At 34.9% G+C, this 57,671-nt stretch carries 55 protein-coding genes (1 of these 55 running past the window's edge); 51 read left to right on the top strand and 4 right to left on the bottom strand.

What is annotated here, in order from left to right:
• The 13 genes from ACIDC4_RS08550 to ACIDC4_RS08490 form a co-directional block, all read left to right on the top strand.
• Positions 1 to 1,534, top strand: partial view of a sulfatase-like hydrolase/transferase gene (locus ACIDC4_RS08550; protein ID WP_412042418.1) — the 3' portion only. Its footprint begins 83 nt before the window's first position; 1,534 of the gene's 1,617 nt are visible here — the last part of the coding sequence; its start codon lies off the left edge, out of view; it ends in the stop codon at positions 1,532 to 1,534.
• 268 nt (positions 1,535 to 1,802) lie between these two features.
• Complete coding sequence (locus ACIDC4_RS08545; protein ID WP_412042419.1) at positions 1,803 to 3,065, top strand: YeiH family protein; 1,263 nt, start codon at positions 1,803 to 1,805, stop codon at positions 3,063 to 3,065.
• A 469-nt stretch (positions 3,066 to 3,534) separates the two neighbouring features.
• Positions 3,535 to 5,181: an arylsulfatase gene (locus tag ACIDC4_RS08540; protein WP_412042420.1), complete on the top strand. Its 1,647-nt coding sequence runs from the start codon at positions 3,535 to 3,537 to the stop codon at positions 5,179 to 5,181.
• A gap of 813 nt (positions 5,182 to 5,994) precedes the next feature.
• The gene (locus ACIDC4_RS08535; RefSeq protein ID WP_412042421.1) at positions 5,995 to 9,180 is read left to right on the top strand and encodes a SusC/RagA family TonB-linked outer membrane protein; all 3,186 of its coding nucleotides are present in this window, start codon (positions 5,995 to 5,997) and stop codon (positions 9,178 to 9,180) included.
• A 30-nt stretch (positions 9,181 to 9,210) separates the two neighbouring features.
• Positions 9,211 to 10,674: a RagB/SusD family nutrient uptake outer membrane protein gene (locus ACIDC4_RS08530; protein WP_412042422.1), complete on the top strand. Its 1,464-nt coding sequence runs from the start codon at positions 9,211 to 9,213 to the stop codon at positions 10,672 to 10,674.
• Between the two features lie 246 nt (positions 10,675 to 10,920).
• Positions 10,921 to 12,621, top strand: coding sequence for an amidohydrolase (locus ACIDC4_RS08525; protein ID WP_412042423.1), 1,701 nt, complete (start codon positions 10,921 to 10,923; stop codon positions 12,619 to 12,621).
• A gap of 22 nt (positions 12,622 to 12,643) precedes the next feature.
• Positions 12,644 to 12,796, top strand: a complete 153-nt coding sequence (locus ACIDC4_RS08520; RefSeq protein WP_412042424.1) for a hypothetical protein — start codon at positions 12,644 to 12,646, stop codon at positions 12,794 to 12,796.
• Positions 12,789 to 13,955 (top strand): LLM class flavin-dependent oxidoreductase, encoded by a 1,167-nt coding sequence (locus tag ACIDC4_RS08515; RefSeq protein WP_230039854.1) that lies wholly within the window; start codon positions 12,789 to 12,791, stop codon positions 13,953 to 13,955. Before ACIDC4_RS08520 ends, ACIDC4_RS08515 begins: the two co-directional genes overlap by 8 nt.
• A gap of 21 nt (positions 13,956 to 13,976) precedes the next feature.
• Positions 13,977 to 15,410, top strand: coding sequence for an APC family permease (locus tag ACIDC4_RS08510; RefSeq protein WP_412042425.1), 1,434 nt, complete (start codon positions 13,977 to 13,979; stop codon positions 15,408 to 15,410).
• 260 nt (positions 15,411 to 15,670) lie between these two features.
• Positions 15,671 to 16,495 (top strand): serine O-acetyltransferase, encoded by an 825-nt coding sequence (locus ACIDC4_RS08505; protein WP_072960210.1) that lies wholly within the window; start codon positions 15,671 to 15,673, stop codon positions 16,493 to 16,495.
• A 362-nt stretch (positions 16,496 to 16,857) separates the two neighbouring features.
• Entirely contained in the window at positions 16,858 to 17,778 is a 921-nt protein-coding gene (cysK, locus tag ACIDC4_RS08500; protein WP_412042426.1) for a cysteine synthase A, read from the top strand.
• Positions 17,779 to 17,949: 171 nt separating this feature from the next.
• Complete coding sequence (locus tag ACIDC4_RS08495; RefSeq protein ID WP_072960213.1) at positions 17,950 to 18,870, top strand: family 2A encapsulin nanocompartment shell protein; 921 nt, start codon at positions 17,950 to 17,952, stop codon at positions 18,868 to 18,870.
• Positions 18,854 to 20,791 (top strand): family 2A encapsulin nanocompartment cargo protein cysteine desulfurase, encoded by a 1,938-nt coding sequence (locus ACIDC4_RS08490; RefSeq protein ID WP_412042427.1) that lies wholly within the window; start codon positions 18,854 to 18,856, stop codon positions 20,789 to 20,791. Before ACIDC4_RS08495 ends, ACIDC4_RS08490 begins: the two co-directional genes overlap by 17 nt.
• Before the next feature lie 580 nt (positions 20,792 to 21,371).
• Here ACIDC4_RS08490 and ACIDC4_RS08485 read toward each other — a convergent pair.
• Positions 21,372 to 21,836, bottom strand: coding sequence for a DUF1810 domain-containing protein (locus tag ACIDC4_RS08485; protein WP_412042428.1), 465 nt, complete (start codon positions 21,834 to 21,836; stop codon positions 21,372 to 21,374).
• 358 nt (positions 21,837 to 22,194) lie between these two features.
• Positions 22,195 to 23,448, bottom strand: coding sequence for an ornithine--oxo-acid transaminase (gene rocD, locus ACIDC4_RS08480; RefSeq protein ID WP_412042429.1), 1,254 nt, complete (start codon positions 23,446 to 23,448; stop codon positions 22,195 to 22,197).
• Positions 23,449 to 23,861: 413 nt separating this feature from the next.
• Between rocD and ACIDC4_RS08475 the strand changes: the two genes are divergently transcribed.
• From ACIDC4_RS08475 to ACIDC4_RS08460, 4 genes are all read left to right on the top strand, one after another.
• Positions 23,862 to 24,314 carry an Lrp/AsnC family transcriptional regulator gene (locus tag ACIDC4_RS08475; RefSeq protein WP_208684525.1) on the top strand — a complete coding sequence of 151 codons (453 nt, stop codon included), beginning with the start codon at positions 23,862 to 23,864 and terminating at the stop codon, positions 24,312 to 24,314.
• A 122-nt stretch (positions 24,315 to 24,436) separates the two neighbouring features.
• Positions 24,437 to 25,210, top strand: coding sequence for a dienelactone hydrolase family protein (locus ACIDC4_RS08470; RefSeq protein ID WP_412042430.1), 774 nt, complete (start codon positions 24,437 to 24,439; stop codon positions 25,208 to 25,210).
• Between the two features lie 285 nt (positions 25,211 to 25,495).
• The gene (locus ACIDC4_RS08465) at positions 25,496 to 26,560 is read left to right on the top strand and encodes a DUF3667 domain-containing protein (protein WP_412042431.1); all 1,065 of its coding nucleotides are present in this window, start codon (positions 25,496 to 25,498) and stop codon (positions 26,558 to 26,560) included.
• Positions 26,561 to 26,566: 6 nt separating this feature from the next.
• Positions 26,567 to 27,583 (top strand): M28 family peptidase, encoded by a 1,017-nt coding sequence (locus ACIDC4_RS08460; RefSeq protein WP_412042432.1) that lies wholly within the window; start codon positions 26,567 to 26,569, stop codon positions 27,581 to 27,583.
• Positions 27,584 to 27,933: 350 nt separating this feature from the next.
• Here the strand turns inward: ACIDC4_RS08460 and rho are convergent, their stop codons facing one another.
• Positions 27,934 to 29,838: a transcription termination factor Rho gene (rho, locus tag ACIDC4_RS08455; protein ID WP_412042433.1), complete on the bottom strand. Its 1,905-nt coding sequence runs from the start codon at positions 29,836 to 29,838 to the stop codon at positions 27,934 to 27,936.
• A 181-nt stretch (positions 29,839 to 30,019) separates the two neighbouring features.
• On the opposite strand from rho, the gene ACIDC4_RS08450 reads away from it, so the two are divergent.
• The 3 genes from ACIDC4_RS08450 (at position 30,020) to ACIDC4_RS08440 (ending at position 32,231) form a co-directional block, all read left to right on the top strand.
• Positions 30,020 to 30,433, top strand: coding sequence for a DUF4293 domain-containing protein (locus tag ACIDC4_RS08450; RefSeq protein WP_412042434.1), 414 nt, complete (start codon positions 30,020 to 30,022; stop codon positions 30,431 to 30,433).
• A gap of 165 nt (positions 30,434 to 30,598) precedes the next feature.
• Positions 30,599 to 31,261 carry a response regulator gene (locus tag ACIDC4_RS08445; RefSeq protein WP_412042435.1) on the top strand — a complete coding sequence of 221 codons (663 nt, stop codon included), beginning with the start codon at positions 30,599 to 30,601 and terminating at the stop codon, positions 31,259 to 31,261.
• Positions 31,262 to 31,307: 46 nt separating this feature from the next.
• Positions 31,308 to 32,231 carry a sensor histidine kinase gene (locus tag ACIDC4_RS08440; protein WP_412042436.1) on the top strand — a complete coding sequence of 308 codons (924 nt, stop codon included), beginning with the start codon at positions 31,308 to 31,310 and terminating at the stop codon, positions 32,229 to 32,231.
• A gap of 1 nt (position 32,232) precedes the next feature.
• Here the strand turns inward: ACIDC4_RS08440 and ACIDC4_RS08435 are convergent, their stop codons facing one another.
• Entirely contained in the window at positions 32,233 to 32,727 is a 495-nt protein-coding gene (locus ACIDC4_RS08435; protein ID WP_194615845.1) for a metallophosphoesterase family protein, read from the bottom strand.
• A gap of 466 nt (positions 32,728 to 33,193) precedes the next feature.
• Here ACIDC4_RS08435 and truA point away from each other — a divergent pair, with 466 nt between their 5' ends.
• The 31 genes from truA to ACIDC4_RS08280 all read left to right on the top strand — a co-directional run bounded on the left by truA (position 33,194) and on the right by ACIDC4_RS08280 (position 57,578).
• Positions 33,194 to 33,934 (top strand): tRNA pseudouridine(38-40) synthase TruA, encoded by a 741-nt coding sequence (gene truA, locus ACIDC4_RS08430; RefSeq protein WP_412042437.1) that lies wholly within the window; start codon positions 33,194 to 33,196, stop codon positions 33,932 to 33,934.
• A 149-nt stretch (positions 33,935 to 34,083) separates the two neighbouring features.
• Positions 34,084 to 35,838 (top strand): ABC transporter ATP-binding protein, encoded by a 1,755-nt coding sequence (locus tag ACIDC4_RS08425; RefSeq protein ID WP_412042438.1) that lies wholly within the window; start codon positions 34,084 to 34,086, stop codon positions 35,836 to 35,838.
• 143 nt (positions 35,839 to 35,981) lie between these two features.
• A complete protein-coding gene (locus tag ACIDC4_RS08420) occupies positions 35,982 to 36,566 on the top strand; it encodes an NUMOD4 domain-containing protein (RefSeq protein ID WP_194615863.1) in 585 nt (194 codons plus the stop codon).
• A 373-nt stretch (positions 36,567 to 36,939) separates the two neighbouring features.
• A complete protein-coding gene (gene lpdA / locus ACIDC4_RS08415; protein ID WP_230039897.1) occupies positions 36,940 to 38,328 on the top strand; it encodes a dihydrolipoyl dehydrogenase in 1,389 nt (462 codons plus the stop codon).
• 352 nt (positions 38,329 to 38,680) lie between these two features.
• A complete protein-coding gene (locus ACIDC4_RS08410; protein ID WP_412042439.1) occupies positions 38,681 to 39,430 on the top strand; it encodes a DUF2314 domain-containing protein in 750 nt (249 codons plus the stop codon).
• A gap of 116 nt (positions 39,431 to 39,546) precedes the next feature.
• Positions 39,547 to 40,005 (top strand): DUF4262 domain-containing protein, encoded by a 459-nt coding sequence (locus ACIDC4_RS08405; RefSeq protein ID WP_412042440.1) that lies wholly within the window; start codon positions 39,547 to 39,549, stop codon positions 40,003 to 40,005.
• Positions 40,006 to 40,015: 10 nt separating this feature from the next.
• Positions 40,016 to 40,927 carry an arginase family protein gene (locus ACIDC4_RS08400; protein WP_412042441.1) on the top strand — a complete coding sequence of 304 codons (912 nt, stop codon included), beginning with the start codon at positions 40,016 to 40,018 and terminating at the stop codon, positions 40,925 to 40,927.
• A gap of 122 nt (positions 40,928 to 41,049) precedes the next feature.
• A complete protein-coding gene (locus ACIDC4_RS08395; protein WP_230039904.1) occupies positions 41,050 to 41,694 on the top strand; it encodes a suppressor of fused domain protein in 645 nt (214 codons plus the stop codon).
• Positions 41,695 to 41,770: 76 nt separating this feature from the next.
• The gene (locus ACIDC4_RS08390) at positions 41,771 to 42,673 is read left to right on the top strand and encodes a PhzF family isomerase (protein ID WP_412042442.1); all 903 of its coding nucleotides are present in this window, start codon (positions 41,771 to 41,773) and stop codon (positions 42,671 to 42,673) included.
• Positions 42,674 to 42,706: 33 nt separating this feature from the next.
• Entirely contained in the window at positions 42,707 to 43,138 is a 432-nt protein-coding gene (locus ACIDC4_RS08385) for a GNAT family N-acetyltransferase (protein ID WP_412042443.1), read from the top strand.
• 160 nt (positions 43,139 to 43,298) lie between these two features.
• A complete protein-coding gene (locus tag ACIDC4_RS08380; protein ID WP_412042444.1) occupies positions 43,299 to 43,712 on the top strand; it encodes a hypothetical protein in 414 nt (137 codons plus the stop codon).
• A gap of 115 nt (positions 43,713 to 43,827) precedes the next feature.
• Positions 43,828 to 44,238, top strand: coding sequence for a hypothetical protein (locus tag ACIDC4_RS08375; protein ID WP_412042445.1), 411 nt, complete (start codon positions 43,828 to 43,830; stop codon positions 44,236 to 44,238).
• Positions 44,239 to 44,390: 152 nt separating this feature from the next.
• Positions 44,391 to 44,798, top strand: coding sequence for a hypothetical protein (locus tag ACIDC4_RS08370; protein ID WP_412042446.1), 408 nt, complete (start codon positions 44,391 to 44,393; stop codon positions 44,796 to 44,798).
• A gap of 190 nt (positions 44,799 to 44,988) precedes the next feature.
• A complete protein-coding gene (locus tag ACIDC4_RS08365) occupies positions 44,989 to 45,768 on the top strand; it encodes a hypothetical protein (protein WP_412042447.1) in 780 nt (259 codons plus the stop codon).
• A gap of 3 nt (positions 45,769 to 45,771) precedes the next feature.
• Entirely contained in the window at positions 45,772 to 46,224 is a 453-nt protein-coding gene (locus ACIDC4_RS08360; protein WP_412042448.1) for a cbb3-type cytochrome c oxidase subunit I, read from the top strand.
• 33 nt (positions 46,225 to 46,257) lie between these two features.
• The gene (locus ACIDC4_RS08355) at positions 46,258 to 46,881 is read left to right on the top strand and encodes a hypothetical protein (protein ID WP_412042449.1); all 624 of its coding nucleotides are present in this window, start codon (positions 46,258 to 46,260) and stop codon (positions 46,879 to 46,881) included.
• 380 nt (positions 46,882 to 47,261) lie between these two features.
• Complete coding sequence (locus tag ACIDC4_RS08350) at positions 47,262 to 47,507, top strand: hypothetical protein (protein WP_412042450.1); 246 nt, start codon at positions 47,262 to 47,264, stop codon at positions 47,505 to 47,507.
• Positions 47,458 to 47,706, top strand: coding sequence for a hypothetical protein (locus ACIDC4_RS08345; protein WP_412042451.1), 249 nt, complete (start codon positions 47,458 to 47,460; stop codon positions 47,704 to 47,706). The genes ACIDC4_RS08350 and ACIDC4_RS08345 overlap by 50 nt, the downstream gene beginning before the upstream one ends.
• Positions 47,707 to 47,802: 96 nt before the next feature.
• On the top strand, positions 47,803 to 48,288 hold the full coding sequence (locus tag ACIDC4_RS08340) for an SRPBCC family protein (RefSeq protein ID WP_412042452.1): 486 nt from the start codon (positions 47,803 to 47,805) through the stop codon (positions 48,286 to 48,288).
• 103 nt (positions 48,289 to 48,391) lie between these two features.
• Positions 48,392 to 49,288 (top strand): SDR family oxidoreductase, encoded by an 897-nt coding sequence (locus ACIDC4_RS08335; RefSeq protein ID WP_412042453.1) that lies wholly within the window; start codon positions 48,392 to 48,394, stop codon positions 49,286 to 49,288.
• Between the two features lie 12 nt (positions 49,289 to 49,300).
• A complete protein-coding gene (locus ACIDC4_RS08330) occupies positions 49,301 to 50,215 on the top strand; it encodes a helix-turn-helix domain-containing protein (RefSeq protein ID WP_412042454.1) in 915 nt (304 codons plus the stop codon).
• Positions 50,216 to 50,261: 46 nt separating this feature from the next.
• On the top strand, positions 50,262 to 50,678 hold the full coding sequence (locus ACIDC4_RS08325; protein WP_412042455.1) for a hypothetical protein: 417 nt from the start codon (positions 50,262 to 50,264) through the stop codon (positions 50,676 to 50,678).
• Between the two features lie 16 nt (positions 50,679 to 50,694).
• The gene (locus tag ACIDC4_RS08320; protein ID WP_412042456.1) at positions 50,695 to 50,910 is read left to right on the top strand and encodes an ArsR family transcriptional regulator; all 216 of its coding nucleotides are present in this window, start codon (positions 50,695 to 50,697) and stop codon (positions 50,908 to 50,910) included.
• A gap of 9 nt (positions 50,911 to 50,919) precedes the next feature.
• Positions 50,920 to 51,606, top strand: a complete 687-nt coding sequence (locus tag ACIDC4_RS08315; protein ID WP_412042457.1) for an aspartate/glutamate racemase family protein — start codon at positions 50,920 to 50,922, stop codon at positions 51,604 to 51,606.
• Between the two features lie 10 nt (positions 51,607 to 51,616).
• Positions 51,617 to 52,315: a hypothetical protein gene (locus ACIDC4_RS08310; protein ID WP_412042458.1), complete on the top strand. Its 699-nt coding sequence runs from the start codon at positions 51,617 to 51,619 to the stop codon at positions 52,313 to 52,315.
• A 16-nt stretch (positions 52,316 to 52,331) separates the two neighbouring features.
• On the top strand, positions 52,332 to 52,937 hold the full coding sequence (locus ACIDC4_RS08305) for a hypothetical protein (RefSeq protein WP_412042459.1): 606 nt from the start codon (positions 52,332 to 52,334) through the stop codon (positions 52,935 to 52,937).
• A 71-nt stretch (positions 52,938 to 53,008) separates the two neighbouring features.
• Positions 53,009 to 53,377 (top strand): nuclear transport factor 2 family protein, encoded by a 369-nt coding sequence (locus ACIDC4_RS08300; RefSeq protein WP_412042460.1) that lies wholly within the window; start codon positions 53,009 to 53,011, stop codon positions 53,375 to 53,377.
• A gap of 279 nt (positions 53,378 to 53,656) precedes the next feature.
• On the top strand, positions 53,657 to 54,703 hold the full coding sequence (locus ACIDC4_RS08295; protein WP_412042461.1) for a serine hydrolase domain-containing protein: 1,047 nt from the start codon (positions 53,657 to 53,659) through the stop codon (positions 54,701 to 54,703).
• Positions 54,704 to 54,709: 6 nt separating this feature from the next.
• A complete protein-coding gene (locus tag ACIDC4_RS08290; RefSeq protein WP_412042462.1) occupies positions 54,710 to 55,132 on the top strand; it encodes a DUF1801 domain-containing protein in 423 nt (140 codons plus the stop codon).
• 8 nt (positions 55,133 to 55,140) lie between these two features.
• Positions 55,141 to 56,238 carry an MBL fold metallo-hydrolase gene (locus tag ACIDC4_RS08285; RefSeq protein ID WP_412042463.1) on the top strand — a complete coding sequence of 366 codons (1,098 nt, stop codon included), beginning with the start codon at positions 55,141 to 55,143 and terminating at the stop codon, positions 56,236 to 56,238.
• A 215-nt stretch (positions 56,239 to 56,453) separates the two neighbouring features.
• On the top strand, positions 56,454 to 57,578 hold the full coding sequence (locus tag ACIDC4_RS08280; protein ID WP_412042464.1) for a lactonase family protein: 1,125 nt from the start codon (positions 56,454 to 56,456) through the stop codon (positions 57,576 to 57,578).
• Positions 57,579 to 57,671 lie beyond the last annotated feature (93 nt).

The following is a 57,671-nucleotide window of genomic DNA, read 5'->3' as shown; positions in this document are numbered from 1 at the left end:
CAATACCGATGGAACTTTAATAAAACCGGACGCAAAATTACTTAAAGGAAAAGCAGCATTTTTATCTGAAAAAGTTCCGACAGACAGTTCATTCAAAAAACCGAATATCATCATTCTTTTGGCAGACGATTTAGGGAAATATGATATTTCGTTGTACGGAGGAAAATCTACACCAACGCCACAAATCGATTCTTTAGCAGCGTCAGGAGTTACGTTTCAGGATGGTTATGTTTCCGCTTCGATTTGTTCGCCTTCGCGTGCCGGAATTTTAACCGGGCGTTATCAGGAACGTTTTGGGCATGAATATCAACCCGGAGATCGCTATCCAAAAAACAACTTAGAATATTACGGTTTCAAATATTTAATCAACACCAATAACTGGAGACTGAATGATAAAATCAATTATCCAAACGAAGCGTCGATCGCCACGCAAGGTTTGCCACAATCTGAAATTACGTTTGCTGATCTCGCCAAAAGAGAAGGTTACAGCACAGGAATTATCGGAAAATGGCATTTGGGTCATAACAAAGGATTTTTTCCTTTAGACCGGGGTTTCGATTATCATTACGGATTTTATCAGGCATTTTCGCTTTACACTCCCGAAGATGATAATCCGGATATTATCAATCATCACCATAAAGATTTTACAGATAAAACAATTTGGGGAAATGGCCGTGTTGGCATTGGACAAATACGTCGTGATACTACAATCATTCACAATAAAGCGTATTTAACCGAAACATTTGCAGATGAAGCCGAAGCTTTTATTGATAGAAATAAAAAGAAACCATTTTTACTTTATGTTCCTTTTAATGCACCACATACACCTTTTCAGGTTCGTAAAAAATACTACGCTCGTTTCCCTAATGTCAAAGACGAAAATAAACGTGTTTATTTTGCCATGATCAGCGCCTTAGATGATGCCGTGGGAAGAATCAGGGCGAAAGTCAAAAAAGAAGGTCTGGAAGATAACACTTTAATCATTTTTGCCAGCGACAACGGTGGCGCCGATTATACTTTTGCTACCACAAACGCACCATTAAAAGCAGGAAAATTTTCTCATTTCGAAGGCGGCGTAAATGTTCCGTTTGCACTTTCGTGGAAGGGAAAAATCAAACCGCATACTATTTATAAAACTCCCGTAAGTACGTTGGATATTTTTGCTACAATTGCCGCAGCCATACATTCTGATTTACCAAAAGACCGCGTTTATGATGGCGTTGATCTTGTGAGTACAGTCAATGAAAATAAAGAAGCACATAAAACTTTATACTGGCGTTCCGGCGATGCAAAAGCCATCAGAAGCGGTGACTGGAAACTAATTATCAGCGGAAAAACGCACGAAGAATGGCTTTATAATTTAGCAAATGACAAGTCTGAAACAACAGATTTGGCTCAACAAAATCCTGAAAAAGTAAAAGAATTACATGTTGCCTTAAAAAACTGGGAAAAAGGTTTGGTGAAACCTTTATGGCCGAATCTAACGCATTATGAATTTGATTTTGGCAAACAAAAATATTTTGTCGATTTATAGTTAACATCATACAAACCCGACAGGTTTTAAAAACCTGTCGGGTTTAATTCAGAATATCTTTTAATTCGATTTTTTGAATAGCCTCCAGCCTTAGCTGGAGATTAGATTTAATAATATTTCAGGGCTTTAGCCAAATATAAAAGTTCGGCTAAAGCCAATGTTAATTACACAATAATAACCTCAAGCTAAGGCTGGAGGTTATTCAAACAAACGAACAAATAAATACCTAACAGGTTTTTAAAACCTGTTAGGATAATAAAATAATACAATGTCAACCCCAACCAAAACATTCAACATTCACGAAGACTGGACCGTCGTAATTCTCGGATTTATCATCATCGGGATTTCCCTTTTTGTTTTTCTTCCCGAAGTTCCCGTTTTCAAATGGTCAACCGGAACCGATTTATTTCATGATGTATTCGATCTTGAAAACCTAAAAGTCCTCGGATTACAGTTTTTATACCTGATTTCCATCGGAACTTTAGGCGCTTTTTTAATTGGGAAATCAGTAAAATACTTTTTATTAGGCTTTCCGGTAGTTTATATTTTAACTGTTATCGCACTAATCATTGCGGGTAATACAGAAGTAAAAGGACTGAATCTCGAAGCTGTAATTTTTAGTTTAGGAATAGGTTTAGCAATTGGGAATTTCTTCAAACTTCCGGATTGGTTCAAATCCGCACTTTCGACAGAAGTATTTGTCAAGATCGGATTGGTTTTATTGGGAACGAGCGTTATTTTTTCAGACATTCTCAAAGCAGGTTCTTTAGGATTAATTCAGGCTTTGATAGTTGTTTTGTCGGTTTGGTATTTTGCTTTTTGGCTCTGTAAAAAACTAAAAGTCGACGACGAATTGACGATGATGATTTCGAGCGCGGTTTCTATTTGTGGCGTTTCTGCCGCTATTGCCACTTCGGGAGCGATCAAAGGCGATTCGAAAAAACTGTCTTATGTAATCTCGATTGTTCTGGTAACTGCAATCCCAATGATGATTTTCATGCCGATAATCGCTAAATATTTCAATTTTCCTGAAGAAGTAACGGGAGCTTGGTTAGGCGGAAGTATCGATACATCAGGCGCCGTTGTGGCTTCCGGATCTTTGGTTGGCGAAACGGCTTTGAAGATTAGTACAATTGTAAAATTCTCCCAAAATGTATTGTTAGGAATTGCCGCTTTTGCCATATCCGTTTATTGGACATATACACACAACAATTCGGCGGAAGCCATAGAATCAAAACCAACTTTGAGTATTATTTGGGAACGTTTTCCAAAGTTTGTAATTGGCTTTATTGCTGCTTCTTTGCTCTTCTCATTCCTGCTTACTGCTGAAACCAGAGATGCGGTAAAAGACAGTTTAAAAAATCTTCAGGGAATTTGGTTTGCTCTTGCTTTTACAAGTATTGGATTGGAAACCAACTTTAAAGATTTATTGAGTAACAATAGCCGAAAACCTTTGTATGCGTTTTTAATCGCGCAATTATTCAATGTGATTGTTACGTTGATTATTGCTTTTTTACTGTTTGGGAAATGATTTTTTTTTAAACACATACAGACATAGCTTTTTGGAGTGTTAAAAAAAGTCGTTTCACTCGTAATAAAACACATAGCTATGGAAATGTAAAACCAGATTTTGAACTCGAGAACTATGTCAAAGTTAAAATTCAGTGATTTAGACAAAAGTAACCACAATCATTGTCATCCTGAGCGAAGTCGAAGGACACACAAGTAGCTCGACAACGATTGTCGCTATTCTTTGCGGAGTTTCTTGCGGAGATCCCTCGTTCCTTCGGGATGACAAACTATGATTGGCCTAGCCCCGATAGAAGTGGAAATCCTTTTGTGTCCGCGACGGCGGACACAAAAGATTGGAACGGATAGCGGGATTAGCTCCTAAAAAAAGATTTGGTTTTATTATAAAATCCAAGATAACAAAAATGAGAAGAATGGATTAAAATCCATCCCTACAATATAATTTTCGACACTTTAAAATATCAACTATAATGAAAAAAACACTTATTACACTAAACCTTCTACTTGCTGTAGTGGCTTTAAATGCACAAAACAAAACAACTGCTGAAAAACCCAATATCATTTTAATAATGGGCGATGATATGGGATATTCTGATTTAGGGAATTATGGTTCCGAAATTAAAACACCCAATCTCGATAAATTAGCCAGTGAAGGTTTACGCTTACGCGAATTTTACAATAACTCGATTTGTGCGCCAACCCGTGGATCTTTGCTTACAGGGCAATATCAGCACAAAGCCGGAATGGGATTTTTTGATGTTAATTTAGGATTACCGGCTTATCAGGGTTACCTAAACAAAGAATCTCTGACATTGGGAGAAGTTTTTCGTTCGGGTGGTTACAGCACTTTACTTTCCGGAAAATGGCACGTAGGCTCTGAAGATAAAGCGCAATGGCCGAACCAGAGAGGATTTGATAAATTTTACGGCATCCTGAAAGGTGCATCGAACTATTTTGATACCAAACCTTTGCCTTTCGGAAAAACGCCTTATCCGGTAAAACTCATTCGTAATAATGAAGAATTGCATCCAAAAGATGATTCGTATTATTTTACAGATGAAATTGGGAATAATGCCGTGACTTTCTTAGACGAACAAAACAAAGAAAACAAACCGTTCTTTTTGTATTTGGCTTTTACGGCTCCGCATTGGCCATTACAGGCAAAACCAGTTGATATAGCAAAATACAGAGGTAAATTTGATGAAGGCTGGGATATTTTAAGAGAAAAAAGAATTGAAAAACTAAAAGCAAATGGCATTTTACCTGCCAATCAAACGGTTTCTGCAAGAGATCCTGAAGTGCCGGAATGGAGTAAATTAACTTATGATGAAAAACAATTCTGGAAAGCAAAAATGGAAGTTTACGCCGCTATGGTCGATAATATGGATCAGAATGTGGGGAAAGTTCTGGAAAAATTAAAAGCGTTGAAGAAAGACAAAAACACGCTGATTATTTTCATCTCAGATAATGGTGCTCAAGGCGGCTTCAATACTTATAATCCGTTAGGAAGAGGTTTAGTAAGAAATGATGGGCCAGTTGGAACTTCGGGATCATTTGATTATCAGGAACAAAACTGGGCGTATTTATCGAATACTCCGTTGCAGCAATATAAAAATAATATGCACGAAGGCGGATTCAGTTCTCCGTTTATTGCGTGGTTTCCATCAAAAATAAAAGCTGGCCGAATCGATAAAGGAACGGGACATATTATTGACCTTGCTCCTACTTTTTATGAATTGGCCGGAATTGAATATCCCAAACAGTATAATGGTGTGACGACAAACCCTTTGGTTGGGAGCAGTTTGTTGCCTGTTTTATTTAATAATGTTTCACAGGTCGATAGAGGCGCACCGTTATTTTGGGAAAGAGCGGGTAACAGAGCCGTAAGAGATGGCAAATGGAAACTGGTTTCGACTTATCCGTCGTACGAATGGGAACTTTATAATATCGAAACCGATCGTGGCGAAACTACCAATGTCGCACAGCAAAATCCGGGAATTGTAAACCAACTTTCGGCTGCTTATTTTGACTGGGCAGATAAAACCGGAGTGGTTGAATACAGTAAATTCAAATTGAAAACGGAGGTTATGCCTGGCGGTGCAGCTTTGAAAAAGTAACTGGTAATAGTTATTTTAACTCATAGATATTGAGTTGACTGATAAAAACTTTGCGGCTTAGCGTCTTTGCGAGATTAAATGACAAAGATTCGTTCTTAAGCAGTGAGAAATTTGCACGCAAAGACGCAGAGTCGCAAAGCTTTCTATTTACATAAAACCTTTAAAGACAGAAAAATAAGTATAAATATTTAACGTATACTTATTTTTTTGTTTTTTTTATTGAAATGAAATAAAATTCAAATCTCTAGAAATCAATACATTAATACAAATTCCCATTCAATTTATAAGTTGCTCACTCCTATTTGGTTAAAGAAAAATTAAAAAACTTTTGGTTTTTATTATATTAAATTTAACTTTGTCTATAGAATTAGTAGAGTTTAAAACCAAAACAACTTAATTTTGAAAACAACCGAAAGCATATCATTTTACATTCTTCCAAAAAAATATACTTATAACACTTTTTGTTATATGTGCTTCTGTTGTTAATTCCCTCACATCCTTTTTATTAAAAATCGATTTCTATCTAAAAAGAATCGGTCTTTTTTAAACCTCAACGGTTTCTTATTGAATAATACACGATCATTTTGCTGCATTTTTTTGCATCAGGAAGAAGTATCACGCATAACTATAAATCATCCAAAAACAATAATTAATACGAACAAACATGACACAAATACCACTACAAAATTGCTCCTAATATTTCTGCGGCAACAGAAATAGCAAGGCTAAAAGAACATTTATCACTCAATAAAACAATGCGCAGGACATCCAATCTTCCGTCATTTTTTAATTACAAAAAATCAATAACCAAGAATGAAAAAAAATACCAAACTTATTTTATGGATTAGCATTTTGTTCATCTCCATCGGAATAAATGCTCAAGACACAGCACCCAATATTCAATCGAAACTAAGCGGAACAATTGTAGATCAAATATCAAATCAGCCTATTATTGGCGCTTCGGTAAACATAAAAGGAACTACACACGGCGTTGAAACGGATATCGACGGAAAATTTTACTTTCAGACAGGGCAAAAATTCCCCTATACTTTAATTATCAATTACATTGGATATAATTCTAAAGAAATAATCGTAGACGGAAGTCCGGTGGTGATAAAACTAACGGAACAAGTCGAGAAACTAGATGAGATTGTTGTTGTAGGTTACGGAACATCGGCAAAAAAAACCTTTACAGGAGCAACTTCCAAAATTGATGCTCAGCAAATAGCGAATCGTCCGGCACAAAGTTTCGATCAATTGTTAGGAGGTCAGGCTTCAGGATTAAACATTGTACAACCCAGCGGATCATTAAACAGTACGCCGGTAATCAGAATTAGAGGAATCAACTCGATCACCAGTTCACTTTATCCTTTAGTTATTGTTGATGGTGTAACCGTATTTACAGGAACTGCCGGAGGCGCCATTGGTAACAACCCATTATCAGATATTAACCCGAATGACATTGAATCTATCGATGTGCTGAAAGATGCTTCGGCAGCTGCTATTTACGGTTCACGTGCTGCAAACGGAGTTATTGTGATTACGACTAAAAAAGGAAAAAAAGGAAAAGTAAATGTCAATTATGATGTTTGGGTAAGCTGGAACAAAGCTTCGAATTTACCAAAACTTCTGAATGCCGAAGATTATGTAAGCATTAAAAATGAGGCCAGAACCAATGCAGGACTTACACCCGGTTTTGCTTTAGGTCAAAATGCCGACGGATCGACAATAGGAACCAATTGGTACGATGTGGCTTATCATACAGGAGTTTCGCAAAATCATAATTTAAGTTTCTCAGGAGCAACAAATTCTACCAGTTATTTTATTTCTACCAACTATTCTAATCAGGAAGGAATTTTAAGAACGAATGAATTTGTGCGAAAAGGAATCCGATTGAATTTTGAACATAAGCTGAACAACTCGCTTACTTTAGGAACCAATTTCTCTTATAACAACTCCTTAAATTCAGGTCCAAATTCAGGATCTTCGACACCCAATTCTATTGGATCTTCGGCTGGAAATGCCGTGAATACGCAATACATTGGTTTACAGCCTTTAGGAAGACTTACATATATTTTACCATCCAACGTTTCGGTTTACAATCCTGATGGTTCTTACAACATCAATCCGAGTAATGGGAATATAGGATATGGCGCAAACAGCCCTTCATTAGGTGTTTTTAATGCCTATAATTTACAAACAATTTTAGATTTAGATAAAAACACTTCTGAAAATAACACCTTTATCGGAAGCATTTATGCTGAACTTGAAATCATCAAAAACCTGAAATTCAAAACGGTTTATGGTATTAATAATTTTGTTGTAGAAAACAAAGAATTTAGAAATCCGTATAGCGGAGATGGTTTTTCTACTAAAGGAGCTGCAACAAACTCTAACACCAAATACTCGAGATCAAACTGGACCAATACCCTAACCTACTCGACTGTATTTGATCAAAAACACAATTTGAAAGTACTTTTGGGACAAGAGAAAAATGTTCGCGAAATTGACGGTTGGGGAGCAATCAAAACAGGTTTAACAGATCCTTTCTTTACCAGTTATCAAGGCGGATTTACAACCATTGCGCCTGGTCCTTCTGTTCAGACAGAAAATGTATTGCTTTCTTATTTTAGCAGCATTGCCTACGATTATAACAAAAAATATTTGCTGAATCTTAATTTCAGAAGAGACGGATTATCTGCTTTGGCATCTGGGAACAAATGGGGAAATTTTGGAGGGGCTTCTATTGGATGGAATGTATCTGAAGAAGATTTTTTCAAAGGTTCTTCTATAAAAAATGTTTTAAATGCTTTTAAAGTTCGTGCGAGTTACGGGATTGTAGGTAACAGCGAATTGAACGATTATGCCGCTTTATCACAATATTCAGCAGGTACTTACGCCGGAGTTCCAACCCTTAGTTTTTCACAGTCCGGAAATCCCGATTTAAAATGGGAAACCAGCAAGAAGTTTGACTTTGGAATCAATTTCGGATTGTTTGATAACCGAATCACTGTTGAAGCTGATTATTATAAAAACAACATCAACGATTTGATTTTGAATGCGCCTCAGTCTCTATCTCAGGGAATTCCGAACAATTCGATTGCTGCAAATGTGGGATCTTTATACAACAATGGATTTGAACTTTCGATTAATGCGAACATCATAAACGACAATGATTTTCAGTGGAATGCAAGTTTTAATTTGTCTACCATCAAAAACAAAGTCACTTCATTAGGCGGTTACGGAGATATTTATCCAACGGCTTTAAGCACTTTCGGAATCCAGAATATTACCCGAGAAGGCTATTCTGTAGGATCTATTTTTGCTGTACCAACAACCGGAGTAAATCCTGAAAACGGAAACCGAGTTTATGTAAATGCCAATAATGAAGAAGTACAATACAATGCGCTTACAAAAGCGTTTACATATCTCAACGGAGCTACTGCCCCAGCAATCGACAACTATCGTGACGGTCGTATTCAGGGACCTTCGTTACCCACTTATTATGGTGGTTTGAATAACAATTTATCCTATAAAAATTTCGATTTAACGATTGGTTTAACCTTTTCGGGCGGAAACAAATTGTACAATGGGACAAGATCTACTTTATCAGATCAGCGTTTTTTCAACAACGGAACTTTTATCAAAGATCGCTGGACCACTCCGGGACAAATTACAGATGTTCCTAAGTTAATTTACGGAGACAGTTTCTCAGGTGGTTTCTCGTCAAGTAACTCTGCTTATGTAGAAGACGGATCTTATCTAAAAGTAAAAAATATCATTTTAAGCTATAGAATTCCGGTGAAGAACGAGTTGGTCAACAAATACATTTCATCTGCAAAAGTATATGCTCAGGGCTCTAATTTATATACCTGGACAAAATACCGCGGTTCAGATCCTGAGATTTCCATCAACGGAAACTCTATTAATTCAGGGAAAGATCAAAACGTGCCGGCCAATTCAGTAGTATTCACTTTAGGACTTAATGTAGGTTTCTAGGCATTCATCTTAATTAAAAATAAAAACATCATGATTTTCAATTATAAAAAAAGCATACAAAAAGCCTTCATTATTACACCATTTCTAGCCTTATTACTGGCAGGATGTAGTGATAATGCTTTAGATACTGTTCCTGAAACGAGCATTTCTACAGAAACCGCTTTCAGCACACCAGCCAAAATTTTAGGTCAGGTAAACGGACTTTACGGTCAGTTTAGCAATCCCTCTTTTTACGGCGGCCGATTCATTATTTTTAATGAACAAAGAGGCAATGAATTCAGCCAGAATGATGGTAACAATTCAACCGGAGCCAATGTCTGGAATCAAACCATAACCTCATCAGGAGATTTTGTAAACTCGGTTTGGAGCGTGGCTTATACGACGATTAATTTCTCTAATATTCTGATCGACAATCTGGCAACTTCTACTGTTGTTACTGAAGATTTACGTAAAAATTATATTGCCGAAGCCAAATTTGTAAGAGCTATTTCGTATTTGAGTTTGGTACAAACCTATGCAAAACCTTATGCACAAAATAGTGCTGCATTGGCACTTCCTTTAAGATTAAAAGGAAATACATCAGGCGGACTTAATGACTTTGCTTTTAGTAGCGTTGCCGATGTTTACACTCAAATATTAAAAGATCTTGACGAAGCCGAAGTTGATTTACCCGAAAGTTATGCAACCGGAATCCTTACAGCTTCAAGAGCGCACAAAGCTACTGCGATTGCTCTAAAAACAAGAGTATATTTAAGCAAAGGCGATTATGCAAAAGTAATTTCAGAAGCCAGTAAATTGGTTCCTGCAACAGCTCCTTTTCAATACGTTTCCGGAAGTTTGACACATCGTTTAGAACCAAATGTAGCCACCGTTTTTGGAGGTTCTTATATAGGGAACGAAGCGATATTTTCGATTCCGTTTACAACTGCGGCAGAAGCTCCGGGATTACAAAGCGCACTTGGCGGAAATTATTTAACTCCAGTTATTTATTTTAATACCGCAGCAATTATTGCTGATCCTGTTTATGCTTCGGCAACTTCTGCAGATGCCAGAAAAGGTTTGGTCATAACCAATGCTACCGGACAAAAACTATTGAATAAATTCAAGAAAAACGGTGCCCCTTTTACAGATTATGTACCGGTGATTCGCTATGCCGAAGTTTTATTGAATTATGCTGAAGCTGCTGCTCAAAGTGACAATTTGCCTTTAGCACAATCTTTATTGGCAGCAGTAAGAAATCGTTCTGATGCCGCTTACGTTTTCACAACCGGAGTTGCTACAAAAGACGAATTGATTGCCACTATTTTAAACGAAAGAAGAATTGAATTGGTAGGCGAAGGATTCCGTACACCGGATTTATTGCGACGAGTTCAGGCGCTTCCTGCCAAAACAGGAAATGCAGGCGCCGCACCAGAAGTTTTACCAACAGCGGCCAATTATGTCTGGGCAATACCAAGTAACGAATTAGCTTATAACAAACTGGCTCCAAGATAGAATACTATCACCATTAGGTATAATTATAAAAAATAAAAATTAAACACATAGAAACATAGGTTTTAGAAACTTTAAAAAAGGCGTTTCACTTGCATTAACAAACATAGCTATGTGTTAGAAACTAGTTTCTTTCCAATTTTCGTTTTTCTAAAAAGCCCAAAACCTATGTTTCTATGTGTTTAAAATAATTATCCTCAACAGTTCATTCACTATAGCATTTATAAAAACAAAAAAAGAAATAACGAAATGAAAACTAATTTAAAATATCTGGCTGTACTCTTCGCTACGACGATTATCATTGCACAGCAAAAAAATACTGCCGAAAAGATTTATATCAACGGTAATATTATTACAGTTGATGCCAAAAACACTACTGCGCAAGCTGTTGCAGTAAGTAACGGTAAAATTCTGGCGGTTGGAACAAATAGTAAAATCGAAAAATTAAAAGACAAAAATACGATTGTTGTCGATCTAAAAGGAAAAACAGTAGTTCCCGGATTTATTGACGGTCATAGTCATTTTATGGGTTTATCAAGATCGACTACAGTAAATGTAGGTTCTCCGCCAATGGGCGATGTTAAAAATATTGCCGATTTGGTAAACCGTATTCAGGATTTTCAGAAGAAAAATAATGTAGCTCCAGGCGAATGGATCGATGCTTACGGATATGATCAGGATCAGCTTGAAGAAAAAAGACACCCGAATAAGGAAGATCTTGACGCTGCTTTTCCTAACAATCCGGTAACGATTACAAATATCAACGGACATATGTCGGTTTCGAATTCGTATGCTTTAAAACTTTCAGGAATTGATGCAACTACAGCAAATCCTCCCGGAGGCGCGATCGAAAGAAAAAAAGGCACCAACGAACCTACAGGATTATTACAGGAAAATGCCAGCCGATTATTGAAAAGACCTGCAAAACCAGCTCCAACTTTAGACGAGCAGATAAAAGGTTTAAAAGAGCAGCAATTGTTTTATGCCAGCAATGGTATTACAACGGCTCAGGATGGATATTCAAGTTACGAATCGGTTGAATTATTGCATAAAGCGGCTGAAAGAAACGAGTTATTTATCGATATTGAAGCTTTGCCGGGTTATCCTGCTTTAGAAAAAGTACTAAAAAATCCTGACTTTAAATTTGGTGTTCTAAAAAATCACTTAAAACTGGCCGGAACAAAAATGATTGCCGATGGTTCTCCTCAAGGTAAAACTGCTTTTTTTAGTAAATCGTATCTGGTAGAAGTTCCGGGTTGTAACCACGATGTATGTACCGGTTTTGCTAATATTACTCAGGAACAGTTTAATGATCTTGTTATTAAAGCATTCCAAAATAATGTTCGTCCGTTTGTGCATTGCAACGGAGATGCTACTATCGATATGTATTTGAAAGCGATAGAAAATGCCAATAAAACTTTAAATACGAATAGTAACGACCGCAGACCAGTGACCATTCACTCTCAGTTTGTGCGACCAGATCAGCTTGATGATTATAAAACACTGGGAATTATTGCGGCTTTCTTTAGCAATCACGCTTTCTTTTGGGGTGATGTACACGTTCGCAATTTAGGTGCAGACAGAGCTAATTTTTTAAGCCCATTAAAAACTGCCATCAAAAAAGGAGTTGTAGCTACTAACCATACCGATTATCCGGTAACGCCACTAAACCAGTTGTTTTTATTGTGGACATCCGTAGAAAGAAAATCCCGTTCAGGTCAGGTGATTGGTCCGGATGAAAGACTTACTCCTATCGAAGGACTACGCGCCATCACGATAAACGGCGCTTACGAATATTTCGAAGAAAATAGCAAAGGTTCTATCGAAACCGGAAAACTAGCCGATTTAGTGGTGCTTTCTGACGATTTAACCAAAATAGATCCTTCTAAAATAAAAGACATTACGGTTCTTGAAACGATAAAAGAAGGCAAGACCGTTTTTAAAAAATAATCCATAATTAAAACTCAAAAATATGAATCAGATCAACCTAAATCCCGCACCTGTTGTATCAATGAGAATTAAAAATACTGAAATTTCCTGGTCGAGCGAAGCTGATAAAAACGCACAGGAAAACCATAACAAAAAATTGAAAAAAAGCTTAAAAAAGAAAAGAAAAAATGATTGAAGGTAAAATTGAAACAGTAGCCATTAGAACCCCGGAAAGAGTCGCAGAAATTTCCTGGTTTAATGACATTATTGGTGGAGATACAGCATATTTAGGCGTTCTGGATAATGATCGCCGAAGCAGTTACGAGCATTGTCGTGACATTACATTAGAAGCAGAAAAACTAGGTTTTAGCAACATTTTATATCCATCTGCCTATACCGTAGGACAAGACGGATTGGCTTTTGCAGCAAGCGTTGCGCCGGAAACCAATAAGATTACATTTTTACTTGCGGTTCGTACCGGAGAAGTGCATCCGCCTATGTTGGCGCGAGCTATTTCTTCATTAGACCATATGCTGAAAGGAAGATTGATCTTGAATATCATCAACTCTGATTTGCCGGGAACACGCGAAGATCCTAATCTAAGATACCAACGATGTTCTGAAGTTATTCAGATTTTACAACAAGGCTGGACACAAGACAGAATCTCGCACAAAGGAGAAATTTATCAGTTTGATTTACCATCAGATCCTGTAAAATCCTATCAGCAAAACGGCGGTCCATTATTGTATTTTGGAGGAACTTCCCCTGGTTCCAGAGCCGTTTGTGCGAAACATTGCGACGTGTTTTTGACCTGGCCGGAATCTGAAGAATCGATGTATGCCACTTTGAAAGAAATGAGTGAACGCGCTGCCGCAGAAGGAAGAACCATCGATTTCGGGTTACGAATTCATGTTATAGTTCGTGAAACGCAGGAAGAAGCAAGAGCTTACGCGAAAAAGCTAATTTCAAAATTTGATGAAAAACGAGGTTTAGAAATCAGAAGTCGTGGCGAAGATTCACGTTCGTTAGGTGTTTTAAAACAAGATGAATTAAGGGAAACTTCGGATGAAGAAGGTTATGTAGAAGATATCTTATGGACCGATATTGGTAAAGTTTTCTCCGGCTGCGGAAGTGGTTTGGTAGGAAGTGCCGACCAGATTATAGAAAAACTAAACCGCTATATGGATATGGGTTTCAGATCTTTTATTTTCTCCGGTTTTCCGTTGATCGAAGAAGCAAATTATTTTGCCAAATTGGTTTTGCCGCGTTTGCCGAATGCATCGTTGCCTCATTTACAAGGAAGAATTCCGCAAGAAACGCCTACAACACCTTTGACCAATGCCGAATTGGTTTAGTTATAAAAACAAAAAATCAGAATGTCAGAAATAGAAAAAAAACAAGAATACAAAAGAGAACTCGGTCTTGCCGATGCAGCCTTATTGGTGGCTAGCGGAATGATTGGTTCGGGAATTTTTATTGTGAGTGCCGATGTTACGCGTAATGTGGGATCAGCGGGCTGGTTGATTTTAGTTTGGTTAATTGGCGGATTCATGACATTGATTGCTGCTGTGAGTTATGGCGAATTGAGCGGCATGTTTCCTAAATCGGGAGGTCAGTATATTTATCTAAAGGAAGCTTATAATCCGCTGGTGGCCTTTGTATACGGATGGAGTTTGTTTACCGTAATTCAAACCGGAACTATTGCTGCGGTTTGTGTATCGTTCTTTAAATTTCTGGCGTATTTTTTTCCGCTTTTCAGCGAAGATTTGGTCGCTTTCAGGATTGGAGATTCTTTCACCATTTCGCCCGCACAACTCTCCTCTATCGTCTTGTTGTTCATTTTAACATACATCAATACTAAAGGCGTAAAACTCGGAAAAGTGATTCAGAAATTTTTCACGGGAACCAAATTAATAAGCTTACTAATTCTGATTGTCTTCGGGTTTATCTTTTTCAAACCCGAAGTGTGGCAGGCAAACTGGACGAATCCGTTTCATTTACAAAAACTAAATCCGGATGGTTCGTTTTTACAATACACCAATACACCCGCTTTTTGGGGCGCGATTGCTTCGGCATTAGTAGGAACGGTAATTAGTTATGATGCCTGGAATAATGTCACGTTTGTTTCGGATGAAATAAAAAATCCAAAACGGAATATTGGTTTGAGTCTGCTTTTAGGAACTGCAGTTGTAACGATCATTTACGTTTCGGTAAATGTAATGTTTACCGCAGTTTTACCTGTTGAAGCTATCGGAACTCCTGAAAAAGACCGCGTTGGTATTGCAGCTGCACAGGCTATTTTTGGCTCAAGCGGAACTTCGATTATTGCATTAATGATTTTGATTGCTTCTTTTGGTTGTGCCAACGGAATGATTTTATCAGGCGCAAGAGTCTATCAAAGTATGGCAAAAGATGGATTGTTTTTTAAGAAAACAGCGATTTTAAACCAACATTCGGTTCCTGCAAACGCGCTTTGGATTCAGTTTTTTATGGCCGTGGTTTTGAGTTTAAGCGGTCGTTACGGAAATTTATTAGACATGATTTCTTTTGTAGTGGTTTTGTTTTACGTGATTACCATTGCCGGGATTTTTGTTTTAAGAATTAAAAAACCGCAACACGAAAGACCTTACAGAGCTTTTGGATATCCGTTTTTACCTATTATTTATATCATTTTAGGATCAGCTTTTTGTATTTTATTAATCATTTATAAACCTACTTATACCTGGCCTGGATTAATAATCGCCGGTATCGGAATACCTGTTTTTTATATTAGAGAGAAATTTTCAAAACCAAAAATTACAGACATTTAAAACAATGCGCATAATTATTCTAGCACATAGAAACATAGCTTCTGGTTGCTTAAAAAAGGCGTTTTACTTAGAATAAATCACATAGCTATGTGAAGAAATGTATTTCTTTTTTGTCTCCTTTCAGATACATAAAATCTATGTTTCTATGTGTTTAATATTTTTTTGAATGCGACGAATTGCTTTAAAATATTTTAGAATGCCTAATTAGATTAGTTGATTTCTCATAAAGATGTTAGTTATGAACCAAAAAACAAACCATTATGAATTCATTTTATCAAGAAATAGCAAACAACCATCAGAGTTTATTGATCCTTCCTCAAAAAAAGGTAATTCATCAGTTTATTGAGGATTTATTCTCTGTTTTATTTTCGAATACTTCAAAGCGTTTTGGAGATTTATCTATTATCAAAAATAAATTTGAAGTTTTAGAAAAGCAATTTAATGAAATCGTAATCGACTATTCATCCAAAAAAGAGGACAGTTTCGAGCAAACTCAACTTTTTTTCGAAGCATTGCCTAATCTGTACAAAAAAACATTAAACGACGCTGATACTATTTTTAGAAAAGATCCCGCCGCCAAATCTATTGAAGAAGTTCTGTACGCTTATCCCGGATTTTTTGCAATTGCCGTTTACCGGTTTTCACATCAAATTTGGAATCAGGATTTAAAACTTCTGGCACGAACTTTTTCTGAATATGCACATATTAAAACGAGTATCGAAATTCATCCCGGCGCGCAAATAGGCAATGATTTCGCCATCGATCACGGAACCGGAATTGTAATAGGCGAAACCACGATTATTGGCGATAATGTACAGATATATCAAGGCGTTACATTAGGAGCTTTGAGTGTAAAAAAGGAAGAAGCTTTTATAAAAAGACATCCTACGATTGAAAACAATGTAATTATTTATTCGAATAGTACGATTCTGGGCGGGCAAACTGTTGTGGGAAGAGATTCTATCATTGGAGGCAATGTCTGGCTGACGTATACGGTACCTTCAAATTCTGTGGTGTATCATAAAAATGAAATTAAAGTGAAGGATAACAATCCTTTTCCGGAACCTATTTTTTATTCGATTTAAAACGTTTTTTTGAACCATATAAGGAATGTAAGAACATATAAAAGGTCTTGTAAAGTTTGCCAAAGTTTATAACCACAATCTTGTCATCCTGACGGAGGAAGGATCACACAAGTAATTCGACAAAGATTGACTATTTTGTTTGCGGAGTTTCTTGCGTTTCTTCGACTTCGCTCAGGATGACAAAAATGAGTAAAATCATTGGCTTAAAACTTTGTCAAAGTTCGAAACTTTGACAAAGTTGTCGAAATCAAAGTATTCTTTTTCACATATCTATGAGTTTTATTCTAAGTGAAACGCCTTTTTTAAGCACAACTAAAAGCTATGTCTCTATGTGTTTAAAAAATAACAGTTAAAAAAGCAACATGAAATATCAAAATATACTAGAAACCATAGGAAACACCCCCCACGTAAAACTCAACAAGATTTTTCCGGAGCATCAGGTTTGGATCAAGATCGAAAAGTCGAATCCTGGGGCGAGTATCAAGGACCGGATTGCATTGGCAATGATTGAAGACGCGGAGCAAAAAGGACTTTTAAATCCTGATTCGATCATTATAGAACCTACATCGGGAAATACCGGAATAGGACTTTCGCTGGTGGCTGCGGTAAAAGGGTACAAAGTGATTCTGGTAATGCCGGAATCGATGAGTATCGAAAGACGTAAAATCATGAATGCTTATGGTGCCGAATTTGTTTTAACTCCAAGAGAAAAAGGAACTTCGGGAGCGGTAGAAAAAGCGAAAGAATTAGCCTTATCAACTCCTAATTCATTTTTGCCTTTTCAGTTTACGAATCCGGCAAATGTTGAGATTCATGAGAAAACAACGGCGCAGGAAATTCTGCAGGATTTTCCGGAAGGTATCGATTACCTCATCACGGGAGTTGGAACGGGCGGACATATTACGGGAGTTTCTAAAATCCTGAAACAACATTTTCCTAATCTTAAAACTTATGCTGTCGAGCCGGCCTTATCACCGGTTTTAAGCGGAGGTTCTCCTGCCCCACATCCTATTCAGGGAATTGGTGCAGGATTTATTCCTGAAGTTTTTAATCGGGATTATGTCGATTTGGTGATTCCGGTAGAAAAGGAAGATGCTTTTTATTTTGCGAAACGATTACCAAAAGAAGAAGGAATTTTTGCAGGAATTTCGACGGGAGCTTCGTTGGCAGCGATTTCAAAACAAATCAACAAAATCCCGAAAGATGCTGTTGTTTTGACTTTTAATTATGATACCGGAGAACGATATCTTTCGGTTGACGAATTATTCGATCCGCTTTCATAATATTATAATTCAACAACTTAGACATTATTTCACATTAAAATAAACAACATTTACTTCTGATGTTTTTATTTTTAACATAAATTTACTTATACGCTAAAACAGTGTTTTTTACGAATAAAAATTGTTAAAAAAGTGTACCAAAAATAAATTAACCATTAAACCTTTAAAGCCATGGCGGAACAAAAACAACAACAAACAGCATTAGGAGATGTTGCAGCAAGACAATTAGCAATTGCAACTCGTACGGTCCCTCAAATTGGGACAATTTCACCACGTTGGCTGACGCATCTTTTGCATTGGACACCAGTAGAATCAGGCGTATTTCGTTTGAATAAAGTAAAAGACGGAAGCCATATCGAAGTCGATTGTTCGGCACGTGACGAAAGAGTTTTACCCAATACTTTCGTAGATTATATCGATAATCCCAGAGAATACAATCTGGCTGCAGTACAAACCATTGTAGATGTACACACCAGAGTTTCTGACTTGTACAGCAAACCATACAATCAAATCTCTGAGCAATTACGTTTGGCTATTGAAACGATCAAAGAACGTCAGGAAAGCGAATTAATCAACAATAAAGATTATGGATTGTTGAGTAATGTTGCAAAATCTCAAATCATTAAAACCAGAACTGGCGCACCAACTCCAGACGATTTAGACGAATTGTTGACAAAAGTTTGGAAAGAACCTGGATTTTTCTTGTTGCATCCTTTAGCAATTGCTGCTTTTGGCCGCGAATGTACACGTCGCGGAGTGCCGCCTCCTACAACGTCTTTATTTGGATCTCAGTTTTTGACATGGAGAGGAATTCCACTTATTCCATCGGATAAATTACCTATCGTAAACGGAAAATCGAAAATTATTTTATTGCGTACAGGCGAAAGTCGTCAGGGTGTTATCGGATTAATTCAACCGGGATTACAAGGCGAGCAATCACCAGGATTATCGGTTCGTTTTATGGGAATCAATGAAAAAGCAATTGCATCATATCTTGTATCTCTTTATTGCTCTTTGGCAATTTTGGTCGATGATGCTATCGCAGTTCTTGAAGATGTAGAAATAGGAAAGTACCATGAGTATAAATACTAACCACGACGGTTTACCCAACATTGAGGATTTGCAGCATTTGGCGAACGAATTGTTCAAGTCATTACCTAACGAGTTTCCTAAGGAAATTTCGTTAAGTCCTGATCGAAATGAACATCCGCGTGCGACAAAAATTGCAGAAACTTTGTTGAATACCGGAAACTTAAGCGGTAATAGCCCGACAACTCTTCCGTTACAGAATGTAGCAACACCACCTTCTGGTGCCCCTGCATTTAGCGGCTTTGGAGCTTCGCCAACTGTTGCCAATTATGGTTCAGGAGCTTCGGCTTTATATCCTAATGCCGGAGCCGGATTTGATCCTCAAAGTGGGGTTTCTCCATCAGGAATTCCACACGGAAATAATGTCAATGTCAACAATCCGCAAACGGGTTTTCATGATGTCAATTTCAAGAATGGCGGAACGGCACAATCGAATGAAGAAAACCTTTTTTCGCAATTGCTTTTAAATAATAATTATCTGCCTTTTCAAACCGAAAGTTCTTCTTTTGAAACGGAATTAAAAGAGGCGTTGTCTTTTGTGGATACCAACTTTACAAAGCGCGTTGATTTTTCGTTAAACGGAAATGAAATACCTAATTCGTATTATTTTTTAGAACAAAATCCGTTTGCTTTCGATCAGAGAAATTCAAATTTAATTGTTGGAAATACTTTCGAAAAGCCAGATTTCGGAAATGTCTCAGGCTCTCGTTTTGATGCTAATCTGATCAAAAAAGATTTTCCTATTCTAAGAGAAACTGTAAACGGAAAACCTTTAGTCTGGTTTGATAATGCTGCAACGACCCAAAAACCACAATCGGTTATTGATCGTATTGCGTATTTCTACGAACACGAGAATTCGAATATCCATCGTGCAGCACATGAACTTGCCGCTCGCGCCTCTGATGCTTACGAAGCAGCTCGTGAGAAAGTAAAAACGTTTTTGAATGCAAGTTCAGTAAACGAAATTGTATTTGTTCGCGGCGCTACAGAAGCTATCAATCTGGTTGCCCAAAGTTGGGGCGATCATAATCTGGTTGCCGGAGACGAAATCATTGTGAGCAATCTGGAACATCACGCGAATATTGTTCCGTGGAAACGCTTGGCCGATAAAAAAGGCTTGAAATTAAGGGTAATTCCCGTAGACGATGACGGACAGATTTTGCTGGATGAATATTCAAAACTACTGAATTCTAAAACACGTTTGGTTGCTTTTACACAAGTTTCAAATGCACTTGGAACTGTAACTCCGGCCAAAGAAATTGTAAAAATGGCACATGCTGTTGGAGCAAAAGTTTTAATTGACGGAGCACAATCGGTTTCGCATATGAAAGTGGATGTTCAGGATTTAAATCCGGATTGGCTAGTTTTTTCCGGACATAAACTTTTTGGTCCAACCGGAATTGGCGCTTTATACGGAAAAGAAGATTTACTAAACGAAATGGAACCCTACCAAGCTGGCGGAAACATGATTCAGGATGTAACTTTTGAGGAAATAAAATACCACAAAGCTCCAAATCGTTTCGAAGCCGGAACCGGAAATATTGCTGATGCCATTGGCCTTGGCGCTGCAATAGATTATGTTACCAAACTTAGTATTGACGCTATTGGTCACTATGAACATCAATTACTTGAATATGCGACAAAACTATTGAAAGAAATTCCGGGCGTGAGACTGATAGGAACAGCGAAAAATAAAGCAAGTGTACTTTCTTTTAATTTGCAAGGTTATACCAACGATCAGGTGGGTCAGGCTTTAAACAGAGAGGGTGTTGCAGTAAGAACCGGACATCATTGCGCGCAGCCTATTTTGCGAAGAATGGGTGTTGAAACTACTGTTCGTCCGTCTTTGGCTTTTTATAATACTACAGAAGATGTTGATACTTTCATCAAAACTTTGTGGGAACTTAAAAAAGTTAGATTTTAAAAATAAAATAGAGAAATGTCTTGTACATCTTCTTGAAGAAATAATTACTTTTTTTGATATTTTAAGTAATTATAACCAAAAGCGATTGTTTTCGAACAGTCGCTTTTTTATTTTAATTTGAATTTGTATGAAAAAGTTTCACGCAGATTTGGCAGATTAAAGAAGTCTCTTGATAGCCCATCGGTAGCTTCAAAAAATTTAACCGCAAAGTTCGCTAAGTTTTAAGCTCATTTGATTTTTTTAAAGAAGTTCGCAAAGCTTTGGGAATGATTTTCAAATTTTTAATCCAAATTTTGATCAAAAGTCGCAAAAATAATTTGTGAAATTTGTGGTTTAATAAAACTCAAGCACATTTAAAAAATCATTATAATCTGTGGTAAAAAAATAATTCGAGAAATTCGTGGAATTCGTGGCGAAAAAATTTCACGCAGATTTGGCAGATTTAGCAGATTAAAAAATCATTTATCATCATTATACTCTGAGGCAAAAAAATATACAGATACGAATTTTAAGTATTTCAAAAACAAAAAACCATTCCAGTTAAAGTGGAATGGTTTTCTTTTTTACGTTTGAGCGTAATTTATATTAATGCTTCAACAGCTGGCGACACTACTACTTGTGAATCGATGATTGATAAAGTAAACTGATCTGAATATCCTAAGAAAAATGTATCGAGAACTTCCTGAAATACAGGATGAGCACCTTCTACCTGAGAAAACAGTGTCATCGATGAACATAATTTACGGGCATCTAAATCGCCTAAAATACCTTCGGCGGATTTTCTTTTAAATGTTAATAATAGCGCTGAAATTTCTATAAGATGTTTTGCTAAAATGGGATGATCCAGGAATTCTTTCGCTTCCTTAAGATCGGCAATGGCATAATATTTTGAAATATTACTTGTACCTAATCCTTGTATTTGCGGAAAAATAAACCACATCCAGTGTGTTTCTTTTTTCCCTTTTTTCATTTCGGCAAGAGCGGTTAAATAAAGTTTATTCTGCGCATCTAAAAAACGTGTTATATCATTATTTGAGTAAGCCATTATAATAGAATTGTATTTATAAAAGTTAGTAAGACCGTTTTGGTTCTTTCTTTTGTCTTTCAATTAAAAATTAAATAACCTCTTTTTAAGTCTGTTTTTAAGTTCGTTTGAAAGACATTCAAAACTACTTCTCAAGTCGCTTAAAAAGATTATACAATTCATCAGCTTTGTTATATAATTTATAGCATGTTATGAAGAATAATTTTTAGTCTCAGTTACAGTCTCAGTTTTCAGTTTCTTAACTGACTGAAAACTGAGACTGAAAACTGAGACTGTGACTGAGACTGAGACTGAGACTGAAAAAAAAAGCTGCTCATCTCTGAACAGCTTTTTTAGTTTGAATTATTAATCGATATTTTTAGTCTCTAAAATCACTTAATGATTTCTCGATAATTTCAAGACATTCCTGAATTTGAGCTTCAGTCATTACCAATGGCGGCGCTAACCTGATTTTATTTCCGTGTGTTGGTTTTGCCAATAATCCGTTATCTCTGAACTTTAAGCAAATCTCCCAGGCAAGATCTGAATCTTCTCCACAATTAATTACAATTGCATTCAGCAAACCTTTTCCGCGAACCAGCGTGATTAGATTATTTCTTTCTGCAATCTCGTTCAAACCTTTTCTTAGAATGATTCCCAAACGTTCTGCATTTTCAGCCAGATTTTCTTCTTTAATTACTTCAAGCGCTGCAATGGCAACAGCTGCTGCAACAGGGTTTCCACCAAAAGTTGATCCGTGTTGACCCGGCTTAATCACATTCATGATTTCGTTATTACACAAAACAGCCGAAACAGGATAAACTCCACCAGAAATGGCTTTACCTAAAATCAAAATATCAGGCTGAACATTTTCATGATGAACGGCTAATAATTTTCCGGTACGCGCAATTCCGGTTTGAACCTCATCGGCAATAAACAACACATTATGCTTCTCACACAACGCTTTTGCTTTCGATAAATAACCTTCAGATGGTACGTAAACTCCAGCTTCACCCTGAATTGGTTCAACCAAAAATCCCGCTATATTTTTTGACGATTCAAGAGCTTTTTCAAGAGCTTCAAGATTATCATATTCTATTTTTATAAATCCTTCTGTAAAAGGACCAAAGTTTTTACGTGCACCTTCATCATTAGAAAACGAAATGATTGTAGTCGTTCTTCCGTGAAAATTATTCTCACAAACAATAACCTGCGCCTGATTCTCCGGAATACCTTTTACTTCATAAGCCCATTTTCTACAAACCTTAAGTGCCGTTTCAACAGCTTCTGCACCCGTATTCATTGGTAGTACTTTATCAAAGCCAAAATATTTCGTTACAAACTCTTCGTAATCTCCCAACTTATCGTTGTAAAAAGCACGAGAAGTCAAAGTCAGTTTTTGTGCCTGATCTACCATTGCTTTCACAATTTTTGGATGACAATGTCCTTGGTTTACTGCAGAATAAGCCGACAAAAAATCATAATATTTTTTTCCGTCTACATCCCAAACATATACACCTTCTCCTCTATCTAACACCACCGGAAGCGGATGATAATTATGAGCTCCGTATTTATTTTCTTTTTCAATCAAAATTTCTGATTTTGACGAAAGTGATTTATCAGTTTGTATCATGTTCTATTTCTTTTAAAGGGCAAAAGTATTAAATTTTATTCATTATCGGGCGCTAAATTATAATTTTGACTTTTAAAACCTAATTAAAAAGTCAAAAACAATATTTTTAAACCTTAAAAAAATCAAATAGACTTGTCTTTACAAAGAGTTTTCTCTTGTTTATTGAAAAAAATAATTACTTTTATGAATTCGAAAAAATTCTGCTATTTGCAGAATGTCGTGTAGTCCCTAACGGGACAAAATTATGTTTGAAATTGTTTATTTTCTACCAATATTTAATCTCTACGAGATTATTCCGTTAGGAATATAATATTGGTAGAAAATAAATAATAAGCCAATAAATATGTACCGTAGGGACTAAATACAATTCAATAGTTAAGAATAAAAAACACACAATAACTCAATTTAAAATAATGGATATATTAGACGAATTTGATATAAGCATCATTAAAGAATTAGAAAAAGATGGCCGAATGGCGTTTTCTGCAATTGCTGCTAATTTGAAAATATCAAACACTATGGTGCATCAGCGCATTAATCGAATGATTGAGCAAGGCGTTATTAGTGGTATAAAACCTATTATTCAGGAAAAGAAAATTGGTTATGACTGGGCTTCTTTTACCGGAATTACACTCAATAAAGATTCTGATTCTGACCGAATTATCGAAGCATTAAAAGATATTCCTGAAATTACAGAATGTTATTATGTAACAGGGTCTTTCACGCTTTACATCAAAATTATTGCGACCAACCACGAACACATGCGAAGAATTCTTTATGAAAAAATCGATAGTATTCCCGGTATTGCCAAAACCGATTCTATTATTGAATTGGGCTGCGCTTTTAAACGCAATATTACATTGTAAAACAAGCATCCTGGCCAATGATTTTCATCTTAGAAATCTTATTGTAAAAACCTGATAAGAAATAACTTCTGGTATATTTTTGTAACATAATATTTCTGATATTTGTTTAAAATTGTACCACTATGAAAAACTCAGCATTTCTTTTATTTGCTACTATATTGTTTTCTAACACTATAAACGCACAATTAAAAACCGTAAAATATACAGATGGCTCTCAGGCTTTAAACGGTTTGTTTGTAAAATCAGCTAAAAAAAGCACACAGAATCCGGGAATTTTACTTTTACCGGCCTGGCTTGGAATCGATAAAGCTTCTAAGGATATTGCAGAAAATCTATCTAAATTAGGTTATAATGTTTTCATCGCTGATATTTATGGCGAAGGAAACTACCCAACAAATACTGCCGAAGCTGGAAAACAAGCCGGTTACTACAAAAAAAATTACGAAATCTATCAAAAACGTGTTGATTCAGCCTTAAAAGAATTAGTAAAATCCGGAGCAAATGCTGATAACATTGTAGCTATTGGTTACTGTTTTGGAGGAACCGGAGTTCTTGAAGCTGCCCGCGGACATTTGAATCTAAAAGGAGTGGTTTCGTTTCACGGAGGTTTAGGTAAAGATGCCACCCGTCCGGTTGAACCTATTACGACAAAAGTTTTAGTTTGTCATGGTGCTGATGATCCGTTTGAGTCTAAGGAAGAAATTACTGCTTTTCAGCAGGAAATGCGCGACTCAAAAGCCGATTGGCAAATGATTTATTATGCGAATGCTGTTCACTCGTTTACTAATCCTGAAGCCGGAAACGACAACTCAAAAGGCGCAGCATACAATGCCGTCGCAGCAAAAAGATCATTTGAACATTTACAGCTTTTCTTAAATGAAGTATTAAAAAAATAATACTTTATTGATGGCACACGGATAACACTGATTAAACGGGTTTACACAGATTTTTTTAATTAATTCGTGCTAATTCGTGGCGAAAAAAAATGGCACGCAGATTATAATAAAAATTAATTCGTATTTATTTGTGAATCCCGATAGCTAGCGGGAGTAGTAAAAAGAAACCAGCGCAAACCCGTTTAACCCGTAACATCCGTGAGCAAAAAATCAGCGCAAACCCATTTAAACCCACCTCACTCGTGGGCAAAAAATAACAACCAAAACCAAACCAAAGAATAACCAATGTCACACAGTCCGATTAGAAAAGACAAAACCTGCCTGAATTGCAGGCACGTTGTTGAACAAAATTTTTGTCCAAATTGCGGTCAGGAAAACACAGATTCGCGAAAAACATTTCATCATTTATTCATTCATTTCTTTGAAGATTTAACGCATTATGAAAATGCTTTCTGGCGTACCATTAAAAATCTTTTATTTAAACCTTCTTCTTTAACTAAAGAATATCTTTCAGGAAAAAGATTGTCTTACCTTGCTCCTGTTCGGCTTTATATTTTTATCAGTTTTATCACTTTTCTACTAATTGCAATGTTTCCTGTTCATGTAAATGATAAAGTACACGAATCTCCAAAATCAGAAAGAGTTAAAGGACCAGCTTCGTCTCACAAAAATTCATTAGAAGAAGACGATAATGTAAAAGCTTTATTAAACTCTAAATCAATATCTGAGGAAAATAAAAAAGCAATTCAGCAAATATTAGACAATCCAAAAACAAGTGACGACAGCTTAATTAATTTAGGCTATAAATCAGTTAATCAAATTGATTCTATTCAAAAATATGGTCCGGAATCTAAAAAGCTTTCTGCCTTTGGTTATTGGATCAATCGAAAAATACAAATTATAAAAGATCAAAATACTGGTCGGCAAGCTCTTGATAAATTCATAGAATCATTTATACATAATTTGCCTAAGGTTTTATTTATTATCATGCCTTTTTTCGCTTTCTTTTTATGGCTTTTTCATAATAAAAAGCGTTGGTATTATTTTGACCACGGCATATTTACCTTACATTATTTTTCATTTTTATTGCTTATCTTTTTAATTCTCTTTTCTGTAGATAAATTAGCAACCTTAATCAACTATACTTTTATTAATTTTATAAGTGGCTGTTTAACATTTATTGGTGTAATTTGGGCATTTTATTACTTTTTCCCAGCTCATCATAGATTTTACGGAGAGTCCCGAATTATGTCTTTTACAAAAAGCATAGTATTGTTTTTTATTAACTCATTTTTTATCCTACTTTTACTAATAGCATTTGCTTTTTATACATTCATAAATTTACACTAATACCAAATGAAAAAACTTATAATTCTATTATTAATTGGTACTGCATTCTCTTGTAAAAATATGCAGTCGGCTGCATCAAAAGACAATTCAGATCCAAGCAAATACATAAAATCTATTAGCGAAAAAGACCTGAAAACAATGTTGTACGTGATCGCTTCTGATGAAATGGAAGGACGCGAAACAGGATCTAAAGGACAGAAAAAAGCAGGTCTTTATATGATCGAACAATACAAAAAAAGTGGAGTTTCGTTTCCTAAAGGAGCGGCAGATTATTACCAACACATTCCTGCTGCTTTTCTAAATGCAAGACGCAACGAAAATTTACCGGATTCAGAGAATATCTGGGCTTATATTGAAGGTTCTGAAAAACCAGATGAAGTCTTAGTCATTTCTGCTCACTATGATCACGTAGGTATCAAAAATGGCGAAATTTATAACGGAGCTGATGATGACGGATCAGGAACAGTTGCGGTTATAGAAATGGCCAAAGCTTTTGCAAAAGCTAAGAAACAAGGACATGGTCCAAAACGTTCTATTTTATTTTTGCACGTAACAGGCGAAGAACACGGTTTACACGGTTCTCGTTATTATTCTGAAAATCCATTATTTCCTATCGCCAATACTATTGCAGATATCAATATCGATATGATTGGCCGTCGCGATGTAGAACATGCTAAAACAAATAATTATGTTTACGTAATTGGTGCCGACAGATTATCGAGTGATTTGCATAATATCGTAGTGGCACAAAACGAAAAATACACCAAAATAGATTTAGATTTTAAATTTAATGACCCTAAAGATCCTAATCATTTTTACGAGCGTTCTGATCATTATAACTTTGCTAAACACGGTATTCCGTCAGTATTCTTCTTCAACGGAGTTCACGAAGATTACCACCAAAAAGGCGACGAACCTGAAAAAATTGAGTACGATGCTTTAACAAAAAGAACAAAATTGGCCTTTTCAATCGCCTGGGATTTAGCCAATAGAGAGAATAGACCGGTAGTGGATAAGAAGTAAGTTTTTTAGTTGCTAAGGTTCTGAGATGCTAAGATTCTAAGTTTTTCTAAAAGAGTTACTAAGGCTCTGAGATTCTAAGTTTTTTATAGACTAAAGTTTATAAAATGTTGTTATTTGGAAGAAAAAATAACATTGACACTCCAAAAATATAGCCCACGGTTGAAACCGTGGGCTATGTCAAAACATTATATTTAAAAAACAAAAACGGGATGAGTTTTAAAACTCATCCCGTTTTTTATATCATTTAGTTTAATCTCAAAGAAAAAACTCAGCATCTTAGTATCTCAGAACCTTAGCGACTTTAAAAAAAACTTAGAACCTTAGTCCCTCAGCTCCTTAGAACCTTCCTCCTAATCATTCATAGAAATCAAAAACTCTTCGTTGTTTCTTGTTTTCTTGAAACGATCGTTTACAAAATCCATAGATTCTACCGGGTTCATATCTGATAGGTATTTACGCATGATCCACATTCTTTGTAATGTTTTTTCGTCTAATAATAAGTCATCACGACGTGTACTTGACGAAGTAAGATCGATTGCAGGGAAGATACGTTTGTTGGCAATTTTACGATCTAACTGAAGCTCCATGTTACCGGTTCCTTTAAACTCTTCAAAGATCACCTCATCCATTTTAGAACCTGTCTCTGTCAATGCAGTTGCGATGATACTTAACGAACCACCGTTTTCTACATTTCTTGCTGCTCCAAAGAAACGTTTTGGTTTTTGTAATGCATTCGCATCAACACCACCACTTAACACTTTTCCTGATGCAGGCTGAACTGTATTGTAAGCTCTTGCCAAACGTGTAATCGAATCTAAAAGAATCACAACATCGTGACCACATTCTACCAAACGTTTTGCTTTTTCAAGAACAATATTGGCAATTTTTACGTGTTCTTGTGGTTCTCTGTCAAAAGTTGACGCGATAACTTCTCCACGTACGCTGCGTTGCATATCTGTAACCTCCTCAGGACGCTCATCGATCAAAAGAACAATAAGGTAAACTTCAGGATGATTGGCTGCAATTGCATTTGCAATATCTTTTAATAACATTGTTTTACCGGTTTTAGGCTGAGCGACAATCATACCACGTTGTCCTTTTCCTATTGGAGAAAACAAATCGATAATACGGGTTGAAACTGAACTGCCTTTTTCGGCTAATTTGAATTTTTCTGATGGAAAAACTGGTGTCAGGTGCTCAAAAGAAACTCTGTCGCGAACCACCTGAGGATCGTGACCATTGATTTTAAGTACACGAACTAATGGGAAAAACTTTTCGCCTTCTTTAGGAGGACGAACCACTCCTTTTACAGTATCTCCGGTTTTAAGACCAAATAATCTGATTTGTGAGGTTGATAAATAAATATCATCCGGAGAGGCTAAATAATTATAATCTGATGAACGTAAAAAACCATAACCGTCCGGCATCATTTCAAGAACACCTTCACTTTCGATAATTCCGTCAAACTCAAAGTCTGAATCTCTGAAATTGTTCTTTTTGTTTTTATGATTTGGATTTTGATTCCCGTTATTCCCATTTCCGTTACCATTTGCATTTGGATTAGCATTCGGGTTAGGATTTTGATTTGGGTTTGGATTCTGGTTTGGATTTTTAATCTGGTTCGGATTGACCTTTTTAACTAAAACTGGTGCTTCTGTTTTTTCAGCAGTTGAAGTTTCTGCTACAGCTTCGCCTTCCGGAATTGCTTCTTTTGTGGCTTCTTTTTCTTTTTGCAAAGCGACTTTTTTCTCGTAAGCTGATTTATTGAATTTTACGATTTTTGGTCCTTTTTTCTCTACTTCCGTATTTTCAGGAGTTTCCTGAACTTCTGGATTGTCAGGAGTATCTGTTACTTCCTTTACTTCTGCAGCTGCTTTTGCTATTGGTGCTTGTTTGGCTTTAGGAGCAATTTTGGCTGATGGAGTTATTTTTGCTGCCGGAGCTTGTTTTGCAACGACAGGAGCTTCTGTTTTTTCCGGAGTTTCCTCTATGGTATCAAATTCTAAGACTGGAGCATTTTTACTAATAGCCGCTTTTTTCACAGGAACAATCCTTGCTCTTTTTGGCTTATCATCAACATTTTCCTTTTCAGTTACAGCACTAGGAGACGGTGCTACAGTGGTTTCCTGATGTGCTAAAATCTGACTGATTAAGGTCTCTTTTTTGACACCAGTAAACTTTATAGTTTTAGCTAACTTAGCTATTTCTTGAAGCTCAGAAAGCTTCATTTCTTTTAATGCAGAAATATCAAACATGAATGTTCTATGAATTTAATTATTTTAACGGAATACTGTAAAAAGATAGGTAGATAATAGTTTTCGATTGACCGCAGTATGAAGTGCTTACGGTATTATGATGCAATAATACGAATAAAATTTAATCATACAATAGTATTTTAAAAAAAGAAAATATATTTTTGTAAAACAATTTTACACCATGATACAACGAATTCAAACCGTTTATTTAATTCTTACGTTTATTGCAACAAGTGTTTTGATGCTTTTTATTCCGTTATGGACATTAAAAGGGGGAGCATTATTTTACTTTAATCAAGATCCAATATATAATGTAATAGTTGGATTAAGTACGATGCTTACTATTGTTAGTATTATTTCATATAAAAAAAGACAAAATCAGTTTGTAATGAACAGACTGAACATAATATTAAATTTAATTTTATTAGGATTGTTTGTATATCGCTCTCTAAATTTATCTGGAGAAACACTTGCTGTTTCAGAGAAAGATATTGGGATGTTTCTACCAATTGTTGCTATCGTATTATTAGTTTTAGCTAATAAGGCCATCAAGAAGGATGAAGATCTTGTAAAATCTGTAGACCGTTTGAGATAAACCTATAAACTTAAGTTTTTTGTGCGAAGAGAACCCGAATTGTATAATTCGGGTTTTTTTGTGCCTAATATTTTTGGTAAATCTGACAGAATCGCTAAAACAAGCTTAAAAAACAACTTTGTAAGATAATTTTTTCATAAATTTGCTTTTCAGTCCAAAACAATCATGACACAGAACATAAGGATACATCTTGCTGATGATCATCAAGTACTTATTGATGGCCTTACCAATTTGCTGCAAACCGTAAATAACTTTGAAGTTGTAGGCAATTCATTGGACGGAACAACCGTTTATAAAGATGTCATTAATAACAATGCCGACATTTTAGTCCTGGATATCAGTATGCCTAAAAAAGATGGTATCGAAGTATTAAAGGAGTTTAGTGAAAAGGAATTTCCGTGCAAAGTCATCATCCTGTCTAGCTATGATGATTTAAAAATCATAAAAGAGGTAATGAAATTGGGCGCAAAAGGCTATCTCACAAAAAAATGCGCAGGCGAAAATATCATCGAGGCTATCGAAGCTGTTTATCAGGGGCAGGAATATTTTTGTGATGCCGTGAGGGAGAAAATCTTTAATAGTTTTGCGAATAATAACCCTAAATTAAACAAACCGCTTTACGTTGAAAATCCTATTTTAAGTGCCCGTGAAATTGAGATTATCACACTAATCTCATTAGAATATAGTGGCAAAGAAATTAGCGAACAGCTCTTTATTAGTCTGAATACAGTTGAAACGCACAGGAAGAATATTATGAAAAAGTTGCAAACCAAGAATACAATTGGTCTTGTAAAGTATGCGCTGAAAAACAACTTAATAAATCCTTAGCAGTATTAAGAGATTAAAAATCTATTGAAAATTTTACCATTGAGTTATGGCTTTAATTAGAGTTTTTTTATTGTTGCTCTTTTTCACTACTGTGAGCGGAAACACTTTATTTAGCCAGCAGAATCAATCCGCTCCTCCAAAAGAAACAGGAGTTGTAACGCAACAAAATTCGAAAAGCAAACTTACTGAGGTTCGAAAATTTGAACAATTGCGAAATAAAAAAATAGTTAGCCTGTCTATTGTTCTGGTTATCATCATATTCTTTTTGTTTTATTTCTTTTACCAGAATAACAAACTGAAACAAAAGATCAAACGAAAAGATACGAAACAAAAAATACTGCTTAATATTATCAATGCAGGAATCGATACTCAGGAAATTGAGCGTAAAAAAATTGCCTCTTTTTTACACGACAACATCAATTCGTTACTATCTTCTGTGGGTTTACACCTGAATACTTTTACGGCACAAAACAATATAAAATCTGAAGAAATCCAGAAAGCAAAAGCAATTTTACAAGAAGCACATGATCTTTTACGGGATATGTCGCACGATCTTGTCCCTAGTCTTTTGGTTCGTTTTGGACTGATTTATGCGCTGGAAGATTTGTGCGAAAGAAATACCAATTCGAGTATTATGTTTGAATTTTCGAGCAAAATCCCGACTAATAAAAGATATAATGAAAAATTCGAAATGAAAGTTTATTTTATTGTATCCGAATTATTCAGCAATATCATCAAACACAGTGACGCAAAAAAAGGCCAAATCTCGTTATACGAAAACAACGGTTATTTTATCATTATAATACATGATGACGGAAAAGGTTTTAAAACCGAAAAACTCAACGAAGCCGAAGGTTTTGGCCTGAACCGGATCAGGGCCAGAATTAAAAAATACAAAGGCAGTTTATCGATTGTTTCAAACCCCAATGAAGGAACTTCGATTAAGATAAAAATACCGCTGCCTCATTAAATTATTTCTTACCGATTTCTACAATCTCGAGATCTTTTATTTTATCATCATCAATTACAAACCGCAGCATGGTTCTTACCTGATGAAATCCGCTTTTTCCTGCCGCACCGGGATTCATGTGCAATAAATTATTCTTTTTATCGAACATTACTTTCAAGATATGCGAATGTCCGCAGATAAACAATTTAGGCGGATTCAGCGCCATTTCTTCTCTAATCGCCGGATTGTATTTTCCCGGATAACCGCCAATATGCGTGATCCAGACAGAAACATTTTCGCATAAGAAACGATTGTGCAAAGGGAATTCTAAACGGGCTTGTGCATCATCGATATTCCCGTAGACGCAACGTAAAGGTTTTAGCTTTTTTATAGTGTCGGTAACATTCAGATCCCCAATATCTCCCGCATGCCAAACTTCATCTGCCTGATTTACATATTTTAAAATAGTATCATCAATATGACTATGGGTATCGGAAAGGAGGAGGATTTTTTTCATTCTAAGTGGCTGAGTTGCTAAGATGCTAAGGTTCTAAGGTTTTTTTTAGAGGTGTAAAGGTACAAAGGTTTTTTCTAAAAAAAGGTTCAAAGGCCAAAAGTAGCAAAGGTGCAGAGGTTTTCTTTGCGTTTTATGAAACGCAATATAGAGACGCACATCAGTGAATCTTTCGTGGTTTTTATTTTATATATAAATTATCAATTTGGGTCATTTTCAAAAGCAGTTTCCTCAATTTTGTGTGAGACGCACTGCTGTGCGTCTCCTACGATTTACTGGCGTATAAAAAAAACTTAGAACCTTAGCGTCTTAGAATCTTAGCAACTATAAAGACCTTAGACACACCGCTGTGTTTCTCTACGATTTGCCGGCGTATAAAAAAACTTAGAACCTTAGCATCTTAGAATCTTAGCAACTTTTTAAAAAAATCCTTTGTACCTTTGCACTTCAGAACCTCTGTCCCTTAAAAATGAGATATTTTATTCAATTTGCCTATAACGGAACACATTATCATGGATGGCAATTTCAGCCTAATGCGTCTTCTGTTCAGGAAACTTTAAACAAAGCTCTTTCGGTTTTACTGAATGCTCCTATCAACGTAATGGGAGCCGGAAGAACGGATACTGGTGTTCATGCAAGTGAAATGTATGGTCATTTTGATTTTGAAACTCCAATTGATGTTCCGACTTTAATACATAAACTGAATTCGTATTTGCCAAAAGACATTGCGATTTTTGATATTATTTTGGTTAAAGACGACGCGCATTGTCGATTTGATGCTACAAAGAGAACGTATGAATACCATATCAATACTGTTAAAAATCCGTTTTTGCAGGAATTGAGTTGGTATTTTAATCAAAAATTAGACGTAGCTTTGATGAATGAAGCTGCGAAAATCTTACTGAATCATACGGATTTTCAATGTTTCTCGAAGGTAAATACAGATGTAAACACATTTGATTGCACGATTTTTGAGGCGTATTGGAAAACGGAAAATAAGAACCTGATTTTTACTATTTCGGCCAACAGGTTTTTACGAAATATGGTTCGTTCTATTGTGGGAACTTTGGTCAATATTGGTTTACATAAAATTTCACTAACCGATTTTGAAAATATTATTGCTAGTAAAAGCAGAGAAAAAGCCGGGTTTTCGGTTCCGGCACACGGATTGTATTTAACCGAAATTTATTACGATTACATCATAAAATAGCCCTGATTGAAGTGAAAAGCTTTTTTGAAAAAAATATTGTTTTTGTGTTTTTATAGAGCGACCAACGGAAGCTTTATAAAAACAGTACAAAAACATATTTTTGAGAAAAACTTGTAACGGAAAGCAGGAAATAGCTCCTAAAAAATATAATGAAAGCAAAAGCATTTGATACCGGATTATTCAAACGAATTTTAACTTATACAAAACCTTATAAATGGCGCTATTACGGCGTTATTATTTTTGCAGTTTCTTTGTCGATTTTTGCAGCACTTCGCCCCTATTTATTAAAACAAACGGTCGACGGCTATATCAAGACACATGACAAGGAAGGTTTATTGATGTACATTATATTAATGGGCGTTGTTCTTTTGTTTGAAGTATTCTCTCAGTTTTATTTTGTGTATTGGGCCAACTGGCTGGGTCAGGATATTGTAAAGGATATTAGAACAAAACTTTTCAAACATATTTTGAGCTTTAGAATGAAGTATTTTGATTTGGTTCCGGTGGGACAATTGGTAACCAGATCAGTATCTGACATTGAATCGATTGCGCGTATTTTTAGTCAGGGTCTGTTCATGATCATTAGTGATTTGATGAAAATGTTGGTGGTTTTGATTTTTATGTTTTACATGAACTGGAAACTAACCTGGATTGTGGTGGTTGCAATGCCTATTCTGGTTTTTATTACCCGAATTTTTCAGCGCAAAATGCAGGTGGCTTTTGAGGAAGTTAGAACGCAAATTGCCAATATGAACTCCTTTGTACAGGAGCGTGTGACAGGAATGAAGATTGTACAACTTTTTAACCGTGAAAAAATTGAAGCGGATAATTTTAAGGTAATCAACGATAAACACCGAGTTGCGTGGATTAAAACGATTTTGTACAACTCTATCTTTTTTCCGATTGCCGATATTATTTCGTCGATTACTTTAGGTTTGGTGGTAGTTTATGGCGGATTTAAAATCCTGAATGGTGATCATTTTACGACTTTCGGGGATTTATTCTCCTATACGATGTTTATTGGGATGTTGTTTAATCCACTGCGTCAGATTGCGGATAAATTCAACGAGATGCAATTAGGAATGATAGCGGCCAATCGTGTTTTTGACATTATCGATACTCAGGATCATATTCAGGATACAGGAACGCTTGAAGCTCCGGTTTTTGAAGGAAGTATTGAGTTTAAGGACGTACGTTTTAGTTATATTCCGGAAGAGGAAGTAATAAAAGGTATCGATTTATCTGTGGCTTCTGGGCAAACCGTAGCAATTGTAGGTTCTACAGGAGCAGGAAAATCGACAATCATCAATTTACTGAATCGTTTTTACGAGATCAATAGCGGAACTATTTTTATCGACGGTCATAATATAGAGAACTATACTTTGGCTTCGTTACGAAAACAAATTGCCGTGGTTTTACAGGATGTATTTTTGTTTGCTGATACGATATACAACAATATTACTTTGCACAATCCCGAAATTACGCGTGAGAAAGTGCTCGACGCTGCGAAAAAAATTGGCGTGCACGATTTTATCATGAGTTTGCCTGATAATTATGATTTTGATGTTAAGGAACGTGGTGTAATGCTTTCGTCAGGACAACGTCAGTTGATTGCATTTTTACGTTCGTATGTGAGCAATCCTAGTATTTTGATTTTGGATGAAGCAACGTCATCAATCGACACGTATTCTGAAGAATTGATTCAGCGTGCTACCGAAACGATTACCAAAGGAAGAACTTCGATTATTATCGCGCATCGATTGGCCACTATTGTAAATGCCGATAAAATTGTAGTGATGGATAAAGGTTTGATTGTTGAGCAGGGTACGCATCAGGAATTGCTGAATAAAGTCGACGGTTACTACAAAAACCTCTACGATTCGCAGTTTTCAGTCGCTAACTAAAATTCGAAATGCTAAAAAAATTCTTAAAAAAGTTAAATTAGCGTTATAGGAATCATAAATGTAATATCTGACGGAAATTATATAACTGCTTTGATTTTTGAATTATTTATATTTGAGTATGTATAATTCAAATGCAAAAGAAAATGCCACAAAACAGATTTTATCCAAACGAACAATTCAAAGAAATAGAAATAAACGCCTCATTACAACTTAGATATGCCATTTCAAACAAAGGCCGATTAATCAGCTTTTCAGACGAAATTCAAAATGGTCGTCTTTTAAAAGGCGGTTTAAGTGATGGTTATCCAACCTTTAGATTTAAGGTTAAAAAAGACGATAAAATTGTCAATAAATACCTTTTCTTATACAAATTAGTTGCCCAGTATTTTATTCCAAAAACATCCGAAGAACAGACTTATGTATTGCATCTGGATTATAACAGAAGTAATGATGATGTAAACAATTTACGTTGGGCTACAAAGGCCGAAATGATGGCGCACAGTCGTAAAAGCCCTCGTGTGATTCAGGCCAAAAAGAACCTGATCGAACACAACTTAAAAGCCGACGGAAGAAAATTAACGACTACCAAAGTAATGTTAATCAAGAAAATACTAGCGCGACCAGAACAAAAAACAAGACTAAAAATGATTGCCAAACAATTTGGCGTAAGCGAAATGCAAATACGACGAATTGCCAGCGGTGAAAACTGGGGACACGTTAAAGTTTAATTATAAATTATGAATGATGAATTTTTAATCTTTAATTATTAATTTTTAATTTTTAAGTAATTTATTATTCTGAGCGAAGTCGAAGATCTTTTCAATACGAAAAGGACTTCGACTTCGTTTATTTTGGCAAACAATTTAATTTGAGATTTCGTTTCTAAATTTGATTTTTCAATTCATAATTCACAATTTACAATTAACAATTACTTAAGTTTCTGTGAAAAGATCAAAATCAGTACGGGTAAAAATAAAATTTCAGGTGTTTTTTAAAATAATTCCTTAAATTCGCAATCACAAATAACAAAAGAATAAATCGAAAAATGAGTTTCGGAATTTAAACTTCATTTTTCGGTAATAAATACTAAAAACCAAAAAGATGAAATACGACGTTATTGTTTTAGGAAGTGGTCCTGGTGGATATGTAACAGCTATTAGAGCTTCGCAATTAGGCTTTAAAGTAGCTGTAGTGGAGAAAGAAAACCTTGGTGGTGTATGTTTGAACTGGGGATGTATCCCGACAAAAGCATTACTAAAATCAGCTCAGGTTTTTGATTACTTAAAACACGCTTCTGACTACGGATTGAAAGTTTCTGAATTCGATAAAGATTTCCCTGCAGTAGTACAACGTAGCCGTAGTGTTGCTGACGGAATGAGCAAAGGAGTTCAGTTCCTGATGAAAAAAAACAAAATTGACGTTATTGAAGGTTTTGGAAAACTAAAACCAGGTAAAAAACTTGACGTTACTGATAAAGATAATAAAGTTACTGAATATAGCGCTGATCACATTATCATTGCAACCGGAGCTCGCTCTCGTGAGTTACCAAACTTACCACAAGATGGTGTAAAAGTAATTGGATACCGTCAGGCAATGACATTACCAACACAACCAAAATCTATGATTATTGTAGGTTCTGGAGCTATTGGGGTTGAATTTGCTCATTTTTACAACTCAATGGGAACTGATGTTACTATTGTAGAATTTATGCCAAATATTGTTCCTGTTGAAGACGAGGATATCTCTAAACAAATGGAGCGTTCTATGAAAAAAGCGGGAGTAAAAATCATGACCAACTCTTCTGTTGAGAAAATTGATACTACCGGAACTGGTGTAAAAGCAACTGTAAAAACAGCAAAAGGCGAAGAAATTCTTGAAGCTGACATCGTACTTTCTGCAGTTGGAATCAAAACTAACATCGAAAACATAGGTTTAGAAGAAGTTGGAATCGCTGTTGACAGAGATAAAATCTTAGTAAACGCTTACAATGCAACTAACATTCCTGGTTACTACGCAATTGGAGACGTTACTCCTGGACAAGCTTTGGCTCACGTAGCTTCTGCAGAAGGAATTAACTGTGTAGAAAAAATTGCTGGTTTACACGTAGACCCAATCGATTACGGAAACGTTCCTGGTTGTACTTACGCAACTCCGGAAATCGCTTCTGTAGGTTTAACAGAAAAACAAGCTAAAGAAAAAGGATACGAATTAAAAATTGGTAAATTCCCATTCTCAGCTTCAGGAAAAGCAAAAGCTGCCGGTGCTGCTGACGGATTCGTAAAAGTAATCTTCGACGCAAAATACGGAGAATGGTTAGGATGCCACATGATTGGTGCAGGTGTTACAGATATGATTGCTGAAGCAGTTGTAGCTCGTAAACTTGAAACTACAGGTCATGAAATCCTTAAATCTATTCACCCTCACCCAACAATGAGTGAGGCTGTTATGGAAGCTGTAGCTGATGCTTACGGCGAAGTAATTCACTTGTAATATCATACCGTTTTACGGTTATATATAATTTTCAATTTAAAAAATCCGATTTGCGAAAGCAAGTCGGATTTTTTTTATGCGCTAATTATTCGCATTAGACCCAGTTTGAAAAAATCTCAGAATCTTAGCAACTCAAAATTTCAGAACCTTCATAATGGCGTGTCCCTCCGGGCCGGGCTATTCACTACAAGTCCTCGCACTTCCTTCGTCAGGCTGTGGGCTTTTCATTGCTATCCCTCACGCAACACTGGTTTTCATTAAAACATTCATAAAATCAGCCATTACTTTTTTTCTTTTCTTACAAAAAAATTATATTTACGTAATAAGAAATAATTATTCTAAAATAGCAGTAATGGAAAATACACCAATATTTTTTGCAGACGGAGAAAGTCCAAAAATGATTGAAGCGTTTAAAAAAGCTCAGGAAACTTTTAAATATTTCTGGAGAGAATTATCATGGGAATACCGCCGAATAGTTCCGGCACTTGATGTTGCCTGCGTAAAACTGGCTTTTACACAGGAAATAAATAACGAAACCGTAGTCGAACATATGTGGATCAATGAGATTAATTTTGATGGCGAAAAAATAAAAGGCATCTTAGTAAACGATCCTAACGAATTAACGAATGTTAGCAATGGCGAATATGTAGAGATTCCGGCCAATCAAATTAGCGATTGGTTATTTGTTACTCAGGATAAAACGTACGGAGGTTTCACGATACAAACCATGCGATCAGAAATGGACGAAACCGAAAGAGAAGAACATGATGCTGCCTGGGGATTAAATTTTGGAGATTACAACGATATTCTTATCGCTTACGAACAAAAAGAAAAGCCGGAAAACCTGATCGAACATCCTATGAGCAGGAATATGAAAGAAAGTCTTGTTGATTTTGTAAAAGCAAATCCGAATGAAATTACAGCCCAAGATGAATTTGGATATACTTTTTTACACCGCGAAGCAATTGCAGGAAATAGCACAATTGTCGAAGTTTTATTAGAATCTGGCGCTGATAAAAATGCGAAAACGAATAATGACAAAACACCTTTAGATTTTGCAGAACAACTAAAATGGGAACACATCATTCCAATTTTAAAATAACAATATTAAAATCCGATTTGTAAAAGCAAGTCGGATTTTTTTCTTCTTATCTTATTAAATAAATACCTAAGATAAAATCTTTATAATTTTTAACTTAGTGACTTCAAAATTCACAAATGAAACAAAACGAAGATCAAAAAAAAATATATTTTAACAAAGTTGATGAAAACATCAAAAACTTTGGATATCATACAACTGCAGTAGCAGAAGAAGTTAATATTACTCCTTTTACATACTCTACAGGTTTATTTGAAAATTTTGAAATACCTGAATTATTTATTTCTGGACTTGGACCAAATCTCTCATCTCAAATAATTAAAAATTATTCAGAAAAGTACAAGTTCAATGAAATTCCATTAAATAAAAAAATAGATGATCTAATTGATACATTTCCTGTCTACTTTATAAAAGTTGATAATGATGATTTAAAGGAATATGTTTTAAGTTCTATTAAATTTTATGAAAACAAAAATTATGAATATTTACAAGTAGTTTTTCCTGATTTAAACGGAAAATTTCCAAATGATCAAAACTACAAATATGATCAAAAAATAATGGGTAAATTTGAAATCTAAATCAAACGCCATGAAAGAAGTATGCATTGTTGAGTTTCCGTCTAATTTAGGTCTAAAAGAGCCTCAACCCGGAAAAGAGCCTGGCGTGAAAAATCTGCCAAACTGGTTCTGGAAACATAATTTGCATAAAGCGATTACTCATAAAGATATTCTAAGACTCGATCCGCCACGATATACAAACATTCGAGAAACCGAAACTAATATTCTCAATGCAAATGCATTGGTCGATTATGCGCGCGAACAAGCTTATTTAATCAACAATTTACTTTCGCAAAATAAATTTCCTTTCATTCTGGGCGGAGATTGCAGTATTTTGTTAGGATCAGCAATTGCGTTAAAACAAAAAGGCAATTACGGCTTATTTTATCTTGACGGCCATACTGATTTTATGGATGTTTCTCTATCAGAAACCGGCGGAGTTGGCGGAATGGCCGCTTCAATAGTTACCGGAAACGGACATAAAAAACTCACCGACATTCTTAATTTATCGCCTTACATACAAGAACAAAATCTTTGGTGCGTAGGCAACCGCGAATACGATGACGAGTACGAAAATGAAATTCGTAATTCTGCTGCGACTTACCTGAGTCTTCAGGAATTGCGAAAACAAAGTATTTCAAAAAGTATTCAATCATTCCTTTCACAAGTTAAAAACAAAAATCTCGACGGTTTTTGGCTGCATATCGACGTCGATGTTTTAAACGATTTAGTTATGCCTTGCGTAGACAGCAGAACACCAGACGGGCTTACTTATGAAGAATTTAATGAGCTTACCTCCTATTTATTTCAAAGCGAAAAATTAATCGGACTCGAAATCACCATTCTCGATCCGGATTTAGATCCAACGGGACAATATACCAAAGATTTTGTGCATCATATTACCACCACTTTCAATACACATTTCAAACATTTAGCCTTATAAAAAAACAGAAAATTCTATATTCCAAAATACAAAAATCCTAAATTTTCTTTTTAAATTAGACCAACCAATATTTCTTTCAAAAAAGAAATAATAATTAAAGTCTCATATTTAAACCAGAAAAGATGACATTAGACGAATACAAAAAACAATTTTCAGAAGACGATGCTGTCGGCTGGTTATCCATAGATCAGGAGTTTGATCGCCTTTACCCCAATCAGGAGCCCAAACATTATGTACCGCCAATACCTTATATGCTGGGCGGCGAAGATCCGCTTGACGGCATAAGCGTTTACGAAAGTAAAAACCAAACAGATCACCTTCATTTTGTAACCTACGGATTTTCAGAATTATATTATAACGAAGAAAAATTAGACGATGAATTTAGCAAATGGGGATTCGAACTTACCTTTCGATTAAAACCTTTTGAACCAGACAACGGAAATCCAAGCTGGGCAATTGTAATGCTTCAAAACATTGCCCGATATGTATTCGACAGCGGCAATTGGTTCGAAGAATTTCATTACATGCCGGCAAACGGACCAATTCGACTCGATACGGACACCGATATCACTGCTTTATTGATTGTAGCCGATCCCGAAATCGAAAAAAAGCAAACCCCACATGGCGAAGTTTCTTTTCTGCAAATCGTAGGAATCACCTCTGCCGAATACGAACATTTAAAAGAAAATCCACAAACAGCCGAGGAATTAGCCCATAAACTCAAAGAAAACAATCCTTTGTTGATTACGGATCTCACGAGAAAATAATTCGAAAAATCCGATTTATGAAAGTAAGTCGGATTTTATATTATTTACCAAATAAAAAAACATTGCATAAAAAATAATGAAAAAACTAATAACCTATCAAATTGATTCTTTCACAAAAGAGAAATTTAAAGGAAACCCTGCCGGAGTTGTTGTAAATGCAGACGGATTGAATGACTACCAAATGCAGCAAATTGCCAGAGAACTCAACAATTCTGAAACTGCCTTTCTTTTTCATTCAGATAGTGCAGATTGTGATGGCGTTATTCGCTACTTTACTCCAAATACCGAAGTCCCTATTTGCGGACACGCTACCATTGCGGCAATGTATGCAAAAGCAATCGAGGAAAAACTGGATTCCTGCATTTTAAGGTTTAAAACAAAAATTGGTATTCTCCCGTTTGAGATTATCAAAGAAAATGAGGATTATCAAATTTTAATGACCCAGGGAAATTTCGAACTCGGTGGTATTTTTGATACCACTATAACTCAAAAAATGATAACGGCATTAGGATTACAAAAATCAGATCTTGATGAAAGATGCCCCATTCAAATTGCCTCTACAGGACATTCTAAAGTAATGATTGGTATAAAAAGCCGCGAGAAACTCAATACTTTATCTCCCAGTTATAATGATTTGGCCCAACTAAGCAAAGAAATAAATTGCAATGGATATTTTGTTTTTACTTTCGATTCGAACGATCAGGATATTTTGACTTATGGCCGAATGTTTGCGCCCGCAATTGGCATAAACGAAGATCCGGTTACCGGAAATGCAAACGGACCACTTGGCGGTTATTTGGTACAAAATAATTTAGTTAATTTTAAAAATAATGAATTTGAGTTTAACGGAAGGCAAGGTGAAAAAATAGATCGTCTTGGCGTAATAAAAGTTAAAGTTAGTATTGAAGATAACAAACCAACATTGATTCAAATTAAAGGTGACGCTGTAATTGTATTTAGAGCCGAAATAGAAATCTAGAATTACATAGTTTAGCAAGATTAAAAAACGATAATGGAAATTAGAGAAATTAGAAATACGGATTTTGATGTTTTAAGAAAACTGTTCTTAAAGCAAAGGCAAGATACGTTCTTCTGGCTCGATCCTTCAGAATTTAAATTAGATGATTTTGAAAAACATATAAAAGGAGAATTGGTTTTGGTGGCAATCGAGGAGAATATTCCTGTTGGTTTTATTTCGATCTGGATGCCCAATAATTTTATTCACCATTTCTATATCGATCAAAAATATCAGGGCAAAGGCATTGGAACTTTACTCTTGAAAGCGGCAATTCAGCAAACGCAATTTCCTATCACCTTAAAATGTTTAGAGCAAAACACAAATGCTGTTGCATTTTATAGAAAAAAATGTTTTATCGAAAAAGAAAGAGGACCATCAGAACATGGAGATTATATTTTATTCGAGTTGTTAGAGGATTTGCATTAATTTAATAAAATAATTAAAAATTAACGCAACCATTTAACAGAACAAACATCTTAATTAAAAGATTTAATTTCTAACCAGCGAAAAAAGTTATTTTACATTTGTTACATGCTACTGCTTGTATCTGCTTGAAATCAACTTAAAAAGCTAAATACTTAAAATTATGAAAAAAATAATTACTTTATTTCTAGTTGCTTTTTTATTTATAAACTGCTCCAGTAATGACAATGATGACACGGTAAAAAATCCAGTAGTGGGAACATGGAAATTAGTTAAAACAGAAAGTCTTGTTTTTGGCGGTCCCAACACTGTTACAGATTTCTCAAATCAAAATATCATTTACAAATTTGACAATAAATCAAATCTGACGATTATAAAAAACGGCTCAAATGTAAGCACTCAAAAATATGAATATAAGTTAGATTATATTTCAGAAAGTAACACTCCCGGAGAATCAAAAGTAAATATGGTAGTGATTGATGGCTCAACAAAATATATTTACCATTTTATTAACGGACAAATGAAGTTAGAAGAATCCTACATAGATGGAGAAGATTTATATTTTGAAAAGCAATAATACTATTTTTCAAAGTTATTTTTGTCAAGAATAATAAAATCGATGCTTAATTTTCTTATTTTACAGAAGATTTAAATTGATTAATAATAGAAAAAGTTCTAAAAAAAAGGTCCTAATGTCTCATACCTTCTACTCTTATTTAGCATTTATTACACCAACTTCTGACGCGAACCTGATTGCTTTAAAAAACAATCTAGAAACTTTTTATCAAAAAGAAACTATAGAAAGCAAACCCGAAATAGTTCTTGATGACAATCAAATCGATATTGTTTTTGATGAAGATTATCGCCTGCATATTGCATTTTCTGAAGAAGAATACGTAAATGAAGAAGCAGTCGAGTTTGCACAACAATATCAACTAGATTGGAATGAAAATGTTTTTGATAAAGCAACATTACAAACTTGCCAGAAAAGATTCGAAATTTGGGGCGATGAGGATTTTGATATGGATTATTTTAATGATAGTTTGTTCGTAATCGAAGAAATAGAAAATTTTAGCGATGTCATTATTTTTGCGATGCAATAATTATTTTGAGTTTAGAAGTTATTCTTTATTTTATCTGATGTTTACTATGCAATATTAATAAAATGTAAACTTTTAAGAAATTACAAAAACAATACGCAACCTTTTAAAGTTTTTTACATCTTTTTATTAAACCAATGTAAAAATCTATGACTATGAAAAAATTATTTCTCTTAATCTCAATTGTCTTATTTTGCTCTTGTAATAACGATGATAATCACAATTCATCTCAAAATCAATTAAAAGGAAAATGGAGCCTACTGAATGTTTCAGGTGGAATTAATCCCCAATATTCGCCAAAACCTGAACAGCAAATTACAATCGAGTTTGCTGATAATATTTTAAAAACATATAACAAAGGAACTTTAACTAATACTCAGACTTTTTCCTATCAAACAAAAAAATCAATTTTTGGTGGTATCAAAAAAATGATCTCGGTTCAAAGTAACTTATTGGCAAACGATATTCCTAAACTGCAATCTTTTGAAATTAAAGGTGATAAATTATACTTAAAAGATGAATGTTACGATTGTTATAGTTACGAATACTCCCGAATAGAATAAATGTTACAGCCTTATAAACAAGATTAAATAAAAACGATGTTATCTTTTTTTAAATCCGCTTTCAGCAATAAACCTGAAAGTGGATTTTTTGTTTTATCAATTTCCTTTTTAGTATCATGCCATCTCATCTCTATTTTGGTTTTAATTTGTATTTTCGTTGAAAAGAAAAACCTTTACCTAAAAATATTTTATGGAAGAAATAGTACTCGAAAAATCAGTTTTTGAAGAAGTCCCAACAGAAAAAATTTATTCTGAAAAAGCAATTCGTGTTGGAACTTTTTTAGGAGGCCCAATAGTTGCCGGGTATTTTATAGCCGAAAACTTTAAAGTTTTTGGTGATTTCGACAAAGTAAAAAGAACCTGGATTATCACCATATTGGCAACCATACTTATTTTTGGTTTAATATTTATGATTCCTGAAGATGTCAAAATTCCAAATGTGATATTTCCGGTTATTTACATGGGAATCGCAGCTTACTTCACAAAAAAATATCAGGAAATAAATATAGCCAAACATATCGAAAATGGCGGCGAAGAGTATAATTGGTGGCGAACGATTGGTATTTCTCTTATTGGATGCATCGTTACTCTTGGCGCATTATTTGGAATTGCTTTTGCGAATGAAGCCGCCAACGGAAGGCTTACAGAGTCAACAAAAACATACGGCTCGATGAATCATGAAATTGCTTATCAAAGTAATATCAATGAAAATGAAGCAGATAAAATTGCTGAAGCTTTTGAGAAAACAACTTTTTTTGATGACGCTATAACGAAATATGTTTATCTGGAAAAAATCAATAATAATTACGAAATTTCTATTTCCTGCAACGAATCAATTAAAAATGATAGAGCAGCTACGCAAACTTTCGTATACTTAAGAAACGATATGCAAAAGTTTTTTCCAGACAATAAAATCATTTTTAAACTTGTTGTTAATGAACTTGATAATGTCGTAAAAAGGATTGAGTAAACTATGACTATAAAAAATATAAAAGTTTATCATCTTTTTTGGTTTGTTGCAGTAATATCTTTATTAACAGGACTATTTAATCCTGACGAAACCTTAGACATTAATATTCATGATACTTATTTTGTAATCGCCAGCATTCATATGGCGGTTTTATTATTTGTATTCTACTTTATTAATGGATTTGCATACTGGTTAGTACAAAAGTTATTAAAGAAACCCCTTTTAAGGTATTTAACCCTGATTCATTCTGTCATAGTAATTGGAAGCTATATTTTTTACTGGCTCATTCTGCTGTATTGCAAACTTTTTTTATCCAATTCTCAATTTCCTCTGTTTGATGATGGAAATCAGTTAATTAATATCTCTTTAGTACTGGAGTTCATGCTGACTATTTTTGTTGCTGTGCCCATTTTTATTGTCAATTTATCAATTGCGATTTTCAGAAAGTCTAATTAATAAATTAAATATTAAAAAAAATAATTGCAAAACATGAACAAACCCATCGAAGCGCAAGAAACAGAAGACACAACAATTGTAGGTAATCCTAATTTACTTTTACTTGGCTTGGGTATTTTTACAATTCTACTTTCTGCAACTACTGCTTATTATACTTTTAATCCTAAATATTTTACTGCCATTAATGTCGAAAATATTTTTGTTTGGGTATTTGCGGGCGTGATTGCATTATTTGCTTTTTTGAGCGTTTACATGATTTTTACTTTAAAGAAAGTTACGCTTACCAATACCGGTTTAAACATCTCATATCCGTTCTTGAATACATCACGCGATATTAGTTTTGATGATGTCTGCAAAGTTTACGATCAGGATTATGATATAAAAGGTTCGCACAATTATAGATTATATGATATTTATAAAGGAAAAAAGACGATTATAGAAATTTATGATGCTAAAAACATTGTGATTACTTCGCTCGAAGTGACCAACTATGCAATTCTTGCTCAAAATTTAAAAAACATTACCAAGTCTTATTTTAAAATAAAAACGTATTATTACGATACTATTGTAAACACGCAGCGTTACGGCTGGTTTGTATTTTGGGTGTTTTTTATTTATTTTTTAATTGCTTATATCATCTATAAAAAATATTCCTGATTTTTTATGAAATGGTTTAATAGCTCACAGATTAAACAGATTTACTCCGGTTTTTATTCCTTTTTTGTTTCGAAATAAAATCGCAAAAGTGGCTTAACGAATTTCCCGGCAAACCCGACAGGTTTATAACGTTCTGTTTTTATTCCAACCTTCATTTCTTATGAAAACTAAAACTCCTAACCTAGCCCCGATGGACGTGGTATCCTTTTTCTTGCTCCTTTAGCAAGGAAAAGATATAGCGGACAGCGGGATAAGAGGTGTTACTTAAACTTCTTATCTGCTCCTGAAAATCTGTAAATAATAAAGTTACTTCATTAATAAAACCTGTATAAATTGTAATAAAAAACTTATATATTTGAAGAATAAAAAGTATAAGATTTATGAAGTATTTTTCTTTGTATTTAATGACATTATCAATCGTAATGCTAACGATTTTTGGTTGCAAAAAAAATGATATCAATGAAAACAGATTTTCGTATTATGAAGTCATTAGTACGCAAACAGAAGTTATAAAAGTAAAATTTATTGAATGGGCAACTACTGACAGACCCGGTTTTATAACGGAAGAAAACTATAATGCCAAAAAAAAACGATACTACTTTAGTAAACTACTGTTTTTATCTTGATACTAAAAACAATGATATTCAGAATTTTTCGGCTAAAAATATTGAGAAGCTGAATGACGGGGAAACAATTGAGCTCACCGGAAGATATTACAAAACCAAAAAGTTTGATGACATTTTTCCGTATAAAGAATCTAACACCTACAGTTTTAAACCAAAGGACGGTTATTTTACTGTTTTTGTATATGAGTCGATCAAATAATTCGTCTGATCTGCCCCTTAAAACTGTCTTTTTTAGACCCTAAACTATTGATTATTAAATATTAAATTTGTTGTACTAATTTCTAAACCAGATAAAATGAGTACAACAGATTTTACCACAAGCATAAAAGTAGACCAATCTCCTCAGGAAGTTTTTGATGCCGTTACGAATGTTCGGGGTTGGTGGTCTGAAGAGATTGAAGGCAATACGGCTCAGCTTAACGATGTATTCGATTATCATTATGAGGATGTTCATCGCTGTAAAATAAAACTGATTGAGGTAATTGAGAATCAGAAAGTCGTTTGGCTGGTCGAAGAAAACTATTTTAAATTTACGGAAGATAAAACGGAATGGACAGGTACGAAACCTACTTTTGAGATCTCTGAAAATGACGGTAAAACTGAACTTAAGTTTACGCATTTTGGTTTGAATCCGGAATACGAATGTTTTGAAATTTGCCGGGATTCCTGGACAAATTATATTCAGAATAGTTTAAAAAAGCTTATCACAACCGAAAAAGGAGAACCAAATGCAAGCGGAAAACCTCAAACTGAAAATGAGAAAAAATTGTCTGAAAAATAATTTTCAGTTTTTTGATTCCCATTTTTAGGCTACGACAAAAATAGTTTTGGCTAAATCTGCCTGATGAATGTTGCGCAACTTTGTACTATAAAAATAGATACAAATGAAAATTACAATTACAGGTTCTTTAGGGAACATTAGCAAACCATTGGCACAAGAATTAGTGCAAAAAGGACATGAAGTTACAGTAATCAGCAGCAGTACTGAAAAACAAGCCGAAATTGAAGATCTTGGAGCTTCATCAGCTATAGGTTCTGTCGAAGACCCAGCTTTTTTAACCAAAGCTTTTACAGGCGCAGATGCGGTTTATTGTATGATTCCGCGTGCGAATTATTTTGATCCCAATTTGGATCTTGATGCTTTTACGCGTAAAATTGGAAATAATTATGCCGAAGCTATTAAAAATTCCGACGTAAAACGCGTGGTGTTTTTAAGTAGTATTGGGGCACATTTAGAGCAGAATTCAGGAATAATTCAGCGTTATAATGAGATCGAAACTATTTTGAAAAAGCTTGACGATGTTTCGATTACGTTTATGCGTCCAACTTCTTTCTTTTACAATTTGCTGGCTTATATCCCGTCGATCAAATCGCAAGGCATTATTGCTGCTAATTATGGTGGTGACAGACTGATTCCGTGGGTTTCTCCAAATGATATTGCTGCTGCAATTGCTGAGGAAATCACAACTTCGCTTGACGGAAAAAAAGTTCGTTATGTTTCGAGCGAAGAACTTACAGGCGATGAAACGGTTCGTATTTTAGGCGAAGCTATAGGCAAACCGGATTTAAAATGGGTTTTAATCAGCGATGAAGAAACACTAAACGGTTTGGTAAACGTGGGAATGCAGCCTAAAATCGCCGAAGGTTTGGTCGAAATGTACGCCGGACTTTACAGCGGTTTATTGGGCGAAGATTACATTAAAAACAGACCGGCAGAAATGGGAAAAACAAAACTGGCCAATTATGCCAAAGAATTTGCTGCTATTTATAACCAGAAATAAGTACCTTAGACTATGGCAAATCATCAACCACACCGCATAAAAAGTATTAGCGAATTTCATGAGTTTCGGGATTTGCCAAAGCCTGAACATCCGTTAGTGAGCGTTTATAATTTTGAGGATCTTAAACATCTAAACGAAGAAGAACCCAAAAGTTTAATGCTTGATTTTTATTCGATTGCATTAAAACGTCATGCTAATGCAACCATGCGTTACGGTCAGCAGGAATACGATTTTAAAGAAGGTGTTCTGTTGTTTATTGCGCCAGGTCAGGTTTTTTCTATAGAAGGAAATGCCGAGTTACAACATACAGGATGGTCATTATTGATTCATCCTGATTTTTTATGGAATACGCCTTTGGCAAAAAAAATCAAGCAATACGAGTATTTTGGCTATTCGGTTTATGAAGCTTTGCACCTTTCTGATAAAGAAGAAAAAATGATTATTGGCATTATAAAAAATATTCAGCAGGAATATCAGTCCAATATTGATAAATTCAGCCAGGATGTTATTATTGCCCAAATCGAATTGCTGCTTACTTATGCCGAACGTTTTTATAACCGACAATTTATAACCCGAAAAATAAGCAATCATCAGATTCTGGCTCGTTTAGAAAACTTGCTTGAAGATTATTTTGCAAATGAATCTCTGTCTAAAAAAGGTTTGCCAACTGTACATTATATTGCCGAAACCCTAAATGTTACGCCCAATTATTTAAGCGGATTGCTCAAATCGCTTACAGGCCAAAGCACGCAGCAACACATACACGATAAGTTGATCGAAAAAGCCAAAGAAAAACTTTCGACAACCAACTTATCCATCAGCGAAATTGCTTTTGAACTGGGTTTCGAACATCAGCAATCTTTTAGCAAATTGTTTAAGACCAAAACAAATGTTTCTCCTTTAGAATTCAGACAATCTTTTAACTAAATAGAAGCTATAATTTTCATAAATTCGTTATTCTTAAATCAAGTTTATGAATCCGATTTTTAAAAATACTTTGGCCGTAATTATTGGCCTTTTTGTTGGAAGTGTTGTCAATATGGCTATTATTTTAATGAGTAGTTCGGTTATCCCTCCTCCAAACGGTGCCGATGTTACTACAATGGAAGGACTAAAAGCGACCATGCATTTATTCGAACCTAAACATTTTATTTTTCCTTTTCTTGCACATGCCATAGGCACTTTTGCTGGTGCAGCAACAACAGCTTTAATTGCTGCCAATCGCAAAACAGAATTGGCTTTGGTAATTGGAGCTTTCTTTTTGTTAGGAGGTATCATAAATGTCTGTACATTACCATCGCCAATTTGGTATAACATTGTAGATCTTGCATTTGCCTATTTACCAATGGCTTATTTGGCCAGGAAATTAGTCGTTTCAAAAAAAGCTTAACTTTAAATTTTTCAAAATGAGCGAGAAATCAGTTTTAAGAAAACCGGCAAAAATGTGTTACGAACATATTGGCGGAAAATTGGGGCAATTACTAGTAGAAAATTTTGCTGATAAAGGCTGGATTGCTAAAAACAAAGCCACGGATAAAAACTACTATATTACAGATCTTGGACAAAAGGAATTTGAAAAATTAGGCATTGACATTTCACAAATCAAGTCTGAAGATTTATAAATAAAAAGAATGAAAAAAGTTGGACTCGTAGGTGGAACCAGTTGGGTTTCGACAATAGATTATTATAAATTCATAAACGAAGGTGTAAATAAAAAACTGGGCGGACTGCAATTTGCAGAATGCCTGATTTATTCTTTGAACTTTGGTGATATTCAGGAAAAAACCTGGCCAAACTCATACGAGTTGGTTTTGAATGCCTGCTTAAGTTTACAAAAAAGCGGTGTTGATGCTATTGTTTTGTGCGCCAATACAGCGCATATGCATGCAGACAAAATCGAAAAAGAAATTGACGTACCGTTAATTCATATTGGTACTGAAACAGCAAAAGCCATAACACAAGAAAAAATTACAACGGTTGGTCTGTTAGGAACTTCGTTTTCTATGGAAATGGATTTTTATAAAGACCGTCTGAAAAGTTTTGGATTAAATGTATTGATTCCCGAAAGTCAGGAAACTCGTAATTACATCCAGCAAGTTTTAAAACAAGAACTGGGTAAAGGAATTATAAATCCGGAATCGAAACAAAATTACATCAAAATTGCCAACGAACTGATCGAGCGCGGCGCCGAAGGGATTATTTTGGGCTGTACCGAAATTCCGTTATTAATAGATCAATCTGATTTTTCTATTCCTGTTTTTGATACTACAAAAATACATTCTGACGCTATTGTAAGCTTTATGCTTGCTTCAACTTAAATTATAATTTATGAGCTATTTTGGCGGACTGGGTGCTGGAAAAGGATGGAATAAATTCAATTTTATCCTTACACCTGAGCAATTTGAATCAATTTTCAGTGAACTTAAATTTTACTTTGTTATTACAAACACAAGGGTTGCCATAGATTATACCGCAACTGATAAATCTTATGTTTATGATGGTTACAAAGATTTTTTTAATGAAATCATGATTGGTAACAAAGAATACGATAGAAAAGAACATTGGTTGTACGAGGATAAAATCAGAATATCGATTACTGACGATATCTCTAAAATTGGCTTTAAAGAAATTATAGACAAAAAAGGAACTATTTCTAATAAATTTAAATTGGTTGAACCAACAGAACCGGTAATCGATATCAGTCCTTTTTATCTTACCTTTTCAAAGGATAAAGAGAGTTTAAGCATCGCTTATATGAATACCGAAGGCACAATAGGTTTAGAACTGACTTATCCTAAAGTGGTAAGTTTTTCTACTGATAAATTCAATTCTGTTGTTGATACCAATCAGTTCAACAATACCTTGCTATTTAATGATTTAATAAAAAACATAAAAGCATTATCCAGTAAAGCAAAATTGCAAAGCAGTACAAAACTATATCGCCCAAATTTCTGGATTAGTCCCGAAGCAAAAAAAGTTATCAATGAAAATAGATATTTAAAATCGAACTCATTAACTATCATTTAATACCACAAAATCGAATATGAAAAAGATTTCAAGACTATTATTACTTTTATTGGTTTCGGTTTTATCATCAAACTGTGCTTCTTTTTCGAATAAAGATTTTAAAAACGACTACACTAAAATAAATGAAAGCAATCTTCTTTCGATTAACGGAAAATATACTTTTTATCCCATAAAGAAATTCGACAAAAAAAATCCGAATTCACAATATAATATTTCCCAAAACATCATCAACTCTTATAATTACATCACAAACGATATTCTAAAATTTGACGATAAGGATTCTATTGTAAAAGGCCTTACTCAATATCATATCGAATTAAATCTCATTAACAATACGGACTTAGACGTTGCATTGTTTAAAAACAATAACAGCATAAAAAAGCAGCAAATAAAAGGCGAGCTTAAAAACGACGGTATGTTTTATCTCGATAACAAATACCTGAAATGCAACGGAATCCCTTATCTTTTTGGTGGATGCAATAACAATAAAAGACGCATTACGCTTTCTAAAAATAATAATTTAATTATAAACGAAGCCTTAGATAATACGGGTGCACTGTTATTTATTTTTTGGGCTGGCCAAAGTTATAATGGCGTGTATGAATTTAAACGTTTAGAATAAAATAGTAATCTCTTTTTGAATTTCTTAAATTCTTATTTTATAACTTAGTTAGCTTTTAAAATTTTAAAATCATGACTAAGAAAGAAATAGCCCAGGACTTTTTAAAACTCGCTGCAAACGGGCATTCTCACGAAGCATTTCGTTTGTATGTTGGTGAAAAGTTTAAACATCATAATGCTTATTTTAAAGGTGATGCCGATACATTGATGCTGGCAATGGAAGAATCTACAAGAACAAACCCGAATAAAGTTTTTAAAATTCATCATATTCTTGAAGATGGCAATCTCGTCGCCGTACATTCGCATTTAAAACAAACTCCTGTAGAACCCGGTTTTGCAGTTGTTCATATTCTGAAATTCAAAGCAGATAAAATTGTCGAATTCTGGGATTTAGGACAACCTGTACCAAAAGAACCTATTAACGAAAATGGAATGTTCTGATTTTAACCGCAAAGAACGCAATGTTTTTTTACTTACGGAGTTTTATAAATTGACAAAGTTAGCAAAGCTTTGTATTGATTTAGTTTTATGGTGAATTTACCGCAAAGAACGCTAAGTTTTTTTATCAATCAGGAAGTTTTAAAACACAAAGTTCGCAAAGCTTTGTATTGATCTAGCTTTGCGAACTTTGCTAATTTATAAATTACATAAACAAAAACATTGCGCTCTTTGCGGTAAAATAGCCGTACAGAGCTTAAACTTGAAACAAAAAAATAAAAAATGACTTCTAATCTTCGAATTACCTTTATATTATCCTCTATCCTCTTATTTTCCAGCAGTTTTTTATCTGCTCAGAAAAAAAACAATTATGCCGCTCAAATTGATAGTTTGATAAGTGTTAGCAATCCAATATTTAATGGAGTTGTACTGATCGCTAAAAACGGAAAAACAGTTTACAATAAAGTATACGGTTTTACCAATTTTGAAACCAGAAAATATTTAAAAACAGACAGTCAATTCGAAATCATGTCGAATACAAGACAAATCACGGCTGTTTTAATCTTAAAAGAAGTAGAACAAGGCCGAATTGATTTACAGGCGCCTATAAAAAAATATTTACCTCAAATGAACCAAACCTGGACAGATTCTGTAACTGTTCACCAACTTTTAAATCATACCCACGGAATCGTTGATTTGAAAAAACCGCTGGCTTTTAAACCCGGAAGTGATTTTAAATATGGAGATTTAGGCTATAGTTTACTGGGGAAAATAATTGAATCTGTTACTAAAAAAAGCTATTACGACGTAGCCAATACCTTTTTTAAAGAGCTAAAGATGAAAAATACGCTGTGCTTTTCTGCAGCGCCAATTAAAAATTTAGTTTCCGGATATGTCAACAACAATAATGCTTTTAAGTTAGTTTCAAGATCGATGATTACGATCGAAAGTACTTCTTCTAACGGAATTGTTTCAACCGCAGGTGATTTAGCAATCTGGAATGAAAATCTGCATAAAGGAAAACTGCTAAAACCAGAAACTTATCAATTACTGTTTAAGTACAATATAACGGCTCAAAATAGTTTCTTCGGCGCAGAAAAAATAGGTTACGGATACGGTTTTAGAATTGTCGATAAAGAACCTATAAAATATGTTGGCCACACAGGTTTAGGTGATGGTTTTTCTTCGATAAATTTATATTTTCCTGAAAGTGATGTAAGTTTAATTATTTTAGAAAACCAAATGAATCAAAATCGTGATTTGTTTTATGCTAACGAAGTGAAAATCAAAAATATTCTGCTGAAAAGCAATTTGCTAAACAAAAAATAAACCACAATGGCAAAGAATAAAACTACCGAAACCAATGAAAGTACTACTGATTTTATAAATACTTTTGTTGAAGATGAAACCAAAAAAAAGGACGCTTTTGAACTCATCAAAATAATGCAGGAAGTAACCCATTTTGAACCCAAAATGTGGGGACCAAGTATTATTGGTTTTGGAAGTTATCATTATAAATATGCCAGCGGTCACGAAGGCGATGCACCTCTTGTGGGGTTTTCTCCACGAAAAGCAGCCATTTCACTTTATATTAATGTTCCAACAGAAAATAGAGACGAATTACTTTCTAAACTTGGGAAACACAAAGCTTCTAAAGGTTGCATCTATGTAAAAAAATTAGCCGATATCAATAGTGAAGTGCTAAAAAAATATGATTTCACTTTCGTTACAACAATAAAAAAAAGACCCAAAAATTAAATACCACCATGACTCTTACACTAATAATTTTATTGTTCGCCATTCTTATTTTTGTTTCGCAACATCCCAGATATGGTAAAAAGCCATCAGGAGAAAGATTGGCCTTAATACAAAAATCACCCAACTATAAAAACGGAAAATTCGAAAACCAAAGTTTTACTCCCGAACTTGCCGAAGGTTATAGTTTCTCTAAAGTTTTCTTTGATTTTTTATTTAAAAAAGTAGATCGCAAAACTCCGTCGGATACTATTCCGTCTGTAAAAACAAATCTACACGAACTTCCTATCGATCAGGATGTTTTGGTTTGGTTTGGACATTCCTCCTATTATATTCAGCTTGAAGGAAAACGTTTTTTGGTTGATCCTGTTTTTAGCGGCAACGCCTCTCCTATTTACGGCACCACAAAAGCATTCAAAGGAACTGATATTTATAGTGCTAATGATATTCCGGAAATTGATTATTTATTGATTACGCACGATCATTATGACCATCTTGATTATGCAACCATCAAGCAACTCCAACCCAAAATAAAAAAAGTGGTTTGCGCTCTTGGCGTTGGTTCACATCTTGAATTTTGGAAATTTCCGAAAGAAATTATCATCGAAAAAGACTGGAATGAAAAAATAGAATTAGATCAGAATCTGACGCTTTACACCACTCCATCCCGACATTTTTCAGGCAGAAGTATTGATCGCTGTAATACTCTTTGGACATCGTTTGTATTAGAAGCCAACAATTTTAAAATGTATTTGGGTGGCGATAGCGGTTACGATACACATTATGCCGAAATTGGCAACAAATTTGGCCCTTTTGATATCGCACTTCTCGATAACGGACAATATAATCCTGCGTGGAAATACATTCACAATCTACCTGAAGATGTCATAAAAGCCATGAAAGAGATAAAAGCGAAAAGAGTATTTCCGGTTCATAATTCAAAATTTCCTTTGTCTCTCCATTCCTGGGATGAGCCTTTGATAAAAGTAACTGAATTGAATGCAGCTTCAGAAAATCCTATTCCGTTAATCACACCAAAAATCGGAGAAGTAGTAGAACTCAGAAACGAAAAACAAGAATTTAAACAATGGTGGAAAGGGGTTAGATGATTTTTGATTTTAGATTGAAGATTTTAGATTGAAAACTGTGATTTAACTGAACCAAAACACCATAGTTTGTCATCCTGACGAAGGAAGGATCACACTAGTTTATCGACAAAGAATCTCGACAATCTTTGCAGAGTTTCTTGTGTGATCCTTCCTTCGTCAGGATGACAAGATTAACAAAAAACTGGAATGTAACTCAGAACCTGAAACAAAAAACCATGAACCAAAAAATATACCTTTTAGCAATTGCTTTTCTCATTACCCTAAATACCTTCTCTCAAAATACTTATGTCTTTCTGGGAAGTTATAACCGGGATCTTAATGCAGAATCTATTCAGGTGTATCAATTAGACACTTTAAAAGGAAAACTCAACAAAGTAACCTCAGCAAAAAATATTATCAATCCATCGTATTTGACTTTATCTCCAAACGGAAAATATCTTTATGCTTGTACTGATACCAAAACACCAAATGCCGGAAGCGTAAGTAGTTTTGAATTTAATCCTGAGAAAAAAACACTTACATTTTTGAACAAACAATCCAGTGGTGGCGAAAATCCGGTTTATCTCTCGGTTCATAAAAGCGGAAAATGGCTGGCAAACGCCAATTACAACGAAGGAAGTGTTTCGGTTCACCCGATATTAGAAAATGGAAAAATAGATTCGATTGCACAAAATTTTCAATATACTGACGGAAGTGTAAATAAAGAAAGACAAACCAAATCTCACGTTCATTCGGCTGTATTTTCGCCTCAAAATGATTATTTATTCCTGCCCGATTTAGGTGCCGATAAAATTCGTTGCTACCGTTTTGATGCAACCCAAAAACAGCCTTTAATAGAAACCAAAATTCCGTTTACCAAAACAGATTTAGAAGCCGGACCAAGACATTTTACTTTTCATCCCAACGAAAAATTTGGTTATTGTATCGAAGAAATGGCAGGCGCAATAAGTGTTTACAAATATCAGGATGGAACTCTAAAACAAATCCAGCGCATCAATACGCATCCGGATACGATAACATCAGGTTTTGAAAGTTCAGACATTCATATTTCGCCTGACGGAAAATTTCTGTATGCGACAAACCGAGGAAAAGAAAACAATATTGCCATTTTTTCTATTGATGAAAATGGTCTTTTGAAAAACATTGGTTATCAATCGACTTTAGGAAATCATCCCAGAGTTTTTGCCCTTGATGAAAGCGGAAAGTTTTTGGTTGCGACCAATGTCAATTCGGGAAACGTAGTAGTTTTTAAAAGAAATCAAAAAACCGGATTGCTTAAAAAAGTGGGAAATGAAGTTAAAATAGAGAATGTTTCCTGTGTTCAGATTAAGAGAATATAATCACATTTTACGTCATTGCGAGGAACGAAGCAATCTCAGGTGCTGTATCGGCAAAAGTTTATAGTATTGTGATTTCGAACACAGATGACACGG

Source organism: Flavobacterium sp. C3NV (assembly GCF_046825355.2).
Taxonomy (GTDB): domain Bacteria; phylum Bacteroidota; class Bacteroidia; order Flavobacteriales; family Flavobacteriaceae; genus Flavobacterium.
This window is presented reverse-complemented; position numbering and strand designations above follow the sequence as displayed.

Excerpts from the sequence above, each read along its gene's own strand:
- ACIDC4_RS08545 (WP_412042419.1), top strand. The coding sequence starts at position 1,803 with ATGTCAACCCCAACCAAAACATTCAACATTCACGAAGACTGGACCGTC.
- ACIDC4_RS08540 (WP_412042420.1), top strand. The coding sequence starts at position 3,535 with ATGAAAAAAACACTTATTACACTAAACCTTCTACTTGCTGTAGTGGCT.
- ACIDC4_RS08535 (WP_412042421.1), top strand. The coding sequence starts at position 5,995 with ATGAAAAAAAATACCAAACTTATTTTATGGATTAGCATTTTGTTCATC.
- ACIDC4_RS08530 (WP_412042422.1), top strand. The coding sequence starts at position 9,211 with ATGATTTTCAATTATAAAAAAAGCATACAAAAAGCCTTCATTATTACA.
- ACIDC4_RS08525 (WP_412042423.1), top strand. The coding sequence starts at position 10,921 with ATGAAAACTAATTTAAAATATCTGGCTGTACTCTTCGCTACGACGATT.
- ACIDC4_RS08520 (WP_412042424.1), top strand. The coding sequence starts at position 12,644 with ATGAATCAGATCAACCTAAATCCCGCACCTGTTGTATCAATGAGAATT.
- ACIDC4_RS08515 (WP_230039854.1), top strand. The coding sequence starts at position 12,789 with ATGATTGAAGGTAAAATTGAAACAGTAGCCATTAGAACCCCGGAAAGA.
- ACIDC4_RS08510 (WP_412042425.1), top strand. The coding sequence starts at position 13,977 with ATGTCAGAAATAGAAAAAAAACAAGAATACAAAAGAGAACTCGGTCTT.
- ACIDC4_RS08505 (WP_072960210.1), top strand. The coding sequence starts at position 15,671 with ATGAATTCATTTTATCAAGAAATAGCAAACAACCATCAGAGTTTATTG.
- cysK (WP_412042426.1), top strand. The coding sequence starts at position 16,858 with ATGAAATATCAAAATATACTAGAAACCATAGGAAACACCCCCCACGTA.
- ACIDC4_RS08495 (WP_072960213.1), top strand. The coding sequence starts at position 17,950 with ATGGCGGAACAAAAACAACAACAAACAGCATTAGGAGATGTTGCAGCA.
- ACIDC4_RS08490 (WP_412042427.1), top strand. The coding sequence starts at position 18,854 with ATGAGTATAAATACTAACCACGACGGTTTACCCAACATTGAGGATTTG.
- ACIDC4_RS08485 (WP_412042428.1), bottom strand. The coding sequence starts at position 21,836 with ATGGCTTACTCAAATAATGATATAACACGTTTTTTAGATGCGCAGAAT.
- rocD (WP_412042429.1), bottom strand. The coding sequence starts at position 23,448 with ATGATACAAACTGATAAATCACTTTCGTCAAAATCAGAAATTTTGATT.
- ACIDC4_RS08475 (WP_208684525.1), top strand. The coding sequence starts at position 23,862 with ATGGATATATTAGACGAATTTGATATAAGCATCATTAAAGAATTAGAA.
- ACIDC4_RS08470 (WP_412042430.1), top strand. The coding sequence starts at position 24,437 with ATGAAAAACTCAGCATTTCTTTTATTTGCTACTATATTGTTTTCTAAC.
- ACIDC4_RS08465 (WP_412042431.1), top strand. The coding sequence starts at position 25,496 with ATGTCACACAGTCCGATTAGAAAAGACAAAACCTGCCTGAATTGCAGG.
- ACIDC4_RS08460 (WP_412042432.1), top strand. The coding sequence starts at position 26,567 with ATGAAAAAACTTATAATTCTATTATTAATTGGTACTGCATTCTCTTGT.
- rho (WP_412042433.1), bottom strand. The coding sequence starts at position 29,838 with ATGTTTGATATTTCTGCATTAAAAGAAATGAAGCTTTCTGAGCTTCAA.
- ACIDC4_RS08450 (WP_412042434.1), top strand. The coding sequence starts at position 30,020 with ATGATACAACGAATTCAAACCGTTTATTTAATTCTTACGTTTATTGCA.
- ACIDC4_RS08445 (WP_412042435.1), top strand. The coding sequence starts at position 30,599 with ATGACACAGAACATAAGGATACATCTTGCTGATGATCATCAAGTACTT.
- ACIDC4_RS08440 (WP_412042436.1), top strand. The coding sequence starts at position 31,308 with ATGGCTTTAATTAGAGTTTTTTTATTGTTGCTCTTTTTCACTACTGTG.
- ACIDC4_RS08435 (WP_194615845.1), bottom strand. The coding sequence starts at position 32,727 with ATGAAAAAAATCCTCCTCCTTTCCGATACCCATAGTCATATTGATGAT.
- truA (WP_412042437.1), top strand. The coding sequence starts at position 33,194 with ATGAGATATTTTATTCAATTTGCCTATAACGGAACACATTATCATGGA.
- ACIDC4_RS08425 (WP_412042438.1), top strand. The coding sequence starts at position 34,084 with ATGAAAGCAAAAGCATTTGATACCGGATTATTCAAACGAATTTTAACT.
- ACIDC4_RS08420 (WP_194615863.1), top strand. The coding sequence starts at position 35,982 with ATGCCACAAAACAGATTTTATCCAAACGAACAATTCAAAGAAATAGAA.
- lpdA (WP_230039897.1), top strand. The coding sequence starts at position 36,940 with ATGAAATACGACGTTATTGTTTTAGGAAGTGGTCCTGGTGGATATGTA.
- ACIDC4_RS08410 (WP_412042439.1), top strand. The coding sequence starts at position 38,681 with ATGGAAAATACACCAATATTTTTTGCAGACGGAGAAAGTCCAAAAATG.
- ACIDC4_RS08405 (WP_412042440.1), top strand. The coding sequence starts at position 39,547 with ATGAAACAAAACGAAGATCAAAAAAAAATATATTTTAACAAAGTTGAT.
- ACIDC4_RS08400 (WP_412042441.1), top strand. The coding sequence starts at position 40,016 with ATGAAAGAAGTATGCATTGTTGAGTTTCCGTCTAATTTAGGTCTAAAA.
- ACIDC4_RS08395 (WP_230039904.1), top strand. The coding sequence starts at position 41,050 with ATGACATTAGACGAATACAAAAAACAATTTTCAGAAGACGATGCTGTC.
- ACIDC4_RS08390 (WP_412042442.1), top strand. The coding sequence starts at position 41,771 with ATGAAAAAACTAATAACCTATCAAATTGATTCTTTCACAAAAGAGAAA.
- ACIDC4_RS08385 (WP_412042443.1), top strand. The coding sequence starts at position 42,707 with ATGGAAATTAGAGAAATTAGAAATACGGATTTTGATGTTTTAAGAAAA.
- ACIDC4_RS08380 (WP_412042444.1), top strand. The coding sequence starts at position 43,299 with ATGAAAAAAATAATTACTTTATTTCTAGTTGCTTTTTTATTTATAAAC.
- ACIDC4_RS08375 (WP_412042445.1), top strand. The coding sequence starts at position 43,828 with ATGTCTCATACCTTCTACTCTTATTTAGCATTTATTACACCAACTTCT.
- ACIDC4_RS08370 (WP_412042446.1), top strand. The coding sequence starts at position 44,391 with ATGAAAAAATTATTTCTCTTAATCTCAATTGTCTTATTTTGCTCTTGT.
- ACIDC4_RS08365 (WP_412042447.1), top strand. The coding sequence starts at position 44,989 with ATGGAAGAAATAGTACTCGAAAAATCAGTTTTTGAAGAAGTCCCAACA.
- ACIDC4_RS08360 (WP_412042448.1), top strand. The coding sequence starts at position 45,772 with ATGACTATAAAAAATATAAAAGTTTATCATCTTTTTTGGTTTGTTGCA.
- ACIDC4_RS08355 (WP_412042449.1), top strand. The coding sequence starts at position 46,258 with ATGAACAAACCCATCGAAGCGCAAGAAACAGAAGACACAACAATTGTA.
- ACIDC4_RS08350 (WP_412042450.1), top strand. The coding sequence starts at position 47,262 with ATGAAGTATTTTTCTTTGTATTTAATGACATTATCAATCGTAATGCTA.
- ACIDC4_RS08345 (WP_412042451.1), top strand. The coding sequence starts at position 47,458 with ATGCCAAAAAAAAACGATACTACTTTAGTAAACTACTGTTTTTATCTT.
- ACIDC4_RS08340 (WP_412042452.1), top strand. The coding sequence starts at position 47,803 with ATGAGTACAACAGATTTTACCACAAGCATAAAAGTAGACCAATCTCCT.
- ACIDC4_RS08335 (WP_412042453.1), top strand. The coding sequence starts at position 48,392 with ATGAAAATTACAATTACAGGTTCTTTAGGGAACATTAGCAAACCATTG.
- ACIDC4_RS08330 (WP_412042454.1), top strand. The coding sequence starts at position 49,301 with ATGGCAAATCATCAACCACACCGCATAAAAAGTATTAGCGAATTTCAT.
- ACIDC4_RS08325 (WP_412042455.1), top strand. The coding sequence starts at position 50,262 with ATGAATCCGATTTTTAAAAATACTTTGGCCGTAATTATTGGCCTTTTT.
- ACIDC4_RS08320 (WP_412042456.1), top strand. The coding sequence starts at position 50,695 with ATGAGCGAGAAATCAGTTTTAAGAAAACCGGCAAAAATGTGTTACGAA.
- ACIDC4_RS08315 (WP_412042457.1), top strand. The coding sequence starts at position 50,920 with ATGAAAAAAGTTGGACTCGTAGGTGGAACCAGTTGGGTTTCGACAATA.
- ACIDC4_RS08310 (WP_412042458.1), top strand. The coding sequence starts at position 51,617 with ATGAGCTATTTTGGCGGACTGGGTGCTGGAAAAGGATGGAATAAATTC.
- ACIDC4_RS08305 (WP_412042459.1), top strand. The coding sequence starts at position 52,332 with ATGAAAAAGATTTCAAGACTATTATTACTTTTATTGGTTTCGGTTTTA.
- ACIDC4_RS08300 (WP_412042460.1), top strand. The coding sequence starts at position 53,009 with ATGACTAAGAAAGAAATAGCCCAGGACTTTTTAAAACTCGCTGCAAAC.
- ACIDC4_RS08295 (WP_412042461.1), top strand. The coding sequence starts at position 53,657 with ATGACTTCTAATCTTCGAATTACCTTTATATTATCCTCTATCCTCTTA.
- ACIDC4_RS08290 (WP_412042462.1), top strand. The coding sequence starts at position 54,710 with ATGGCAAAGAATAAAACTACCGAAACCAATGAAAGTACTACTGATTTT.
- ACIDC4_RS08285 (WP_412042463.1), top strand. The coding sequence starts at position 55,141 with ATGACTCTTACACTAATAATTTTATTGTTCGCCATTCTTATTTTTGTT.
- ACIDC4_RS08280 (WP_412042464.1), top strand. The coding sequence starts at position 56,454 with ATGAACCAAAAAATATACCTTTTAGCAATTGCTTTTCTCATTACCCTA.